The organism is Chryseobacterium sp. LAM-KRS1, from assembly GCF_013184525.1.
Lineage (GTDB): Bacteria > Bacteroidota > Bacteroidia > Flavobacteriales > Weeksellaceae > Chryseobacterium > Chryseobacterium proteolyticum.
The window spans coordinates 1-57,671 of the sequence record NZ_JAAOIZ010000004.1 but is presented as its reverse complement, the minus strand read 5'-3'; the positions used below and the strand labels follow the sequence as shown (position 1 = coordinate 57,671).

50 protein-coding genes are annotated in these 57,671 nt (G+C 35.6%); 28 read left to right on the top strand and 22 right to left on the bottom strand.

Annotated features, from left to right (window positions below; genetic code table 11):
• Positions 1 to 29 precede the first annotated feature (29 nt).
• Positions 30 to 1,280 (bottom strand): NAD(P)/FAD-dependent oxidoreductase, encoded by a 1,251-nt coding sequence (locus G9C87_RS11300; protein WP_172281160.1) that lies wholly within the window; start codon positions 1,278 to 1,280, stop codon positions 30 to 32.
• Positions 1,281 to 1,378: 98 nt separating this feature from the next.
• Here G9C87_RS11300 and hutH point away from each other — a divergent pair, with 98 nt between their 5' ends.
• The 11 genes from hutH (at position 1,379) to G9C87_RS11245 (ending at position 14,531) form a co-directional block, all read left to right on the top strand.
• Complete coding sequence (hutH, locus tag G9C87_RS11295; protein ID WP_172281157.1) at positions 1,379 to 2,905, top strand: histidine ammonia-lyase; 1,527 nt, start codon at positions 1,379 to 1,381, stop codon at positions 2,903 to 2,905.
• Complete coding sequence (locus G9C87_RS11290; protein ID WP_172281155.1) at positions 2,902 to 4,008, top strand: WG repeat-containing protein; 1,107 nt, start codon at positions 2,902 to 2,904, stop codon at positions 4,006 to 4,008. Before hutH ends, G9C87_RS11290 begins: the two co-directional genes overlap by 4 nt.
• A 15-nt stretch (positions 4,009 to 4,023) precedes the next feature.
• The gene (gene fabG, locus G9C87_RS11285) at positions 4,024 to 4,755 is read left to right on the top strand and encodes a 3-oxoacyl-ACP reductase FabG (protein WP_172281153.1); all 732 of its coding nucleotides are present in this window, start codon (positions 4,024 to 4,026) and stop codon (positions 4,753 to 4,755) included.
• A gap of 17 nt (positions 4,756 to 4,772) precedes the next feature.
• On the top strand, positions 4,773 to 5,993 hold the full coding sequence (locus tag G9C87_RS11280; RefSeq protein WP_172281151.1) for a beta-ketoacyl-[acyl-carrier-protein] synthase family protein: 1,221 nt from the start codon (positions 4,773 to 4,775) through the stop codon (positions 5,991 to 5,993).
• 5 nt (positions 5,994 to 5,998) lie between these two features.
• Positions 5,999 to 6,253 carry an acyl carrier protein gene (locus G9C87_RS11275; protein WP_172281149.1) on the top strand — a complete coding sequence of 85 codons (255 nt, stop codon included), beginning with the start codon at positions 5,999 to 6,001 and terminating at the stop codon, positions 6,251 to 6,253.
• 48 nt (positions 6,254 to 6,301) lie between these two features.
• Positions 6,302 to 7,183, top strand: a complete 882-nt coding sequence (locus tag G9C87_RS11270; RefSeq protein ID WP_172281147.1) for a lipid A biosynthesis acyltransferase — start codon at positions 6,302 to 6,304, stop codon at positions 7,181 to 7,183.
• Between the two features lie 200 nt (positions 7,184 to 7,383).
• Positions 7,384 to 8,919 (top strand): phytoene desaturase family protein, encoded by a 1,536-nt coding sequence (locus G9C87_RS11265; RefSeq protein ID WP_172281144.1) that lies wholly within the window; start codon positions 7,384 to 7,386, stop codon positions 8,917 to 8,919.
• Positions 8,920 to 8,989: 70 nt separating this feature from the next.
• Complete coding sequence (locus G9C87_RS11260; protein WP_172282401.1) at positions 8,990 to 10,657, top strand: C45 family autoproteolytic acyltransferase/hydolase; 1,668 nt, start codon at positions 8,990 to 8,992, stop codon at positions 10,655 to 10,657.
• A gap of 256 nt (positions 10,658 to 10,913) precedes the next feature.
• Positions 10,914 to 12,005 carry a hypothetical protein gene (locus G9C87_RS11255; protein ID WP_172281142.1) on the top strand — a complete coding sequence of 364 codons (1,092 nt, stop codon included), beginning with the start codon at positions 10,914 to 10,916 and terminating at the stop codon, positions 12,003 to 12,005.
• A 23-nt stretch (positions 12,006 to 12,028) separates the two neighbouring features.
• A complete protein-coding gene (locus tag G9C87_RS11250; RefSeq protein WP_172281140.1) occupies positions 12,029 to 14,041 on the top strand; it encodes an FG-GAP-like repeat-containing protein in 2,013 nt (670 codons plus the stop codon).
• A 124-nt stretch (positions 14,042 to 14,165) separates the two neighbouring features.
• Entirely contained in the window at positions 14,166 to 14,531 is a 366-nt protein-coding gene (locus G9C87_RS11245) for a hypothetical protein (protein WP_172281138.1), read from the top strand.
• A gap of 1 nt (position 14,532) precedes the next feature.
• On the opposite strand, the gene G9C87_RS11240 is transcribed toward G9C87_RS11245, so the two are convergent.
• The 21 genes from G9C87_RS11240 to G9C87_RS11140 form a co-directional block, all read right to left on the bottom strand.
• On the bottom strand, positions 14,533 to 15,699 hold the full coding sequence (locus tag G9C87_RS11240) for a DUF2062 domain-containing protein (RefSeq protein ID WP_172281135.1): 1,167 nt from the start codon (positions 15,697 to 15,699) through the stop codon (positions 14,533 to 14,535).
• A 4-nt stretch (positions 15,700 to 15,703) separates the two neighbouring features.
• Positions 15,704 to 16,189, bottom strand: coding sequence for a hypothetical protein (locus G9C87_RS11235; protein ID WP_172281133.1), 486 nt, complete (start codon positions 16,187 to 16,189; stop codon positions 15,704 to 15,706).
• Between the two features lie 5 nt (positions 16,190 to 16,194).
• Positions 16,195 to 16,566, bottom strand: coding sequence for a 3-hydroxyacyl-ACP dehydratase (locus G9C87_RS11230; RefSeq protein ID WP_172281131.1), 372 nt, complete (start codon positions 16,564 to 16,566; stop codon positions 16,195 to 16,197).
• Between the two features lie 3 nt (positions 16,567 to 16,569).
• Positions 16,570 to 17,205 carry a hypothetical protein gene (locus G9C87_RS11225; RefSeq protein ID WP_172281129.1) on the bottom strand — a complete coding sequence of 212 codons (636 nt, stop codon included), beginning with the start codon at positions 17,203 to 17,205 and terminating at the stop codon, positions 16,570 to 16,572.
• The gene (locus G9C87_RS11220) at positions 17,171 to 17,797 is read right to left on the bottom strand and encodes a LolA family protein (RefSeq protein ID WP_172281127.1); all 627 of its coding nucleotides are present in this window, start codon (positions 17,795 to 17,797) and stop codon (positions 17,171 to 17,173) included. The genes G9C87_RS11225 and G9C87_RS11220 overlap by 35 nt, the downstream gene beginning before the upstream one ends.
• A complete protein-coding gene (locus G9C87_RS11215) occupies positions 17,794 to 18,546 on the bottom strand; it encodes a polysaccharide deacetylase family protein (protein WP_172281125.1) in 753 nt (250 codons plus the stop codon). Before G9C87_RS11215 ends, G9C87_RS11220 begins: the two co-directional genes overlap by 4 nt.
• Before the next feature lie 158 nt (positions 18,547 to 18,704).
• On the bottom strand, positions 18,705 to 19,766 hold the full coding sequence (locus G9C87_RS11210) for a beta-ketoacyl synthase chain length factor (protein WP_172281123.1): 1,062 nt from the start codon (positions 19,764 to 19,766) through the stop codon (positions 18,705 to 18,707).
• On the bottom strand, positions 19,763 to 20,962 hold the full coding sequence (locus G9C87_RS11205; protein WP_172281121.1) for a beta-ketoacyl-[acyl-carrier-protein] synthase family protein: 1,200 nt from the start codon (positions 20,960 to 20,962) through the stop codon (positions 19,763 to 19,765). Before G9C87_RS11205 ends, G9C87_RS11210 begins: the two co-directional genes overlap by 4 nt.
• Positions 20,963 to 20,965: 3 nt before the next feature.
• Entirely contained in the window at positions 20,966 to 21,223 is a 258-nt protein-coding gene (locus G9C87_RS11200) for a phosphopantetheine-binding protein (protein WP_172281119.1), read from the bottom strand.
• A gap of 53 nt (positions 21,224 to 21,276) precedes the next feature.
• Entirely contained in the window at positions 21,277 to 21,816 is a 540-nt protein-coding gene (locus G9C87_RS11195) for a 3-oxoacyl-ACP synthase (RefSeq protein WP_172281117.1), read from the bottom strand.
• Between the two features lie 10 nt (positions 21,817 to 21,826).
• Positions 21,827 to 22,960 carry a beta-ketoacyl synthase N-terminal-like domain-containing protein gene (locus tag G9C87_RS11190; protein ID WP_172281115.1) on the bottom strand — a complete coding sequence of 378 codons (1,134 nt, stop codon included), beginning with the start codon at positions 22,958 to 22,960 and terminating at the stop codon, positions 21,827 to 21,829.
• A complete protein-coding gene (locus tag G9C87_RS11185; RefSeq protein ID WP_172281113.1) occupies positions 22,957 to 23,385 on the bottom strand; it encodes an acyl-CoA thioesterase in 429 nt (142 codons plus the stop codon). Before G9C87_RS11185 ends, G9C87_RS11190 begins: the two co-directional genes overlap by 4 nt.
• A complete protein-coding gene (locus tag G9C87_RS11180) occupies positions 23,375 to 24,643 on the bottom strand; it encodes an ABC transporter permease (RefSeq protein WP_172281111.1) in 1,269 nt (422 codons plus the stop codon). The genes G9C87_RS11185 and G9C87_RS11180 overlap by 11 nt, the downstream gene beginning before the upstream one ends.
• Complete coding sequence (locus tag G9C87_RS11175; RefSeq protein WP_172281109.1) at positions 24,630 to 25,388, bottom strand: ABC transporter ATP-binding protein; 759 nt, start codon at positions 25,386 to 25,388, stop codon at positions 24,630 to 24,632. Before G9C87_RS11175 ends, G9C87_RS11180 begins: the two co-directional genes overlap by 14 nt.
• A 1-nt stretch (position 25,389) precedes the next feature.
• The gene (locus G9C87_RS11170) at positions 25,390 to 26,385 is read right to left on the bottom strand and encodes a BtrH N-terminal domain-containing protein (protein ID WP_172281107.1); all 996 of its coding nucleotides are present in this window, start codon (positions 26,383 to 26,385) and stop codon (positions 25,390 to 25,392) included.
• 59 nt (positions 26,386 to 26,444) lie between these two features.
• Positions 26,445 to 26,849, bottom strand: a complete 405-nt coding sequence (locus G9C87_RS11165) for a hypothetical protein (protein WP_172281105.1) — start codon at positions 26,847 to 26,849, stop codon at positions 26,445 to 26,447.
• Positions 26,850 to 26,861: 12 nt separating this feature from the next.
• Positions 26,862 to 27,302 carry an ABC transporter permease gene (locus G9C87_RS11160; protein ID WP_172281103.1) on the bottom strand — a complete coding sequence of 147 codons (441 nt, stop codon included), beginning with the start codon at positions 27,300 to 27,302 and terminating at the stop codon, positions 26,862 to 26,864.
• A gap of 5 nt (positions 27,303 to 27,307) precedes the next feature.
• Positions 27,308 to 27,739, bottom strand: coding sequence for a hypothetical protein (locus tag G9C87_RS11155; protein ID WP_172281101.1), 432 nt, complete (start codon positions 27,737 to 27,739; stop codon positions 27,308 to 27,310).
• The gene (locus G9C87_RS11150; protein WP_172281099.1) at positions 27,739 to 28,878 is read right to left on the bottom strand and encodes a beta-ketoacyl-ACP synthase III; all 1,140 of its coding nucleotides are present in this window, start codon (positions 28,876 to 28,878) and stop codon (positions 27,739 to 27,741) included. Before G9C87_RS11150 ends, G9C87_RS11155 begins: the two co-directional genes overlap by 1 nt.
• Positions 28,879 to 28,881: 3 nt before the next feature.
• Complete coding sequence (locus tag G9C87_RS11145) at positions 28,882 to 29,796, bottom strand: dialkylrecorsinol condensing enzyme DarA (protein WP_172281097.1); 915 nt, start codon at positions 29,794 to 29,796, stop codon at positions 28,882 to 28,884.
• A 45-nt stretch (positions 29,797 to 29,841) separates the two neighbouring features.
• Positions 29,842 to 33,492: an MMPL family transporter gene (locus tag G9C87_RS11140; RefSeq protein WP_172281095.1), complete on the bottom strand. Its 3,651-nt coding sequence runs from the start codon at positions 33,490 to 33,492 to the stop codon at positions 29,842 to 29,844.
• A 185-nt stretch (positions 33,493 to 33,677) separates the two neighbouring features.
• Between G9C87_RS11140 and G9C87_RS11135 the strand changes: the two genes are divergently transcribed.
• The 17 genes from G9C87_RS11135 to G9C87_RS11055 all read left to right on the top strand — a co-directional run bounded on the left by G9C87_RS11135 (position 33,678) and on the right by G9C87_RS11055 (position 56,944).
• On the top strand, positions 33,678 to 34,685 hold the full coding sequence (locus G9C87_RS11135; RefSeq protein WP_172281093.1) for a hypothetical protein: 1,008 nt from the start codon (positions 33,678 to 33,680) through the stop codon (positions 34,683 to 34,685).
• Positions 34,682 to 35,821 (top strand): EpsG family protein, encoded by a 1,140-nt coding sequence (locus G9C87_RS11130; RefSeq protein WP_228457003.1) that lies wholly within the window; start codon positions 34,682 to 34,684, stop codon positions 35,819 to 35,821. The genes G9C87_RS11135 and G9C87_RS11130 overlap by 4 nt, the downstream gene beginning before the upstream one ends.
• A gap of 350 nt (positions 35,822 to 36,171) precedes the next feature.
• The gene (locus G9C87_RS11125) at positions 36,172 to 39,654 is read left to right on the top strand and encodes a T9SS type A sorting domain-containing protein (protein WP_172281091.1); all 3,483 of its coding nucleotides are present in this window, start codon (positions 36,172 to 36,174) and stop codon (positions 39,652 to 39,654) included.
• Between the two features lie 251 nt (positions 39,655 to 39,905).
• Positions 39,906 to 42,437: a type I DNA topoisomerase gene (gene topA, locus G9C87_RS11120; RefSeq protein ID WP_172281089.1), complete on the top strand. Its 2,532-nt coding sequence runs from the start codon at positions 39,906 to 39,908 to the stop codon at positions 42,435 to 42,437.
• A gap of 109 nt (positions 42,438 to 42,546) precedes the next feature.
• The gene (locus G9C87_RS11115) at positions 42,547 to 43,617 is read left to right on the top strand and encodes a formimidoylglutamase (RefSeq protein WP_172281087.1); all 1,071 of its coding nucleotides are present in this window, start codon (positions 42,547 to 42,549) and stop codon (positions 43,615 to 43,617) included.
• Positions 43,618 to 43,623: 6 nt separating this feature from the next.
• The gene (locus G9C87_RS11110) at positions 43,624 to 44,625 is read left to right on the top strand and encodes a glycosyltransferase family 2 protein (protein ID WP_172282397.1); all 1,002 of its coding nucleotides are present in this window, start codon (positions 43,624 to 43,626) and stop codon (positions 44,623 to 44,625) included.
• Positions 44,626 to 44,736: 111 nt separating this feature from the next.
• Entirely contained in the window at positions 44,737 to 45,855 is a 1,119-nt protein-coding gene (locus tag G9C87_RS11105; RefSeq protein WP_172281085.1) for a glycosyltransferase family 4 protein, read from the top strand.
• A 36-nt stretch (positions 45,856 to 45,891) separates the two neighbouring features.
• The gene (locus G9C87_RS11100; protein WP_172281083.1) at positions 45,892 to 46,770 is read left to right on the top strand and encodes a polysaccharide biosynthesis/export family protein; all 879 of its coding nucleotides are present in this window, start codon (positions 45,892 to 45,894) and stop codon (positions 46,768 to 46,770) included.
• A 4-nt stretch (positions 46,771 to 46,774) separates the two neighbouring features.
• Positions 46,775 to 49,258 (top strand): exopolysaccharide transport family protein, encoded by a 2,484-nt coding sequence (locus G9C87_RS11095; RefSeq protein WP_172281081.1) that lies wholly within the window; start codon positions 46,775 to 46,777, stop codon positions 49,256 to 49,258.
• A gap of 212 nt (positions 49,259 to 49,470) precedes the next feature.
• Positions 49,471 to 50,364 (top strand): DUF6089 family protein, encoded by an 894-nt coding sequence (locus tag G9C87_RS11090; protein ID WP_172282395.1) that lies wholly within the window; start codon positions 49,471 to 49,473, stop codon positions 50,362 to 50,364.
• Between the two features lie 5 nt (positions 50,365 to 50,369).
• Entirely contained in the window at positions 50,370 to 51,119 is a 750-nt protein-coding gene (uppS, locus tag G9C87_RS11085; protein ID WP_172281079.1) for a polyprenyl diphosphate synthase, read from the top strand.
• A 29-nt stretch (positions 51,120 to 51,148) separates the two neighbouring features.
• Positions 51,149 to 53,704 (top strand): outer membrane protein assembly factor BamA, encoded by a 2,556-nt coding sequence (bamA, locus tag G9C87_RS11080; protein ID WP_172281077.1) that lies wholly within the window; start codon positions 51,149 to 51,151, stop codon positions 53,702 to 53,704.
• Between the two features lie 7 nt (positions 53,705 to 53,711).
• Positions 53,712 to 54,266, top strand: a complete 555-nt coding sequence (locus G9C87_RS11075; protein ID WP_172281075.1) for an OmpH family outer membrane protein — start codon at positions 53,712 to 53,714, stop codon at positions 54,264 to 54,266.
• A gap of 65 nt (positions 54,267 to 54,331) precedes the next feature.
• On the top strand, positions 54,332 to 54,835 hold the full coding sequence (locus G9C87_RS11070) for an OmpH family outer membrane protein (protein WP_172281073.1): 504 nt from the start codon (positions 54,332 to 54,334) through the stop codon (positions 54,833 to 54,835).
• A gap of 69 nt (positions 54,836 to 54,904) precedes the next feature.
• A complete protein-coding gene (locus G9C87_RS11065; protein ID WP_172281071.1) occupies positions 54,905 to 55,390 on the top strand; it encodes an acyl-CoA thioesterase in 486 nt (161 codons plus the stop codon).
• Complete coding sequence (rfbD, locus tag G9C87_RS11060; RefSeq protein WP_172281069.1) at positions 55,390 to 56,253, top strand: dTDP-4-dehydrorhamnose reductase; 864 nt, start codon at positions 55,390 to 55,392, stop codon at positions 56,251 to 56,253. The genes G9C87_RS11065 and rfbD overlap by 1 nt, the downstream gene beginning before the upstream one ends.
• Positions 56,254 to 56,260: 7 nt before the next feature.
• A complete protein-coding gene (locus tag G9C87_RS11055; protein WP_172281067.1) occupies positions 56,261 to 56,944 on the top strand; it encodes a hypothetical protein in 684 nt (227 codons plus the stop codon).
• Positions 56,945 to 57,671: the final 727 nt, after the last annotated feature.

Genomic DNA, 57,671 nt, shown 5'->3' with positions numbered 1-57,671 from the left:
AGAAAAGCGGCCTGAAACTAGGCCGCTTTTTATTGTAATTCTTGTTGTTTCTCTATTTTAATCAGGTTAGCAAGATTTTTTATGACGGTATCGTGCTTCTTTACAAAAGGATTGTCTTTATTCCATACATAACCCGCCAGGACCGCACATATTTTTCTTTTGACATCTTCGTTTTCCGGTCTATGGAAAAACAGCTCCTGTAAGTTTCCTGTATACCATTCTTTTACATAAGTGGTAAAAACTTCTACACCGTATAATATGTAATCAGCATATTCTTTTTGCCAGTCAATAGTTTCCCCGTTCAATTGTCTGATGGCAAGTTTGGCTGCCAGCATTCCGGATTCTGTAGCAAAAGCCATCCCTGATGAAAAAACAGGATCTAAAAATTCTGATGCATTTCCGGTAAGGGCGAACCCGTCACCGTATAGTTTTTTTACAGAGCAAGAGTAATCAACTAGTTTTTTAGGTTCAAAGATAAAGTCTACGTTTCCAAAACGTTTCACATAATAATCCGAGAGTGAAATTGCTTTTCTGAGAGCTTCCGTTGTGTCACCATTTTCTGCAAGCTTTTCAATATAATCTGTAGGACCTACAATTCCTACGCTTGTATTTCCATTAGAAAAAGGAATGACCCAAAGCCATACTTCAGTTTCAATGATATCGAAAGAGATTAAGGTTCCTTCCGTTCCCGTTTCTCTATTGATATCTTCAACATGCGAAAAAATAGCGGAGTGAGGAGATAGTTTTGAAGGTTTTTCCAGATCAAGTAAACGAGGCAACACCCTTCCATAACCACTGGAGTCAATAACGAATTTCGCATGGATCTCTTTCGTCTCGCCATTCTTATTTTTTACGGTGGTCACAGAATCGGTTCCTTCAAACCTGATGTTGATTACTTCTGTTTCAAATTCAAGGTCAATTCCTTTATTGATGACTTCGTTGGCAAGTGTATTATCAAAATCAGCTCTGGGAACCTGCCAGGTCCAGTCCCAACCTTCTCCGAATTTGTCACTGAAATCAAACAGGCAGACTTCATCACCTCTCAGGAAGCGGGCTCCCAGTTTTTTTTCAAAGTTCATTTTGTCTAGGGCAGGGAAAAGTCCGGCTTCATCAAAGTGATCCATTACTCTGGGAATTAGGCTTTCGCCAACGACCAATCTTGGGAATCTGGCTTTCTCAACAACCTTTACATTGATGTTGTTCTTCTTTAAGTATGAGGAAGATACACATCCTGAAGGTCCGGCACCGATTACAAGAACGTCTACAAACTCTTTACCCATCTTTGATTTTTTATTTTAATAATAACTTCTATCTTTGCCGCAAAATTAGTGACAATTAATTAATATTTTATAAAATTATCTACTATTACTTCTGATTAATGAAAATAGACAACTTTTTAGAACTGAGGGATTTTCAAAAAATTATTATTGAAAATGAGAAAATAGAACTGGATGATACACTTTTAACTAGGGTGGAAGAAAGCTTTCAGTTTTTAAAAGAATTTTCAAAAAATAAAGTAATATATGGTGTAAACACAGGTTTTGGGCCAATGGCTCAATTTAAAATCAGTGATGAAGACACGCATCAGCTTCAGTATAACCTGATCAGAAGCCATTCTTCAGGAATTGGGAATCCTCTTCCTGCCGCCGAAGTTAAGGCTTGTATGTTGGCGAGACTTAATACTTTGTCTTTGGGAAATTCCGGTGTTCATAGTTCTGCAGTTTATTTACTTAAAGAATTGATAAACAGGGATGTTATCCCTCTTGTTTTTGAGCATGGAGGAGTGGGAGCAAGTGGGGATTTGGTCCAGCTTGCCCATTTGGCATTGGTTCTGATTGGTGAAGGGGAAGTATTTTATAAAGGAGATAGGCAACCAACAAAAAAAGTTTTTGAAACGGAAGGATTAGAGCCGATAAAAGTTGAGATCAGGGAAGGATTAGCTTTAATGAACGGAACTTCTGTAATGTCTGGTATCGGAGCTGTAAATGCTTATAAAGTGAACCAGCTTACTGAAATATCCATAAAGCTTTCCTGCGCGATTAATGAGATTGTTCAGGCTTATGATGATCATTTCTCAGAGGTTTTAAACGGGACTAAAAGACATTATGGACAGCAGAAAATTGCTGAAAAAATGAGAGCCCATTTATCTGACAGTAAACTGATCAGAAAAAGAGAAGATCATTTGTATACCCACTTCGAAGAGCAGGAAAAAGTATTTAAAGAAAAGGTTCAGGAATATTATTCATTAAGATGTGTTCCTCAGATTTTGGGACCTGTACTGGATACTTTGGAATATACAGAGAAAGTCCTTGAGAATGAGATCAATTCCGCAAATGATAATCCAATCATCAACGTTGAAAATAAACATGTATATCATGGTGGAAACTTCCATGGTGATTACATTTCGCTGGAGATGGATAAACTAAAGCTGGTCGTAACTAAATTAACGATGCTTGCAGAAAGACAATTGAACTATCTTTTGAACTCCAAGATCAATGAAATTTTACCTCCTTTTGTTAATTTAGGAAAATTAGGATTTAACTTCGGAATGCAGGGTGTTCAATTTACAGCTACCTCTACTACTGCTGAAAGCCAGATGCTGTCGAATTCTATGTATGTCCACAGTATTCCTAACAATAATGATAACCAGGATATTGTAAGTATGGGAACGAATGCAGCGGTTATTTGCAGAAAAGTAATAGAAAATGCTTTTGAGGTGTTAAGTATAGAAGCGATCACAGTTGTTCAGGCAATCGAATATCTTGGTTTCCAGGATAAAGTGTCTTCTTCAACAAAAAGCTTATATGATGATATCAGAAAAATCATCCCGGCATTCTCTGACGATATGGTGATGTATCCTTTTCTGGAAGAGGTGAAACAATATTTTAAAAACAACAAAGGATGAAAAAAGTGTTGATTCTTTCTCTTATCGTATTGGGACAAAGTATATTTGCTCAGCAGCTTGCATTGGTAAAAGAAAAGGCGAAAATAGGATATATTGATAAATCCGGAAATTACGTTATTGAACCTGCATATGAAACAGCAAGAAGTTTCTCTGACGGATTAGCAGCTGTGAAAATCAAAGATATGTGGGGGTTTGTAGGGAAAGATGGTAAAATGGCTATCGAACCTTCCTTCACGAAGGCGAGGGATTTCAATGATGGACTTTGTGCTGTGGAACGTGACGGAATTTGGTTCTATATCAATAAGAATGGAGAAAAGCAAAACATGCCGTATTCGGATAAATTATACGATTTTAACAATGGACTTGCCTTAATGAAAGTTTCAAATAAAATCGGAGCATTTGATACGGGCGGAAAGGTTGTAATACCCGCAGAATATGATGTTATCAAACCCTTTCAAAATGGTTATGCGAGGATTTCTCAGAACGGATTATGGGGAATTATTGATACAGCCGGAAAAGTTATTGTTTCTGTGGAATATAACGATATCGGAGAATATAAGAACGAAGCAACCTGGGCGCAGAAAGGAAAAGCTTATGGTATTATTGATGGAAGTACTTTTTCCATCGCTGAAGGTGCGGATAAGATCTGGGATTTTGGAAACCAGCCCATTACCTACGCCCGCAGAAACGGAAAAATAGGATTTGTTGACAAAGCAGGAAAATGGGCGATAGAGCCTAAGTTTGATAAGGCGAGGGCATTTAATCAAAATTTAGCTCCTGCATATTCAGGAGGAAAATGGGGATATATTGATATGAAAGGAAACTTTGTAGTAGAACCTGCATATAATGATGCTGAAGTTTTTAGCAATGATAACCTGGCTCCAGTAAAGGGAAAGAATTGGGGATTCATTGATACTTCCGGTAAGCTTGTTATTCCGATGGATTATGATATTTCAGTAAGCTTTGGGTTCAATGAAAAAAATAAAGGTTTTAATGACGGCGTTTCCAGAGTGAAGAAATCCGGAAAATGGGGTTTTATTGATAAAACAGGATCCCTGGTGGGAAATAAATGGTTTTATAATGCAGAACTTTTTCAAAATTAAAACTAATTCTAAGAGATGAAATGTGCAATTGTAACAGGTGGTTCCAGAGGTATAGGAAGGGCAATCTGTATAAAACTGGCTGAGGATAAAAATTATCATATACTGATCAATTATACTTCTAATGAAGAGGCTGCAAAGGAAACATTGGCAAAAGTTGAAGAACTTGGAGCCACTGGAGAAATTCTTAAGTTTGATGTGGGGAATGCAGAAGAAACCCTTAAGGTTTTAGGGGATTGGCAGGAAAGTAATGCCGATGCATTGGTTGAAGTGATCGTAAATAATGCTGGGATTACCAGAGATGGTTTGTTTATGTGGATGAAGAACGAAGACTGGAATAGTGTAATTAATACCAGTTTAAATGGTTTTTTCAATGTTACGAATTTTTTCATTCAGAAATTGTTGCGTAACAAATATGGCAGGATTATAAATATGGTTTCAGTTTCCGGTGTTAAAGGAACTGCCGGACAAACCAATTATTCCGCGGCAAAAGGAGCCTTAGTGGGTGCAACAAAAGCGCTTGCGCAGGAGGTTGCCAAAAGAAATATCACGGTAAATGCAGTAGCTCCGGGATTTATAAGAACAGATATGACGCAGGAGTTTAATGAAGATGAATTAAAGGCAATGATTCCTGCAAACAGATTTGGGGAGGCTGAAGAAGTGGCTGATCTGGTTGCATTTCTGGCTTCACGAAAATCCTCCTATATTACAGGAGAAGTGATTAATATTAATGGTGGTATTTATTCATAATCAATAGCATAAGAAAGATGGAAAATAGGGTTGTGATTACCGGAATGGGAATTTATTCTTGCATCGGAACTTCTTTAGAAGAGGTGAAAGAGTCCCTATATCAAGGCAAATCAGGGATCGTTCTGGAAAAGGAAAGAAAGGAATTCGGATACAGATCAGGGTTAACAGGACAAGTTCCTAAACCGGACCTTAAAGGTCTTCTGAACAGAAGACAGCGTGTAAGCATGGGAGAAGAAAGTGAATATGCTTATCTTGCTACAGTAGACGCCTTAAAACAGGCTCAGGTCAGCGACAGTTTTCTTGAAGATCATGAAGTAGGTATTTTGTATGGGAACGATAGCGTATCTCAGGCTGTAGTGGAAGCGATTGATATTGCCAGGGAAAAGAAGGATACTACATTGATGGGATCAGGTGCCATTTTCAAGTCTATGAACTCTACGGTGACTATGAATCTATCCACGATTTTTAAACTCAAAGGAATTAACCTTACCATCAGCGCAGCTTGTGCAAGCGGATCACATTCTCTGGGGCTTGCTTATCTGATGATCAAAAGCGGTCTGCAAGACATGATTGTTTGCGGCGGAGCTCAGGAGACCAATAAATACTCAATGGCCAGTTTTGATGGGCTGGGTGTTTTCTCTGTAAAGGAAGACGAACCTGAAAAGGCATCAAGACCTTTCGATTCTGCACGTGACGGATTGATCCCGAGTGGGGGAGCGGCGACCTTAATCGTCGAAAGCCTTGAATCTGCCCAAAGGAGGGGAGTTCCTGTTTTAGGAGAGATTATAGGATATGGTTTTTCTTCAAACGGGGGACATATTTCTACTCCTAATGTAGATGGTCCTGCTTTAGCAATGGACAGAGCTCTAAAACAATCCGGATTAAGTGCTAAAGATATAGACTACATCAATGCACACGCTACATCTACTCCGATAGGAGATGCTAATGAAGCACGTGCGATCTACGAGATTTTTGGCAGCGAAGTTCCGGTAAGCTCTACAAAATCAATGACAGGACATGAATGTTGGATGGCGGGAGCCAGCGAAGTGATTTATTCGATGCTGATGATGGAGAATGGTTTTGTAGCTCCGAACATCAATCTTGAAAATCCCGATGAAGAGGCAAAAAGGATAAATTTGGTATCTAAAACAAAAAATCAAAAAATTGACGTATTTTTGTCGAATTCTTTTGGGTTTGGGGGAACCAATTCGGCATTAATTGTAAAAAAATTTGATTAAAAAAGATGGAAAGAGAAAAAATTGTTGCTATCGTTAATGATTTTTTAGTAAATGAATTTGAGGTAGATGGCGATGAGATAAACAAAGACGCTAACCTTAAAACAACTTTAGGTTTAGACAGTTTAGATTATATTGACATGGTTGTCATTATTGAGGCTAACTTCGGAGTGAAGTTAGGCGAAGCCGATTTTAAAAAGATGGTCACATTTGATGACTTCTACAACACTATTGAAAACAAAATAGCTAACAAAAACGCATAACTATCGACTGAACTTTATTTTTTATTATAAAAATCAGGCAGATCAAAAATGAACAAGTGGAAAGGTAAGTCTAAAGGAACAATATCAGGATATAAGATATTTGTTTACTGTATTAGAAATATCGGCATAAGAAGTTCATATTTTGTGCTTTATTTTGTAGCAACCTATTACTTTCTGTTTCTAAGAAAGAGTAATCAGTATATCTTTTATTACTTCAACAAAAGATTAAAGTATAATTTCTGGAAGTCAAAAATCGCTGTATTTAAAAGTTACTTTACTTTTGGAAAGGTTCTTATCGATAAGACAGCCATATCGGTTGGCTTAAGGGATCGGTTTACCTATGAATTTGATGGGATCCAGAATCTTAAGGATCTTCTTAATGAAAAAAAAGGCGGCGTACTTATCAGTGCTCATATCGGAAATTTCGAAATCGCGGAACATTTTTTTGCAGATATTGATTTCGATTGTCAGATTAATTTAGTGACTACGGATCAGGAGGTTACAGCCATTAAAGAATATATGGACAGTATTGCTGTTAAAAAAAGCAATATCAAATTTATTTACGTTAAAGATGATATGTCCCATATTTTCGATATTAATACCGCCTTATCTAAAAATGAGTTGATTTGCTTTACAGGAGATCGCTACTTTGAAGGCTCTAAATCCCTGGAAACCGAATTGCTGGGGAAAAGTGCCAAGTTTCCGGCAGGTCCGTTTCTTATTGCCTCTAGGTTAGGAGTGCCTGTGGTGTACGTTTATGTTATGAAAGAAAAGAATCTCCACTACCATTTATACGCTAGGGTTGCACACGTAAAAAAACGGGACGCTCAGGGGTTATTAAACTCTTATGTCGAGAATCTGGAGAATATGATTAAAAAATATCCGCTGCAATGGTTCAATTATTTTGATTTCTGGGATGATATTAATTAATTTTCTATACTTTTAAGGCATAAAAACTAACAATAACTCCAACTGCTAAGATTTCTTTAGAAGTTTAGATCAATGAAGCTTACTGTATTTGTTTTTGTCCTTGCATAATCTTAATGTAAGGAAGAAGCAAAAATAAATACTCGTCTGCTTAATAATTTAACCTCTGAATTTCTTAGCTTTAAAGAAATGAGACGCTACTTTTGAAAAAAGAATATGACATACTTGTAATCGGCAGCGGTTTAGGAGGTCTTGTTTCGGCTTTGATTTTAGCGAAAGAAGGTCTTAAGGTATGTGTATTGGAGAAAAACAATCAGTACGGAGGTAATCTACAGACCTTTTCCCGTAATAAACTTATTTTCGATACCGGTGTTCATTATCTTGGAGGGCTTTCAAAAGGCCAGAACCTGAACCGTTTTTTTTCCTATCTGGAAATTATGGATGATCTGGAAATCCATCAAATGGATCTAAACGGATTTGATAAAATAACTTTTGACGGAGATGATACTGAATATCCTCATGCGCAGGGTTATGGGAACTTTGTTTTTCAGTTATCCCGTTTCTTTCCTCATGAAAAAGAAAACCTTGAAAGATACTGTGAGGGAGTACAATACGTCTGTAATCATTTCCCCAGATATAATGTGGTTGGAAAAGATCATTACAATGAGGAGATCCTTCACCTCAATACCCGGAGATTCATAGAATCAATTACTTCTGATAAGAAGCTACAGGCCATATTATTAGGGTCTAATTTCCTGTATGGCGGAGATTCTGAAAATACCCCGTTTTATGTGCATGCACTTACCGTTAATTCCTGTATTCAGAGTGCTTATAAATGTGTGAAAGGAGGAAGCCAGATCTCCAAGTTGCTCATCCGCAAATTACGGGAATATGGTGCAGATGTTCACAAGCATTCTGAAGTCTCTGAAATGATCTTTAATGAGGATGTTTTGGTGGCCGTAAGGACTAAAACGGGTAAGGAATATGCTGCTAAAAAGTTTATTTCCAACATGGAAATCCGTTCTACTCTAAAGCTGATCAATGAGAAAAGACTAAGGAAATCTTTTCTTAACAGGGTTTTAAGCTGGGAGCCTATTTCTTCCTGCTTCAGTGTCTATATTGTTCTGAAGCCGGGAAATATACCTTATTTTAATCACAACATCTACCATTATTCTTGCATTGAACAGGTTTGGAATGCTTATCAGTATAAGAATGAAACCTGGCCTGAGACGTATATGCTAAGCTCCACTCCATCGAAGCATCATCCTGAATTTGCAGAAAGTATGACAGCAATTACTTATATGGATTTTGATGAGGTGAAAAAATGGGAGAAAACAGTCAATACAGTAACGGATGAGCATGAAAGAGGGAAAGAATATGAAAAGTTCAAGCAGGAAAAAGCCAACAGGATGATTGATGCGCTGGAAAAGAAAATTCCGGATCTCAGAGAATCGATTAAACATATATACACCTCTTCACCACTTTCTTATCGTGATTATATAGGAAGTTTTGAAGGAAATATGTATGGATATATAAAAAGTTCTGAAACCCCATTGAAAACAATGGTTTCACCAAGGACTAAAATTGATAATCTTTTTTTAACCGGACAGACTGTTAATATGCATGGTATTTTAGGCGTGACCATAGGTGCTTTTAATACCTGTGCCGAGATTTTAGGGAAAGGACTTATTGATGATCGTTTGAAAAAAATGGATACAAAGAGTGACAAAGAGAGTTAATTTCAGGTTTTCAATTCGGAATGATAGAAAGTGGAATGAGGATTTTCAATCTTCCTTTTCTATCTTGCGTATTGTTGATATCTGTAAGATAGTATGCTCGCTCTTATGCACTATTACGCTCGTCTCATGTGGTATCCAAAAATCCATACATCATCTTCCTGAAGTAAAACAATATGCTTTGGAAGTTCCCAAAGTTGAAAGGATTAACGATTCTACCTTTAGTTTTAATCAGAATTATTTAACGAAGAACCGGCAGCAGCTTTGGGAATTATATATCAAGGGAAATCCTTTACAGTTAGGATACAATAATGGTGCATTGACGAAAGACCTGATGCAGAAGCAGGAAGCCATTTTTTTCTCTAAGGTAGAAGGATTTGTACCATCCAATTTTAAGCAAAAATTACTACGAGGATTTCTAAAATGGTATAACAGGAAGATGTACCTGAATGTAAGGGAAGATTATCAGGCCGAACTATACGGATTGTCCCGTTACTCCTCTGATCAGTACAACTTTATTGCTCCAAGGTATTTAAGAAGCCTATATCTTCATGGAGCTCATGATATTGGCCACGCCATGCAGGATCTTGCTTTGGTGGGATGCAGCTCTCTGGCAGTTTGGAATGATAATACGGAAGATGGAGACCTGCTGATTGGTAGAAATTTTGATTTTTATGTTGGAGACGATTTTGCAAAAAATAAGCTTGTAGAATTTATAGAACCTGAAGAAGGTATTTCCTATATGTCTGTCAGCTGGCCCGGAATGATCGGGGTGGTTTCCGGAATGAATAAAGAAGGAATCACGGTGACGATCAACGCAGGGAAATCCAAAATCCCATTAACCGCAAAAACCCCAATATCTCTTGTAACCAGGGAGATTTTGCAGTATGCTAAAAATATTGACGAAGCCATTGCTATTGCTAAAAAAAGAAAGGTTTTCGTTTCAGAATCTATATTGGTAGGAAGCGCCAATGATAAAGATGCAGTGATAATTGAAGTTTCTCCCAATAACTTTGGAGTTTACCGGGTTCAGAATTCAAGTCGTATTGTTTGTACCAATCATTTTCAATCCGAGTCTTATAAAGATGATAAGAAAAACAGGAAACATATTCTGGAAAGCCATTCGGGATATCGATATGAAAAACTTCAGGAGCTTCTTCAGGAGAACAAAAAATTAAATCCGGAAAAAATGGCTTCGATTCTCAGGGACAGATCAGGTTTAAAAGGTGAAAAAATAGGATATGGAAATGAAAAAGCCCTTAACCAGCTGCTGGCTCATCATGCCGTCATATTTTCACCTCAGAAGAAATTAGTCTGGGTTTCTTCTAATCCTTATCAGTTGGGCGAATTTGTTTGTTATGATTTAAACAGGATATTTTCCGCAGATCGTTTGAAATCCGGAGAATTTGCTGTTTCCAGCCTCAATATATCTAAAGATCCTTTCTTAGACTCCCGGGAATTTAAAAATTATGAAGAATACAAAAAGCTTCATAACCAGATAGATGATGCTTCAGAAGGTAAGGGAGAAGTGCTGTCAGAAGATTGGATCCGGCATTATCAATCCTTAAACCCAGATTTCTGGCTTGTTTATTACCAGGCGGGGAAGTACTATCTCAGTAAGAAAGACTTTTATAAGGCAAAGGCAGCTTTCGAAAAAGCTCTGACGAAAGAAATCACTACTGTCCCGGACAAAAGGAAAGTTGAAAAATATCTGAGAAAATCCGATAGAAAATTGAATTAAGACTGTTCTATCTAAAACCTTCCCATTCCCTTTAATACTATTGAATATTTAGTGATCATATTTTATCTGATTTTTATTGGTATAAAAATATATGTGTTTGTGGGATTGCTTGTATTTTCAGTTATTTTATTGAGTAATTTGTTTTGTTTAGGGTTATTTGTTTTATTATTTTAATTAAAAATTGCTTTTAAGTGAAAAATATTTTAAAACATTTGAATTTATTAATTATATTCGTTTGTTTAAAATTAATAAATGAATGAAGAAAATCTATTTTTTAGTTCTTTTGTCCTTTCTTATTGCGTACTCCTGTAAAGATGAGAGAATCGAAGGAATAGGCGTTGAAAATCCCCGTGTTAATTTCGATATTAATGCTGTTCCCTATGCAAAATTATCTACTTATTCTTTTTTCACCGGCGAATTGAAGAACCTGGTTCCGGCACCCAAAGTAATACCTTATGAACCTGCCAGTTCGCTTTTTACAGATTATGCTTTAAAGAAAAGATTTATCTGGATGCCGGAAGGTACAAAAGCTACTTTTGATGGTGATAGCAAAACATTGGACTTTCCTGTTGGCACTGTATTGATAAAAAGTTTTTATTACAATACCATACAGCCCGGTAATACAACGAAAATTCTGGAAACGAGATTAATGATAAGAAAATCCAGTGGATGGATATTTGCCGAATATTTATGGAATGATGACCAGACAGAAGCCAACCTCGTATCCGGAAACGATTTTACCAGCGGAAGCTCCAAAAATATTACATTTAAAAAAGAAAATAATGAAATTCTGAATATTGACTACAGAATTCCATCGGAAGCAGAATGCTATGCATGTCACAAATTAGACAATAAGCCTGTCCCTATCGGGGTAAAGCCCCAGAATTTAAATACAACATACAATTACCCTGGAGGAGTTAAAAATCAATTGCAAAAACTGGTTGACGAAGGTTATCTGGTCAGCTATCCTGCAAACATCGTTTCTACAGTGAATTATAAAGATACGAGTAAGCCTGTGGATATCCGGTTACGATCCTATCTGGATATTAATTGTGCTCACTGCCATCAGCAGAATGCACGTTGTGATTATCGGGCTATCCGATTGAGCTTTAACCAGACTACAAACCTTACCAATATGGGAGTTTGTGTACTGGCAGATGAACCGATAGATGCCTCATTGGAAAGAATTATAACACCTGGAAATCATAACAAATCAGTGATGAGCTTCAGACTTTCTTCTGTAGATGAAAGTAAGAGAATGCCTTTGTTGGGGAGAACGATTGTGCATGATGAAGGGGTCGCCCTCTTAAATCAATGGATCAATTCTTTGAACCAAAACTGTCCCTAAAAACTAAACAACCTGAAGAAAACATGAGAAAAAATTTATCCCTTTTTATTTTGTTATTCAATATAACCTGGGGAATTGCACAATTAACGTGTGCTTCTGCATTGAATGTGGTGCTGGGAACAAATACAGCACCTGTAATTACCGGAACTGCAGCTACTACGGCATGTAATATCGGACTGCCTGGTACGGCCGGATTATGGTACAAATATACCGCGACCCAGGATAGGAGTGTTACCGTCTCAACAGTCATTACAGGACAAAATGTTGATACCCGGGAGATTATATTTAAAGGCACCTGCGGAGCATTGACCTGTGTAACGGCGAATGATGATTTTTTAGGAAACGCTTCTCAGGTAACATTTACAGCACAGGCCGGCACAACATATTATATTGTTTTTGATAATAAGTGGTCCAGTTCAGGATTCAATTTCACGGTATCTGAAACGGCTCCGCTTGTCAACAGGGTGTCTTTTACCCCGCAGTCCGGTAATGTTTATGGTACTTATAATAATTGTGTAGTAGATATGAACGGGGATTATCTGGATGATATTGTATCCGTTTTGAGTAACACGCAGATTGCAATCTCCTACCAGCAGCCTGGAGGAACTTTTAATCCGGTTACCTATAACGTTCCCAACACCACAGTTACCCCTAGCTGGAGCATAGCAGCTGGAGACTATGACAATAACGGATTTAATGATCTGATATATGGTTCGGGAAATGGCATTTGTTTTTTAAAGGCCAATACAGATGGAACGGGGTACACTTCTGACAGAAAACCCCAAACATTCCTGACACAGCGTACCAATTTTATAGATATTAATAAAGATGGAAAGCTTGATGCTTTTGTATGTGATGATAATGCGCCGAACCGGTTCTATTTGAACGATGGTACTAATATGAACCATAACCAGGGAGGATTGGGAGATTTTCCTTCAGGAGGTAATTATGGTTCTATCTGGATTGATTATGATAATGACGGAGATATGGATCTTTATATTGCAAAATGCAGTGGTGGAGGTTCAGGGCCAGGAGGAAACGTAGATGAGCTGCACCGGAATAATGGTGATGGAACGTTTACGAATGTGGCAGTGGCGGCTAATATGGCGAATCCTACACAGACATGGTCCTCTGCATGGGGGGATTTTAATAACGACGGCTGGATGGATGCTATCATTGGGATAAATTCTACCTCAAACGGGTTGAGCAGAGTCATGAAAAATAATGGTAACGGCACCTTTACTGATGTATCTGCAGGCTCCGGATATGATATTATAAGCAATCTAAGCAGGGAATATGTGACCTATGATTTTGATAATGACGGATTCCTCGATGTATTGGGAGCTGGAAATACAATTATGTTTGGCAATGGAAATTTCCAATTCACTCCTAACCTTAATCCTTATAGTCTTGACTTTAACAAGCGTCCAATAGGTGATCTGAATAACGATGGCTTCCTGGACATTCAAAGTGGACAAACGATCATGATTAATGACGGAAATTCTAATCACTGGTTAAAAGTGACATTGAGGGGAACCCAGAGTAACAGAAATGGAATCGGGGCAAGAGTTGAGATTTACGGAGAATGGGGTAAACAGATTCGGGATGTGCAAAGTGGGGTAGGTTTTATGAATATGAATACTCTTAATGTTCATTTTGGAATCGGGCAAGCAACAACGATCGGAAAAGTGGTCGTAAAATGGCCTTCCGGATTGGTAGATGTTATTAGTAATGTTACCCCGGATACAACATTGCATGTTGTGGAAGGAACACATCTTGATGTGAAGGAAGTGCAAAATACACAAGAACTGCTGACAGTTTATCCTAATCCGAGTGCGGACCTTTTAAATTTCAAATCCAACGCCGATTTCGTTCCGGTGGAGGCCAGATTATTTGATGCAAGCGGTAGAATAGCTTTGCAGACAAAAGTTGAAAGAAATACAATATCGATTAAACAGCTGAACACAGGTACTTATATTCTCGTGTTATTAGATAAGAATGGCAAATTATATTCGCAGAAAGTAACTAAAAAATAGTACTACAATCAATTAATAACTTCAAACTGCAAAGTCGAAAGGCTATGCAGTTTTTTATTTAAAATACTATATTGCAGGCTCAAAATAATATTACATTATTCTGAGAATAAGTAAAAACGATTCAATGATTTCGAAGAAGATTAAAATCTTATTTAGTATTCCTTTTATTATTATTGTGTGCTACACTTGTTATTTAGTAAGTGTATATGATTCCATTCCCGAGATTATTCCTATCCACGGATATGGAAAAAATACAGATGGATTTGGCAGCAAAATGTTTTTATTTTTTCCCATCATTCTTAACCTGATCCTGTTGTTGTTTATCTGGTGGATTATCAAAAGTCCTCATAAAATTAATTTTTCCTTTGAAATAAAAGAGGACGAGAAAGCCAGGACCTATGCAACAGCTCAAATGGTGTTGGTTATCGTTTCGATATTTATTACTGTTATATTAACCCTTTTGTTATTTTCAGGGGTTGTATTTAAATAAATTATTCAGGATTTACTTTATTAAGAAAAAGATAGACTGCAGCACCTGAAATAGCAGATGCTGTGCTTGCAAGGATCATACTGCCGATAACATATTGAAGGAGGTTATTCTTTACCAGATCGAAATTTAATTCCTGGTTAAAAACATTGCTTTCACCATGTACGAAAGGAGCTCCGATAAATAAAGAGATTGCTATGATAAAAGGAATAAGGGGAGGTAAGCTTATATTGGATGCGACAAAAGCCAACACCTTATTTAATTTAAATAATACTGATAAGGAAATAACAAGCAGTGTCTGAAATCCCCAAAAAGGTGACAGCCCGATAAATACACCTAATGCAACGGAAAAAGCTTTCGTTCTGTTACTGCCATCACTTTCAAGCACATCCTCTTTAATGAACTTTTTGAGACTTTTCTTACGGAAATTATTAATAAAATTTCTTGGAATAATGTAGAAAAGGGTAATCGTAACAAGAATGGTATTCAGGATACTTATCCGGGTAAAATCTTTAAATGGCCTGAAATGAGAAACCCGTTCTGCAGGATCATATAGAACCTTAACAGGGACATTCTTAACAGGAATATGCCGCCATGCAGATCTTACAATAACTTCAATCTCAAACTCAAATTTTGGGGTAAAATATTTCTTGGGGATCTTTAGTAATGGATACAGACGGTAGCCAGATTGGGTATCTTCTAATTTAATACCTGTTTCAAACCAAAACCAGAAATTAGAAAACCTGTTTCCAAAGCTGCTTTTCTTAGGAATTCCGTCTTGAGACATATTTCGGTTACCGATGAGCAAAACATCTTCTTTTTCTTTGATAAGGGCTTCTGTAAAAACCGGAATGTCATCCGGGTAATGCTGGCCATCAGAATCTATTGTTATAGCGTAATGAAATCCTGATTCTTTTGCTTTTCTGAAACCTGTTCTTAAGCCGTTTCCTTTACCTTTATTTTCCTGAAGTGTAATGACTGTAATTTGCGGATAGCCGTTCAGTATCTGAGCTGTGGAATCCGTGGATCCGTCATTGACCACAATAATGTTTGAAGTATATTCTAAAACACCATCAATAACTCTTGCCAGTGTTCTTTCATTGTTGTAGGTGGGAATTAAAATACAGATTTTCTTTTCGGAAATTGTATTTTGTACTTCAGGAAGGGTCATTGTTTTATTTTAATGAAGCTTTGTCTGCTGGAGTAAAAGTTTTAGACTGCGCTGCAAATCTCTGAATATAGCTTTTTAAAGCCTGATTCTGCTTGCTGTAATTGTTCAGAATGAATAATTTATCATCTTTTAAACTGGAATGGTATCCTACAATTTTAGGAATATTTTCCTGAACGCTCAGGCGGATCACTCTCAATTCAATATTGTTAGGATTATTTTTAATAATACTTTCAAGACTTGTTGCACCTGTTTTTACAAAAGATTTTCTCTTTCCTTTTTCAGTGGTTACCTTGGCTTCCATAATTTGTGCAGCTGCTTTATAACCGGAAATAACGGGATCAGTTGAAGACTGTTTTTCCGCGATATTGATAAAGGACTGAGTATTGGCGTTCGATTGATTGGCTTTCGCATAGCTGTTTCTCAATGACTCCAGATCAGAGGACTGAAAGAAAAATATAAATACGGCTACCAGCGATAAGATGAATTTCATAATTTCTATCTTTTATAATGTACAGACATCTTTAATGCAATAGTCTCGCCAAATAAAGTCGTGTTCTTTACTTTAATCTCATCTTCTCCCTCATTAATATCGAGCTGTACAGTAAGGTCGGGTGTTTCAAAAGGATTAATGATGGCCATAAACTTCACATTGGAAGCTGTTTTTAAGAACAACTTTGAACCGGTGATCTCTTCTGTAAGTTCTTTTACAATTTGCATCATGCACACTCCGGGCGTAACCGGATTTCCCGGGAAGTGTCCCTTAAAAATTTCGTGATCACTGTTTAATCTGATATGGGCAACGAAGCTTCCGTTTTCCGCTTTGTCGTACGATTTTAGAGTATAAAAGTCTGTAAGAATGGTTTGCATCTGTTACTCGGTTTCTGTTATTTGAACTAACTTTATATTGATCTTGAAATCTTTATGTTGAAGATTGATACTATCCGCGAATATATGTTTTTTTGCTTCAAAACTAAAATCGATTTTTGCTTTATTATTCCTTGTATATATGATCTGATGAAGCAAGCCGTCCTTTTTATCAAAAAACAAATAATACTTGTTGTGGTCTTCCTGAGAGACAAAAATCTTTGACTGATCATTTTCAAAACTTTCCTGTACCGGATAGGTCTGCTTCAGAAGATGTTGAAAATCATTCTTCAGGAAGTTTTTCACGATTTTCTTATCGAGATCAGGAATGATATAATTGATTTTGAAATCTTGATCCGAAATTTCAAAATCAATAAGTTTATTTCCAAAATCTGATGTCAATGCCACGCGATGTGTCGTTTCGTTGATCCTTTTTATGATAAGAATTCCACTGACGTGATTTTTATAAATATCGATCTGGCATTTATACACATAATCTTCTTTTGAAGAAAAATATAAGTTCTCAACAGATTTCTCAGTTCCTGGTGCAGGTTTTACATCAGTAAGCTGATAGGTCTTACAGGATATGAAAAACAGTAGAAGAGTACTATAAAGAAAACTCTGATGCAGAAATCGGGGCATTGATCTTTGTGTTTTTGAAAACTATATTCGTCGTATCTCCTGATGCTTCCAGCATATTGACCTGGGCAACGGTGGATTCATTTTTAGGAAAATATAGTTCGATCTGTTTAATGTACTTCAGGAGCTGAGCAGATTTAGGAGTGAATTTTGCAATATTGTAAGCAGAACTTTTGAAATAAGTGACGATGAATTCGGGATCACTAAACATTTTTCCATTGGAGCTTCCAACAATAAGTTTGTTAATTTTTTCAAATGTTTTACTTTTTGCATCAACAGAGGATTTCTTCCCCTGATCATTGATAAAGATTTTATTTTCCTTAAAAACAATGCTGTATTGATAAGGCTTGGTGTATTTCCAGCTTAGCATATTGGGCGATTTAAGAGACATCTTACCATAGGTGACAATGTTCTTATCCAGGAAATCCATTTTTTTTGTTTGGGTAAAGTCGCTCTGCAACGTTTTGATTTGTTGGGTTTCAGATGATACCTTCGTTACAAACGCCTTTGCCTCCGTTCCTGTCATTGCTGTGTTTTGAGCAAAAAAGAAACCTGAAACCAATAAAAATGCTCCGAAAGCAATATTTTTAGTCATTTTTTATTTGATTTTATAATTGAATCAATAGTAAAAGCAGAATACTTTTTATCCTTCAAAAATAGCAATAAATCTACCAAAACACGATAGGTCTTTTCTGAAGTGTCGTGAAGAAGCACAATGCTGCCGGGTTTTATTTTAGATATAATTCTTTTGTAGATTTTCCTTTCATCTTCTATAACGGTGTCTAGCGATCGTACATTCCAGCCGATACTTATTTTTCCGCTTCTTTTAATTGCTTTAGCTATGGAAGGATTGGTCACTCCAAATGGAGGCCTGTATAATACGGTTGTGGTGTTTCCCACAGAGGCAATTATTTCATCACATTTTGCTATTTCATCAGTCATTTTTACTGTCGGTAGAAAACCCGTTGAGTTAGAATGGGTATACGTATGGTTTCCAATGCTATGACCCTCGGCAATAATCCTTTTGAACGTATCAGGATATTTTTCAATTTGTTTTCCAATACAAAAAAATGTTGCTTTGATGTGATGTTCCTGAAGCAGATCTAAAAATTGAGGTGTAAACTCAGTCGGTCCGTCATCAAAAGTAAGGGCAACCTCTTTAACTTTTGTTTTTTTATGGGTAATGCTATTCACAAAATAGCCCAGCTTAATATCAAAGGAACCCCAAACCACAAATGCCGAAAAAAGTAAAAAGCAGAATATATATACCCAAAAGCTCCCGTGAAATGCATAGATAAATACATTACAGAAAATATAAAATAGGATCATTGAATAGTGCTTCATTGTATTGTTTTTTTTGAACTTCCAATCTGAAATTTTTCATCCGGGGTTTGACACAGCCGAACGAAAAATCTAAAAAATTGAGAACATACTAGGTGTTACCCGCTTACAATTTAACGATTTTGAAATGTAAAGATTAAAAATTCCGTCCTTTTATCCTATCATACCTTTTCTAACAATACCAAACTATGATCATTTCCTAAAAGATGATTGTACAAAAGCACATTTTTAATCGCATTCTTTTTTATAGAATTGATCATCATGATCTCCGGGATTTGTTGATTTTTCAGAATATGACATGCCATAAATGTTGAAAAACCACTTGCCGTATTGTATTCTCCGCTTAAATGTTTATAATATAGCAATGCTGATTCAGGAAACAGGTTCATTGCTGTTTTATAATACGTATCCGATTCCTGATCGCCACTGAATCCTAAAATTACGGCATCAATATCGGTAAAAGAAAGATTATTCTTCACGAGAAAAGCTTCAATAAATCTTTCGGTTTCCTGCTGTTCAAGTTTATTGGTTATTTGAACGTCCCTGATCTGGGCATAAGAATTTTCCGTCTTATTTTTTCCAATGACAAAAAAGCTTGAACCTTCACCCCATAGTACACCTTTTGTTGTTGATGTTAAAAAATCAACAGGAAAATGTTCGGTTTTTTTAATGATGTGGCGGAGCTGGTAAAGTTCCATTGTTCTTTCGGTCTGTTCATCCGTAGAGCCAACAAGTATATTTTCAGCCTCATCATCGGTAAGCTGAAGTTTGGCATCCAGTAAGGAAAACTCTAGAGCTGAAGAAGTATTGACATAAGTAAAATTATAAGCGTGGCATTGTAGAGCCAAAGCAATCTGGCCGGCTACGGTATTGTGCGTCGACTGAATAAAATAAGTTGGAGTTAAAAATTCCTCCTGATTGTCGATTACATTTTTTAAGAATTTTTCAGAATCCTGAGAACAGCCCATTCCGGTTCCTACAATAATGGCATCCGGTTTTTCTATTCCAGCCTCTTTCAAGGCGTAGTGAGATGCGACAGAGCTCATTTTTACCGTTTTAGACATCCTCCTGATCATTGCTGCGGGAATGAATTCTTTATATGCCGGTTCTATTGCTTTTACAATTGGTACAGAGTTTTCAGGTTTGAACTGACCAAAAAAATCTTCAGCTAATGTATCCTGTACCGAAATACATGAAGCCCCATTGATATACACTGAACTCATGGCTTGGAGAAAATTAGGGTTGAACAGTTTCCTCCGAATCCAAATGAGTTGGATAAGACATGGTTGATATTCTTTTTCCTAAGTTCAGTAACCGGAACCAGGTTGAATTCTTCCATAGGAGTTTTAAAATTCAAATTCGGAAATATAATGCCGTGCTGAATGGCTAAAATGGAATAAACTGCTTCTATTCCTGCTGCAGCGGCTAATGTATGCCCTGTAAAAGCTTTGGTGGAACTGAATTCGGGAACATTTCCTTCTCCGAAAATACGGATCATTGCAATTCCTTCCGACAAGTCATTATTGGGAGTGGCTGTTCCATGAACATTGATGTAGTTAATGTCCTCTTTGTCGATTCCGGAAACCTTTAATGCTTGCTGCATCGCAAGATAAGCACCTTGTCCGTTTTCAGACGACGCGGTTTGATGATGGGCATCATTAGCATTTCCATAACCTGAAAGATAGGCAAGAACCTTTTTATTCTCTTTTTTTACAACTTCATCAGACTCCAGCACCAGAAAAGCTGCTGCTTCACCTAGATTCAATCCTTTTCTGTTCTGGTCGAAAGGAGTATTGTAAGAATCGGTTAGGATCATTAAGGTATTAAACCCATTGAGTGTAAATTTGGATAAAGAATCTGTTCCGCCTACGATCACACGATCCAGCACCCCATTTTTAATAAGCTTAGCTCCCATCATGATCGCATTCGCTGCCGATGAACATGCGGTACTTATTGTTGATACCATTCCTATTAAGCCCAGATAATCTGCAATGGCTAAAGAGGAGTTTCCTGCATCATGAGCGTCAATATATTTTTGCTTTTCAGGAAAGTCTTCATAGTTGTAGAAATACTTTTCAGTAATATCCATTCCTCCGACACTTGTCGAGGAAATCAGGCCTGTTCTGAAGGCATTGATATCGGAAATTCCTGCATTTTCTACAGCTTCTTTTGCAGCAATCATTCCCAATAAAGAGGTTCTTGTAACATTGTTGTCTTCATTCAGCTGAAGGTGTTGTACAAGTTCTTCATTAGACTGTTTTATTTCACCTGTTTTAATGTGTCCTGCATGGCGGGTTTCAAACATTTGGATGTCCGAAATGCCATGCCGGCCTGTTGTCAGCGAAATAAAATTTTCTTCCACGTTGTTGCCAACGGAAGAAATGATGCCCATTCCTGTTATGGCAATTTTATGACCCATTAATTATTTTGTTCTGTTTTCTTCGATGAATTTTGCCATCGTATCGATAGATTGAAAAATTTCTTTTCCTTTCTTTGGATCAGCTAATTTTATTCCATAATCCTTATCCAGAAGAACAATCAGTTCTAACGCATCAATAGAGTCTAATCCTAAACCACCACCAAATAACGGGTCTGTGTCTTTGATTTCCTCAACAGCTACATCTTCAAGGTTAAGAACTTCTATAATTTTGTGTTTTAATTCTAATTTTAAATCTTCCATAATTATTATTTTAAGGTAACCCTATAACAATGTGCCAGATTACCAATGATATTTTATAATGCGAGCAAATATACAAAAGCTTTATAACTTTCCTGATATAGTTCCACCCAGCCACACAATACATTTTCTGCTTTTCCGGACTTCAGTAATTGCTGGGCATAATTGTTTAAAAAATTTTCATCAAATTCGTCTAAAACGAAAAAAGCATTTTCAGTCTGCATTTTATGTCGGATGCTTATTTCTCCTACACAAATGTTAGGCAATGTATACACAAAGACCGCAGGGCTGGGAAAATAATTCTCGTTGGAATTGATACTTTCTTGATATTTAAAGTCCGTATCCAGACTTGATGATTTATTGGCAAAAACCAAAGCAGTTTTGCTGTTATCCTGATCTTTCAGAAGCATTTCTGCGGCTAAAAAAGCAAGTTTGCTTAGCGGATCCATTTTATGGAACTTAGGATAATTAAGATCAAGGTTCTTGTAGGCTTCTTTAGCAAACTCCTGAAATGTTGTTTCCTGATTTGAGAAGACTATATTCCCGTTCATGGTAATTGTAGAATTTTCTATAGTGCAAACAGCTGTTTTCTTCATCTTATCCGGTTTAACATTTTTCTAAAACAATTGCAGCATTACATCCTCCAAAACCAGAAGCGGTTTTTAAAATATATTTAATTTCTGAGTGTTGCTGTTCTTTTATGATATGCAGAGGTTGGGAGACACCCATCTCTTTAAAGTTTTTGGAGGGAAGAAGGGTATTGTGCAAAGCGCTTTCCATTGAAATGATACTTTCTAATAATCCCGATGCACCAAGACAATGTCCGTAAAACCCCTTCATACTATTCAACGGGACATGTTGAAGCTCCATTCTGTTAAAAGCAATAGCTTCCATTTCATCATTATACAGGGTTGCTGTTCCGTGTGCAGAGATAAAATCAATATCAGTGACAGCTACTTTAGCTTCTGCCATGGCATTCCTGATACTTTTATACAGTCCGTCTCCTGTTCTTGAGGGACCTGAAATATGGTTAGCATCATTAATAGCAGAATCTCCGAGAATTTTAAACCTAAACTGATCGGTTGAAATTGTCCCGGCAGTTAGATATACCGCTGCCGTAGCCTCTCCGATATTAATTCCGTTTCGGTTTTTATCATAAGGCTGGCAAGGTTCTGTTGCCAGAGCCTGAAAAGAGTTAAAACCGGAGATAACAAACTCCGTGATTTCATCACCTGCAATGACAAAAGCATCTTTATAATTTCCCGATTGAATCAGGTTTTTAGCTACGCCAATAGCCATCACTCCTGAAACACAGGCGTTAGAAACAACAATGGGCTTTGATTTAAATCCAAAAAAATCAGCGATCTTTTGTGCCAGGACAGAAAGAAATGCCCCCTCTGGTAAAGAAGATTGATTCTTTAGTAAGCTCACATTTCCCTTTGTGGTAGATAATATAAAAGCTGTTTCTGTAGTAATGTCGTGCCTTTCTATTAAAGGTTTTAAGCACAACAGGAACATTTTTTCCAATCGGGTGAAATTCTGGTGGGGAAAATGGCTGTTGAATTCCGTATTTAATTTTTCCGTATCCACCATTGAAGCATATACTGCTTCCTGGTTCTCTAAAATTGAATGCTGAGCAACTCCGGACTGGTTTTGCAACAGAGCATGCCAATTGTCGTTGAGGTCCATACCCAGCGGAGTGACGCAGTTATAATCAGTTATGTAAATCTCCTTCATCATGACAATTTCATTTTATCTTTCCATTTCTGAAAGAAGTCGGGATTATAGAGGCATAAATTTCCGTCATTATCTAAAAATACCTGAATGGTCTCGCCTTTGCAAACCAGTTTATTATCCTGATTGAATATTTCATAAGTAAAGATCAGTTTTGCCGCAACCGAATTCACAAAAGTAGTTTCTATTCTGAAGGTTTCTCCGTATTTTAAGGGAAGAAAATGCTCGCATGTGCTTTTTACAATAGGAGTAAGGTAACCGGCATTCTGGATGTCGAGATACGAAAGTCCGTGCTCTCTTCCAAAAGCTTCCCTTCCGTCTTCAAAATAGACAATATAATGACCATGCCAGACAATTCCCAAAGGATCTGTTTCATTGAATCTTACTCTGACTTGTTCAGAAAAGGTAATATTTTTTTCTTTAGACTGCATTTTTTTTCCTTTCGTAAAAAATAGAAATTGTGACCATAGCGATATAAAATAAAAATAATAAAATAAGCTCTTTCGCTATATCGGTGATTCCACTGTTTCTTAAAATAATATCGTAATACGCATTAAGTCCCCAGTTCATAGGTGAGAACTTGGCCATATGCTGCATAAATTCAGGCATCAGGAACACGGGAACCCAGATTCCACCAATAGCAGCCAATACAACAACAGATGTTGCGCCAAAAGGTGCAGATTGTTCCTGAGTATCTGCAATGGTTCCCAATAAAACCCCAAACCCAATAGCGGCAAGCCCGGCAAATAAAGTAACCACAATAAGGTGGAACATTTTTCCCGACACATCGAAAGCCGGAAGATTCATGTATGGAAAAAGGTATATACCTACAGCAACCATCAGTAAAAACTGAATCATACAGATGATTAGATAAGTACATGTTTTACCAAGAATATGAATATAATAAGGTGTTGGACTCACTCTGGCTCTAACACTGGTGCCCTGGCTTTTTTCTTTAACCAGATTGATAGAAAGAGGGACTACAATGAAAAAGATAGCAAATAATGTCCATGCAGGAACGTTATGCTGAACAGAATTCGGGATTATCTCCACATTGCCTTTCGATGGAGTGATCTCTTTAAAGCTGATGAGATTCTTGTTTTCCTCCAGGTTTTCTGTTGTTCCGAGCTGATCCTGGAAAGCTTTGTAAATTTTTTTATTTTCAATCTCAAAGATCATTTTATTCACAGAATTCATCACGGAGTTTTTGAAGCCAGCATTGGTTGCAGGATCAAAATATAAATGAATATCTTTTGTCTTTGGAGCTGTTTTTTTTACAGCTGCGGAGTCAGTTTCCAGTCCGAAAGAACTTACGATCGTCTGAACTTTGGATTCTATATTGGAATTCAGGTTTTTAGTTAAGTCTTCAGGAATGACAATAGCCATCTGATATTCGCCTGAAAAAACGGCGTCCCGGGCGGACTTTTCGTTATAATGGGTCAGAAGCTGAAATGTTTTGCTGTTTTCCAGTTCCTTTTTTATATTTTGAGAAACGTCAGACTTGTCCTTATCGATAAAAATGATTGGTATTTTGGATCCTTCCAGATTTTTAAAAGTCGAATCCTGAATCAATGTGATCGTAACGATAAGCAGCAAAGGCATCACAAAAATAATAACGATCCCTCCGATATCCCTTTTTAATAAAAGGATTTCTTTAATAAAACTTCTCCACAATTTATACAACAACATCTCTTAGTTCTTTTCCGGTTAATGAAATGAAAACGTCTTCCAGATTTTCGGCGGAAGCTATCTGTGCAACAAGCTCCTCCGGGGTCCCTGTAGCATGGATCTTCCCTCTGTCGATAATGGCAATTTTTGTACAAAATTCCTCGGCTTCTGAAAGATGGTGGGAGGTATAAATAATACAGGTTCCGTTTTTATTGAGTTCCTGAAGGAAATCAATGATCACTTTTTTGGATTGTACATCTACTCCTACGGTAGGTTCATCCAGGAAAAGGACTTTAGGATTGTGAAGTGTTCCTGCAATAAGATTACAACGACGTTTCATACCTCCTGAAAATTGTTCTACCTTTTTATTGGCAAATTTTGATAATCCCATAATTTCAAGGGATTCATCAATGCTTTTATGAAGTGCTTTATGCTTGAGCCCATATAAGCTTCCAAAGAATAACAAATTCTCTTTTGCAGTAAGGGTAGGATAAAGAGCATATTCCTGAGGAACTATTCCAATAATCTGCTTTATTTTAAAACTGTTTTTCTGTGGTGAAAGACCATTAATGGTAAACTGACCGGAAGTGGGCTTGATCAGTCCCGAAAGCATGGAAATGAGGGTCGTTTTTCCCGCACCGTTTGGCCCAAGAATTCCATAGATTTCGTTTTTGTCGATATTTAAAGAAATATCATTGACAGAAAACTCATCAGAGTTCTTGTATTTTTTATAAAGATTTTTAATTTCAATAATATGCTCTGCCATATCAGATTGCTTTTCTTAGTTTTTTATAGAAAGCTTCTTCCAGATCTGCTATATGAAGCATTGATTTCGAAAGTTCCTGATAAATATTGCTTTTTGAATTCCTGTTTTTATAAACTCGTGCAATATCCACAGCGAAGTCTCTCCATAGATCACCTATGGCTGTAATTTCTTTTGACAACTCCCTTAATTGATCATTCTTAAGAATTTCTGCTGCTTCTTGTAAAAAAGCTCCGTAAATAAATCTGAATCCGCCACCACCGGTTCCTATTTCTTCCTGCATTCTTATTAATTGCCCCAAATAATGGTTGGTCACTTTCGTTCCTTTTTTCTCGGCCCATTTGGGAATACTTTTCGCGACCCATCTCATGGCTTTTACTCCTATGAGAGGCACGGGAGCAAGCATATTTTTACAGGTGTCTTTAATCCCTTTTTTTATGGCTTCTTCCAAATGGATGTTTTCAGGGATATAAACGGGATAATACATGTGGCCTTTTGGCGGTAATGCTCCCTTTGCATATCTTACTTTTTCGAGTTCAGCCTCAGATAATGTGGTTACGTAATCCATTACAGGGTCACTGATCAGAAACCTTCCGTCTTCCTTTCCGTAAACGACAAGATTATGCGCATTAAAATGAAATTTATATTCTTCCGGGAAATACGTAAGGTTAAAAACCCCGACCTGAAGTCCTGTAGGGATATTGTTCTCTAAGTTTTTTTCTAATGCTACCTGGGCATCTTTAGGATTTGAGAATTTTTGTCTTTTAATTTTAATACCCAATCTTTTTGCTGCTTTGCTGAAAATGGCACCTGGCATCGGACGATAGCTAAAGCCCGGTGCAAAGTTTACTTTTAGAAAAGGCAGATACACAAAAAATAACCCCGAACCTATTCCGAAAATCATAGGTTCGCTTAATTTTATACCTTTATAGAGTAATAAATTAGAGGCAACACCGTTTTCGCAATGAGCGGTTTGGTGGTGTTCAAAATTCAATTTCATCCTTATATTTTTTTATTTCAGGGAAGATAGAATCAGTATCAATTATGTACTTTATCTTATTATCTTCCATTGAAATTTTTTAATTCTTCTACTGTGATCCCAAATGCATCAGCATATTTTTTCAGCACAGTATCGCTTAGTGTTCTAAATACTTTTGGTTTGGTATGTCTTTTTATCCGCCACTGCCACATTCCGACATATGCAGAAAGGACAGCCATATCCATTTTATTTAATTCCATGAAATAAATGATGGGACTTACGGTCTGAGCAGCAACGTTTTGCCGGGCTTCTTCTATTCTCTCATTAATAAGAGCCATGGATTCGTCAAGGGCAAGCTTTTTGGCTTCCCAGCCAATACTGTTTGCTGTTGTATAATTGTCATTTTCATCGGTAACATATACCACTTCGGTCATGTTCGCTGATTTCAGATTACTTTCGTCCTGTGGAAGATCCTGCTTTTTCATAGTCTGTTTTTATTATGATAGTTTTTGAATAAACAGATTGATTTCAGCTCTTATCAATAATTCATCATTATTAAAAGTTTCGCAGAAGATATTGCATATATTCTCATATTTGGAAATAAGCGATGCCTTCGAAATGATCGTATCATCCACTTTCGGTAATGAAAAGACGTCGATTTTTTTAATATTGGTAATGAATCCGATCACTTTTGTTTCTATTTCGGGCCCTTCAAAAAAACTCTGGCCTACAATAGAAGAGCATGTTTGTGCGGAATTTTCGATTAACCCTGCTTCTACAAGTTCATTGTTATGAACAAAAATATTATCTGCTGTTATCAGAAAGGAAGTGATCACATTTTCTTCTGTTAATTCCAGAATATAATCCACCATAAGCATCGGTTCCCGATGAGGTAAAAAGTTATGGATATTGATGATATTGTCTTCCTTAATTTTCATTACTATTATTTTACAACAGTTTTCATTTGAGAGCTTGCGATAGTTAGTCCGTTCAGTTTCGTAATACAGTTAACTAATGTAACTCCCATTACTTCGTTGAGGATTGCCACTTCTGTTTTTAGCTCATCTCCAAGTTTGGGTAAAGATTCCGCGTCAAAAGATTTGATGGCTCCTATATAACCCGTTGGAGCTTCTTTACCTAAAAGGTAATACTTATAGCCTGTATGCAAAGCTACGCTTTGAGCCTGATGTTCGATCAATCCCGATGCCTGGAAGATTCCATCCTGCAAGAAGATATTGTCTTCTTTTATCGTAAAACCCGAGACCAAATGATTCTCAGAGTATTCAGTTAATTCATTCACCATGACAAAAGGAAACCTCTGTGGAATTAAACTTTCCACAAAACTTTTATCAGATGTTGGCAGATTGATTTCCATTAGCAAACCGTTAATAATGCACAGGAGTAAGCAAACCTTCCACTTTCAGGAACACAAAGAAGTACTTTTTCTCCCTTTTTCAGTTTTCCTGAATTCATCAGTTCTTCTAAAGCAATGAAAATAGAGCCAGCTCCAATATTTCCTACTTCGGAAAGGTTATAATACCATTTTTCCCATGGGAAATCCATTCCTTTTTTGGCAAATTCTTCCTTAAGCCCATTTTTAAAGTAACCGGATGAAATATGTGCCAGGACGTGATCTATTTTTTCAGGGTCTAGCTGGTGCTTGTCGAAAGAAGCTCTTAAACTTTCTGCCCCTTTTACTAATATATATTGATCCAGAAGCTTTGTATCCTGCTTTAATGCAAAAAGAGACTGCTTCAGCCATTCATCAGATGGATAATCTGCCCATGATTTTAAGCTTCCGTCCTCTTGCTTTTCACAGCCGGAATACATACAAGCTTCAATTTCATGTGCATAAGAATAGAAATCGATGAATTCTACTTTTAAAGAAATGCTGTTTTCCCTTGGTTTGTTTTCTAATAATAAAGCACCTGCACCATCGGAAAGCATCCATCTTAAAAATTCTCTTTTAAAAGCAATAATAGGTCTTTCCTCCAGTAGTTTCAGGTTTTCTGCTTCGTGATTGAATTTATCTGCTGTCATCCAGGCCGAAAATCTCTCAGAACCTACACAAACCGCATTATCACGTACACCGGCTTTTACAGAAAGAAAACCATAATTAAAGGCATTCATTCCTGAATTACAAAGCCCTGTTGAGGTATTGATTTCTATAGATTTTCCCACATTCAGCTCTCCATGAACCATCGAAGCATGAGAAGGCTGAATCTGATCTGCAGAAGTAGTTCCACAAGATAATAACTGAATATCATCTTTCGTGAAATTTTCATCAAACAACCCTTCTACAGCTCTTGCTGTGATCTGAGCATTGGTATGGGTAGGTTGGCTGTTTTTATCTAAAGCGTAATATCTTGTTTTAATCTGATTATTTCTTAAGATCAAAGCTCTTGCTTTAGAGGGGGTGTCATTGACCAAGCCAAGATAGCTTTCCATCTCATCATTAGAAACCGGATCATTGGGTAAGTATGTTGAAGCTTTGGTTATAAATACGTCGTTCATCTCTTATTTTAAATTTATTCCTTGTAAATATTTTTTTTCTTTCATTCTTTTAGATCTCAAAAGAGGTGCCAACAATATGTGAAAAACTAAAACAATAGGGGAAATAATCCATATCGCTGCCATCAAATATACCTTAAAGAATTTGATAAGCATTGGTCGCTTTTCTTTTTTCCTGATAATAAGGTTAGACCATACAGTAAAGATTTTGTTCCCTACTTTTTCCACCCTTACTAAAAAAGGTCTGATTTCTACAGCTCCGTTTTTTACCAGTTCAGGTTGCAGATTATCATAGTGGTTATTATCGAAATGCCTTTTGATGATGTTACCGTATTTTCCGGCTCCGGCAATCTCTTCATCGGAAATTCCTGCTGCCGGAAGCATTCCCGATTTTTCTTTTTTTCCAGTTGTCAACCAGCGCAAAATAGTCAATACACTGGTATAATTGTCATGTCTGTCTACCAATGCAATGTTTCCGACCAGTTTTGCATTTAAGTTTTTTAAATATACCTTAAGCTTTTCCTGCGAAAGCATCCACATATTTCGGGTCCCTGAAACAGTAACAACAGGAGTGTCTTTTAAAATGTTTTCCGCATAACCGCTTTTTAAGAAAGAGATAATTGGAATTGAGGGAGTTAAGTACCAAACCTGGTACCCGAAAATAATAAGATCGAATTTCTTATTCAATACTTCTTCTGGCGGAGGAAGTATTTCTCTTGGTATCTGTAAATAAGACTCCGGGAATGTATTGAAAAAAACATCACCTGGCCATGGAAAAGGGAAGTCTTCCTTAAGCTTAATGCTATAATAGGTGACATTATATTCGTCCTTTTTATCCTCAAAAGGCTGGGCAATATTCTTTACAATATCCTCTAATTGGCCCGTTTGTGTATAGTATAAGACAAGTATGTTCTTCTGCATGGAAATTTTTATTGTTTACAAAAATATAATTTTATAATTTATCTGTTATCTCTTATAGATTTTAATTGATTCTGAACTAAAATATAAATTATATTCGTCGTTTTGAAACAATAAGTTTTTAATATTGAAGAAGATAATAACATCAGGAAGCTGGTCAATACTGTTTAAAGCATAGTTATCACTGGAAACTAAAAGTATACCAACCTTTTTATTAATCTCTGAAATTGTGGATATATAGTTTATTTTTCTTTTTTTAACGAGATAATTATGATCAGCGATTTCTCTTTTTTCAATATCCGGAATCAAACTGAATATCTTGCGGCTTGCCTGTTGAAGAGAAAGTAGGATGTCGATCTGGCCGTAGTCATCTGCAATATGAAGAAGCGTTGCGTCTTTAGGAATATGCTTGTTCAATTCAAAGTAAGCAGACTTATTGATCCTGAAATCTTCTTTAACCTGTTTTACAATCTCATTTTCCTTATACAAAAAGCTCAGAAACAGCTTCTTTTTAAAGTAATCCTCATTCTCCAGCTCTTCTCTTAGCTTTGAAAACTCTTCTCTGAAATAAGCGTTTATTTTTTTTGTTCGTTCAGAATACGTGGACCCAAAACTCTCATCATTTTGAAGGATACGATCTCCTACTTTTACCGTAATGCTCCCATCATAAATGATAAAGTCTCCTTTTGGCAATACTTCCGAGTTGCCATGAATATACACGGGTAAAATATCCAGATTCAATTGCTCAGAAAGGTAGAAAGCTCCTTTATGAAATCTTTTAATATCATTCGTATAAGAACGTTCTGCTTCCGGAAAAACCACCAGCGAATATCCTTGTTGTACCTTTTCTTTTAGTTTGTCAATTCCGTTTTCAATACCTTGGGAAACCGGATAAAAACCTAATGCCTTTACAAGTTTTCCAAAAATAGGTGAGTTATACACCCAATCATTTACAAGATATACAATCTTGTAATTGGTCATTGCTAGAGCCAGTGTATCCAGGAATGAAGTATGATTGGCAATAATAATAGCAGGTTTACTTAAATCTTCTTCAGGATTTTTTATCACCGTCTTTTTTACAAATGGATTACTATATAAAACAGAAGTTAAAAACCGGGCAATGAATATTTTGATATACCTGAGTGTATTTCCCCTGGCATTTTTAACAAAAAAAGCTCCAAACAAGGAAAAAAGAAATCCTCCCAGCCCATAGTAGGCAAACGATACCACGGAGTGAAGGAATAATCTAAAAGTAATAGGAGAAAGTCCCTTTTTTGCTCTGTTAATAATTAAAAGTCTGAACCAGAACGGATACAAAGTAGAAGTAATGATAATAACCGAAAACATTCCTATTAAAGCCACCAGTGCCAAAGAGTGTAATGCTGGATGCTTGGCAAAAATCAATGAGCCGATCGATAAAATAGTGGTGAAAACAGCTAAAATGATTGAGATCCTGTAAGTGGGAAGTTCATTTTTACCTGTAGTATGTTCTTTTTGCATAGCCTTTGTCAGAAAGATGCTGAAATCGTCTCCGACTCCAAAGATGAGGGTACAGACTACAGTACTGAAAATATTGAGTTCCAGCCCTAAGAAATAAAGAATGCCGGCTGTAACCACTCCTGTTAATACAATAGGGAACATGGTAAGGACAGTGAGTTCAAAATTTCTGAAAAAGACAATAATAGTAAGGATGATGGCGAGTAGTGAATAATTGATCAGGGTGTTGAAATCTCTTTTCAATAATCCCAGAAAATTCTCATTCATTTGCTGGCGGTCAATAGCAAGAACATCCTGCTTTTTTTCTACATCTCTGATAAAGGCATCTCTTTTAGTTTCATCCACTTTTATAATATTGGAAATAGTATAAAATCCTTTTTCATTGCTTAAAAATTCAGATACCTGTAATGCTTTTATTTTTTCATAATCCTCAATGCTGCGGGTGGAGTAGTTTTTGTTTAAAAGTTCTGTAAATTGCTTAAAAGCTGAACTATTAAATCCAAATTTGTTTCCATTGCTTACCAATTCTGAAACCGTTTGATTTTTCTTTGGGTCGTTCCAGAATTTTTTCCAGTTTTCAATCTTTTTTTGCTGATCCTTTTCAGACAGGACTACATTGCCCAGAGAATTATAGCTCAGGATTTTTCCTTCCTTTTTTTCTTTTTCCAGAAATTGGTTCAGTTGGGTGTTTCGGGTTAATGCTTCTTCTTCAGAATTACCATAGGAAATGGTGTAGATTGATTTTGAAGTAATATCTGAAAGCTTCTGTAATTTTGCTTCGCTTATTTTCAGATCCTTTGGAATGTAATTTAGATCTCCAATGTCTTCATTAAAACCCACGTGCCTGAATCCAAATAAGCAGGCAATAATGACCAGGGAGCATCCTATAATTAGGGGTTTGTTCTTTTCATAGGGATAAAAGCCGATCCTGTCAATAAAATTTGTGCTTGCTTTTTCCCCTTTTTCTTTAGGGTGGTATAGTTGGGGAACGATAATCAGGGCTGAAATGGAAGAAAGCATTACGGTTAGTGAAGCAAATAGTCCCAGATCCTTTAAGGCTTCCGATCTTACGAAGACGAGACATAAAAAAGAAACCGCAGTGGTAGCACTGCTTAAAATAATAGGTTGGGTAATTTCTTTATAGAGTTCTTCAATATTATTATTGTGTTTATAGTGTGTAAGAATATGCAAGGCATAATCTATTGTAATTCCGATAAGGATTGCTCCGACACTTAATGAAATTGCTGAGATCTTATCCTTAATAAAATATAAGATAAGCAGTGCCAGCAGAACAGAAAATACCGTAGGAAGAAAAACAATAATCGGAGTGAAGAAATTCCTGAAATAATAAATAAGCAGGATCAGCAGTACAGTCATGGAAATCATTACTGTATTCTGAATGTCCTTTTTTATCTGTTCAGCATTTGCAACCGCAATTACGGGTGAACCAAAGTAGCTGATTTCTGTTTTTCCTTTAAATTCTTTATTAAGATCATCCTTTATTTTGTTGAGCTGGTCTACAAAAAATTCATTGTTTTTAGTGTCGTTACTTTTGTTTTTAGGATCAATAAAAAGTAATAGATTTTTTCCGTCTTTCGTTACAATAAAATTATCCTCCAGCTTAAAATCTTTGCTGACATTAAGTGCATTCAATTTTTTAATGCCTAAAAAAGTAATTCCGAGGGGATCTTTTTTTATAAATTCTTTTGTAACCAGGCTTGTTGGAGAAGCAAGAGAGATGTAATTGTTTTCTACCTGTTTTGCAATGCTGTCTTTCTGAATCTTCCTGTTGATTTCTTTATAGTCATTTTCATCTAAAAACAAAGGGAGGTTTTGATTTACAAAATCAAAAGTCTCGGAAATTTCACTGTCATTTACCTTTCCCTGAATCGCTCCGATATACTTTTGTAAAGGAGAAATTTTTTCCAGAAAAGTATTGGCGGTTTCAGAAAGCTGAAAATTATCCTCCGAAGATTTATTCTCAATGATGACGATGATCTTATCTGAAAAATTAAGTTGTTTAAGAATTTTTGCAGTAAGATCAGATTTTTCACTTTTAGGAATGATCTGATTGATGTCTTCCTCGAAATTTATTTTTGATGCAAAAAACAGGCAAACCAAAGCAATTCCCACTGCAAATAATGCAGATAGAACTCTGTTTTTGGAGATTAAATAGTATAAAAATATAAAAAAACGATGCATCTCATTAAAAAATCAAGTTTGCAAATTTAATTTTTTAAGTATTAGTTCAAAACTTTTACCCCGTAAGTTTATTTTAAAATCAATAAAATGTTTAGGTAAAATAAAAAAAACTTATACTTTTGCAAATGTCCCTCCTAATAATATATTTTAAAACAAAATTATTCTGAATAAAAAGCTGTTTTGATATGTTGAAAATATTTGATGAAAAAATAAACGGATTTTTATTTACGATAATACTTCCGCTTTTGCTGTTCTCAATGTCCTATTATGGATTTGAGTCTTCCTACACAAGATTGAAAACAGCAGAAAGGCCGCCCGATTATTTGTTTTCATCGGTCTATGCTTATCGGGTACTTCCCAACTATCTCAGTTTGTATCTTACGGACATTGTGGGATATATTATTGAAAATTATCTGGGCTTTTTTCGGAAATTTCTACATAAAAACGGAACTGCATTTTATCATGGTCTTTTTCTGATGAACAGTTTCTTCTTTATTCTTTCTTCCGTTGTTTTTAATAAACTACTTTCCCTGAAGCCGGTTTCACTTCTTTTAAACATCAATCTAAAAAGGGTTATTCATCTGCTGGCCGTGTTTTTTATTGTAATCACGCAATATGCACCTACAAATTGTGATATGATGGCACTTTTTTGTTATCTGACAGGAGTATTTTTAACATTAAAATATTTTCATACAAATAAGACTGCATATTTTTATATTCTAATTGTTTTAATATTTCTTTCGACGTTCGTTAGGGAGACGGCTTGTCTGAATATTGCTTTTTTTGCTGCGCTCTTCCTGGATATGGATGATCTCAGAAAAGGAAATTATACAATGGTCGCAAAAACAATTCCTCTGGTGATCTCTTTTTTAACAGCCTATTTAGGATTGAGAATGATTGTTGTTCAGGAAACCACTTTTGTAGAAGGCTTTTATATCAACAGGAACTTCGAAAGCCCGTTCAATCTGGCGGGGCTGTTATTTGGATCCATAGTCTTGTATTTTGTATACCTGTTGGGCGTATCTGCTGAGAATAAAACGATATTTAAAAAGTATTTATTTTTCTCATTGCCTTATCTTGCTATGATTACCATGGTGGGACTTTACTGGGAGGTGAGGCTTTTCCTTCCACTTATTCTGACAGGAATTGTAGTGGCTTATCATCAATTTAAAAATTCCCTGATCCTCTCATGAGTTTATTGCATCCATATTACATCATTGCGATGATCTACATGCTTATTTTTAGCGTGCAGGAGGTCTTTGGAAATAAAGTTGATAAAAAGTGGTTTTGGTTTTTAGGGGTTTACCTGATTATTATTGCCGGGCTCAGAGATAGTGTTGGGCCGGATTATGGGAGTTATAGAGGAATTTATATCTATTCAGATACAAAAGAATATTGGAGTATCTTTTTAAAAGCCCTTCACATAGAAGGTTCAGAGAATGTTGATATAGAATGGTTGTATGCATTGATAAATAAGATCATGCTTAATGTGTTCAATGCTCCGTTTTACATGCTGACACTCGTTATTGCTATTTTTGCTATATTTTTTAAGATAAAATATACAGAAGACAATACTTTTTATCCATTTACTTTTACGCTGTTTATGTTTATTCCCAATTTCTTCATTGGAGAAAGTGGACAGATCAGGCAGAATCTTGGAACTTTTATTATATACTTCGCAATCAGGTATATTAAAGAAAGAAAATTATGGCACTATTTATTCTTTGTATTCATAGCTTCAGGGATTCATAATGTATGTTACATATTTCTACCCATGTATTGGGTTGCACGCATACCTTTAAATAAAACAATGATGCTGGTATCTATTATTGTTTCGATCTTTTTGTCTCCATTCGAAGTGTATAAGGTTTTTGGTAACTTTTTGAGTAATATTGCCTCCGATAGTATGCTTGTGGAAGGTTTTAACGGATATGTGGATGAGACGGCGCAGCGATTAAATGGGGGATTTGGTATTCCCGAAGCGTTAATGGCAATTCTCACATTCTTTTTATTTGCATTTGATACTCCCATGAAGGAAAAATATCCATATTATGAATATCACAGGAACTATGCCGTCATTGGAATCTGTTTTTATTTCATATTCAGAAACAATCCGGTGTTCTCATCCAGGCTTGCGGGAGCGTTTATTGGTTTCTCATTTGTATTGATTCCTAATGCAATGTATGTTGTTTCGGCTAATAAAAAGAGATTAATATATTCCTTTATCATTGCATTGACCATATTCAACTTCGTGGTATTTTCCAGTTTCAGAAATATTATTGCAGGTAGGTTCACCATTGACCTCTATAAAAATCATATTTTACCTTAACAATAAAGTAAATGTATTGACAAAAAGGCGCACTTTAAAGATGCGTCTTTTTTTTGCTATGCCTTATGAATGCTCATTTCTTTGTATTCCAAGCTATATTTTGCCTTGTAATTTGTGAATTTAATATACCACAAATTTAAAATTCAATACAATAATATTGTAGTTTTGTGCTGCTTTAATCAAAATAGAATATCTATAAATAATTGTTTTATTTAATAATATTTATATAATAATTAACTTATTAAACATATATTTATAATATAAATCACTATTTATTGATGCGGGCTTAAAATTTGTATTGGTGTTTCTACACCAAACCTAAGGATATGAGAAACAGTATACTAAAAAAAATGACGGCAATTTTTTGCCTTGTGTCAGTGAGTGCCTATTGTAGCAATGGGTATAGATATGATAAAAATGATGAGTGGCCAGGTGATCACTATACAAAAGTTAACGATTCTTTGGTCAGGATACCACAAAACTCTGATCAAAGAGTGATCAATTCTTCTGATACCCAAAGTTTTTCATCCCGGCTTAATGTAAAAAGTAAAGCAAACCCACTTGCCTTAGATTGGACTAAGGCGCCCAATAGTTATATTTTTGATCCTAACCAGGAATATGGTGGCCTGCTAATACCTGTCAGAAAAGCCTATGCCATGTGGGAAGATGATAAATATATAGGAAGTGAAGGTATTCCCGAAGGAAAATTAACAGCTGATGTATTATGGGAAGATGTACCTGGGCTCATTATAAGTGGAGGAAATTACGCTCTTGAAATACTTGATACAGGGCAGAATGCCAAAATTAAAGTTCCTGTAAATAAATCAAAAGAGGGAAATGCTGTAATAGCATTTAGAATAAATGGCGAAATTTTTTGGTCATGGCATGTATGGGTTACTGATGATCCCACTAACGGATCTGCTTATAAAAGTTTTGAAACAATTAAAAGACAGAGGAACGATGGAGTGATTGAACAGATCCCTGATTCGGACTGGAGGTGGATGGATAGGGATTTAGGCTCTGTAAGCGGAACGATCACAGGAACAGAATGGAACAGGAATTTAGGCTTACTCTATCAATGGGGTAGAAAAGATCCGATACCCTCTCTGGTATACAGGGGTAATGATTTCTATGAAGTATCAGGATCTATCGGAAGAATAAGGCACCGGGGAGCAAAAAATTTTACTAATGCCATTAAAATTGATGATCTCAGGAAGTTTGTTTTATTATCCAATGCTGAAGTGACCAATAATATCAAGCTTTCTGTAAAAAATCCTTTGAGTCTTATCTATGTGAATAAGGATGATAACTCTGGTCCCGCATATTATAATAACAATGCTAATCTGATGGTTAACTGGTTTGGAAAATCCTCTAATTTTAAAGACTACCAGTTATCTGAGCTTAATTTATGGTCAGACAATTCACAGGGGAAAATAAACGCAACTTATACCACTGATGATTCGGCTCAACCGTACCGTGATAAGTCATCTTATGATCCTTGTCCTAACGGATGGCGGATTCCATCGGTTTTGGTTGCTAATCTTGCCTCAGCAAATTATGTGGATGATATCAGGACCGATTTTTCTCCCTTTGGAGTAAGAACCAATATGGGGAAAAATGCTTTTGAATCCAATGGCTACCATATTATAAAACCCACTGATACGAATATGCCTTTATTTATGAAGGGAATTAAATTGTATTCCAATATCGGATTTGACCTTTCTCAGGTCGGAGGTTACGATATGGGATTGTTTCCCGGAACGGGGCAGGTAGCTATTGAAACACAGGCCGGACAATATGCGGACCAGCACCATACCAACATATGGACTGCGACGATGGCCAGACAGTTTGATGCTACTCCTGCTACTGTTGCAAGAGGCTTGTATATGATTCCGGATAAAGCCCAGCCTGACATTCCGGATTCAAATTTCCCTACGATAAAAGGTAGATTTCAATATGTGCCGTTAGCAACAATGAATACTTCAGAAGCTAATGGATGTCGTTGCGTAAAAGATCCTTTGTATGTGGTTGATAATTATGATTTTCCTACGGAATTTTTAAATATTTCCAATGAATATCTTGAGGGCCTAAATAATCCAAATACTTATCAGATCGTTAAGGCGACAACTGTATCTACCATAGAGATTCCAGTGAGTAAAGCATTTTCAGTTCAAAGTCAGCTTCTTAATAATCAGGAGATTCTTGATCCTTCCAATTATAACAACCTTAAGGTAAATGTACTTTGGACAACTAATACAAGTTTAATTAGTAATGTATCAATAGCTAATCCCTCTCCTGCGTCGCTGGGCGGTTTAAGCGGGTCTAAAATTGTAGTTGCAATTAATCCCAATCAAAGTGGAAATGCGGTGGTTACTCTTCATAATGGCAATATCACTAATCCTGTTTACTGGAGCTGGCATATTTGGGTTACTGACACGCCCGTGAACAGTCTTCAATATACAACAGAATTGCCGGCCGGAAATGCCACCAATTATGTCAATTATGTAGATAAAGCAGATATTCCCTTCCGGACCGAATTTATGGACAGAAATCTGGGGGCAACGGATGCATTTCCGATGGTTGTAAATAATCTTACCCCTACCTCTGCGGAATTATCCAGAATCAGGGCATCCACTGGGCTTCATTATCAGTGGGGAAGAAAAGATCCTATTCCAACATTCCAGTATGCTGATAACAGAGGGTCATACAATGTGTTTCTTGGGAATGTTTTAGCAACCGGAACGATTAGTTATACTACCCTTGCTGCGTCTACTTATAATAATATGTCCGGAAGTTATATTGTTCCTTATAATACTTATGCTGCGAATGCAAATCTCCTGGATACAGATAAGGTGTCTGACAAAATTTCGAAAATCTTGTCTTATTCTGTTAGAAATCCTTTAGTATATATGATTCCAAGTACTTTTGCTCCCTATAATAGCAGTACACCTAATTATACAAATGGAACGGATTGGCTATCTACTGAACCGAATCTGGCGCCGGACAGATGGGGAAGAGGAGGTGTGAAATCACCGTTTGATCCTTGTCCGGAAGGCTGGAGAATTCCTGATGTGTCTGGTGTTGCAATTGTTTCCGGTAAAGATTTTGGAATGACTCCATGGTATAAAAAGGATAAAAATGTTGCAACCATGTATAGTATCGTTAACGATTATCAGGGAGTGAGAGTCAGAAATCCAAGTACGACAACTACGATTGGCTATATGTTCAATCAGTCAGCATATCCTGTCGGCAATTATCCTAATTCCGGATCCAGAGGTTTCAGAAGTGTTACAGGGAATCAATCTGCCCAGGGGACTTATAACGTCCTTAATTATCAATATCCCGGATTCTGGACCGGTGCATTGGCGTCGAATTATACAGGGCGTTCTGTAAATATGTTATTCGATGCAGCTTCCTCTTCAAACCGTATTATGGCTTTTCATGATAATAACGACCCTTATTTTGGAATGAGCTGCCGTTGTGTAAAGGTTAAATATGATGAAGACGGAAATGAAGAAGGGGTAATTACAAAACTTCAGATTACATCTTTGTCAGCGACAAAAGCTGCAGCACCTTTAAATAAAGATGAGTTTTTGGATATTATGGGCAAAGAGCAGGTCTCTGTTTTTCCTAATCCGGTAAAAAGTGAACTTCATATCAAGGCACCGGATACTACCGGAGGATATTATTATCAGATATATAATATGTCGGGACAACTGATCATGTCCGGAAAATTTGAAAATGATAAGACTGATCTTTCGGCATTGACATCAGGAATATATTTGATCCGGATAAATAATTCGAATAAGATTATTAAGCTTATAAAAGAATAAAAATTTCAATATAAATAGGCTGTTTCAATCATGAGACAGCTTATTTTTTACGACTTTATTTACCGATCTTATAATAATAGGTGAAAAATTCTATTAAGATGTGTTTTACTAAATTAATTTTAAGTCAATCACTTGATTGAAAAGAATAAAACCAGTATATAAATGCCCTGTAAAGTCATTTCATTTTTAAATTAAACAAGTATTGCAAAACCTATGTAATAAAAAAGCTTTACTTTTGCAAAAATTTTAGAATGTCGAAAAATTTAGTAATTGTAGAGTCCCCGGCAAAAGCAAAAACTATTCAGAAATATTTAGGAAAGGATTTTGAGGTAAAATCCAGTTTCGGACATATCCGGGATTTACCTAAAAAAGGGATGGGTATAGACCTTGAGACATTCAGTCCTGATTACGAAGTTTCTGCTGACAAAAAGAAATTGGTAACAGAATTAAAATCTGCTGTTAAAAAAGCTGAAATTGTTTGGCTTGCTTCCGATGAGGATCGCGAAGGAGAAGCCATTGCATGGCACTTGGCAGATGAATTAAAGCTTAAGCCGGAAAACAGAAAACGTATTGTTTTTCATGAAATTACTAAAAATGCTATTCTAAAAGCAATTGATAACCCTAGAGATATCGATCAGAATCTGGTTAATGCACAACAGGCAAGAAGAGTCCTTGACAGAATCGTAGGTTTTGAAATGTCTCCTGTTCTTTGGAAAAAAGTAAAACCGGGATTATCAGCGGGTAGAGTTCAGTCTGTAGCCGTAAGATTAATTGTTGAAAGAGAAAAAGAAATACGCGCTTTCAATCCTAAAGCAAGCTTTAAGCTTGACGGGATTTTCCTGAATAAAGAAGATCAGGAAATCGCTGCGAAACTTAAAAAAGATTTCGAAAAAGAAGAAGAAGCTGAAAAATTTCTGGAAAAGGCAAAAACAACAGAGTTTAAAGTTCTGAATGTTGAAACAAAGCCTGGAACGCGTTCCGCATCTGCTCCTTTTACTACTTCTACATTACAGCAGGAAGCTTCTTCCAGATTAGGTTATAATGTAACAAACACTATGCGTCTTGCACAAAGACTGTATGAGGAAGGATACATTACCTATATGAGAACAGATTCCGTGAATCTTTCTCAGGAAGCAATCGAAGGATCAAAAAGGCAGATTATATCTGAATACGGTGCAGAATATTCCGCTCCGAGAAATTATACGACAAAGTCGGCTTCAGCACAGGAGGCTCACGAAGCCATACGACCGACTGATTTCGCAGTAAAAAGTATTGGAGATGCTCAATTAAACAGATTATATCAATTAATATACAGAAGAACGCTGGCCTCTCAGATGGCTAATGCTAAAATTGAAAAAACGGTCATTGAAATAGGTAATGCGAGCTTGCCTCAGCATTTTGAAGCTCAGGGTGAGGTTATTATTTTTGATGGTTTCCTTAAAGCTTACGGTATTGTAAAAACGGAAGATGACGACGAAGAAAATAATGAGAAATTACTTCCGAAAGTAAAAGTAGGAGAAGTTTTAAGTTATAAATCAATTACGGCAACTGAAAAGTTCACCAGACCCAGTGCAAGATATACAGAAGCAGGATTGGTAAGAAAGCTTGAAGAATTGGGAATAGGCCGTCCTTCAACGTATGCACCTACCATTCAGACCATCCAGAACCGTGAGTATGTTGATAAGCGTGAGATTGAGCCACAGATTCGTGAAGTGGTTAAAATGTCTTTGGTAAAAGATAAAATTAAAAAGGTAGTACTCGACGAGAAATTCGGAGGTGATAAAAATAAATTTGTTCCTACAGATATTGGTGAGGTAGTCAATGACTTTCTTATTGATCATTTTAAAGAAATTCTTGATTACGGATTCACGGCAAGAGTTGAAGAAAGTTTCGATGAAATTGCAAACGGAGATCAGAAATGGAAGGAGATGATGACTGATTTTTATTCCAAATTCCATCCAAGAATTGAAGACGTAGAAGAAAATGCGGACCGTGCAAATGGGGATAGGCTGTTGGGTGTTGACCCAAAAACAGGTAAAAATGTTCATGCCAGAATTGGAAGATTTGGAGCTATGATCCAGATAGGGGAGACTGAAGATGAAGAAAAACCTACTTTTGCATCGCTAATGAGTGGGCAGAATATTGCAACCATTACGCTTGAAGAAGCATTGGAACTATTCAAGCTGCCTTTTGATCTGAAAGATTATGAAGGCCAATCCGTTTCAGTAGGTGTGGGGAGATTCGGTCCTTATGTAAAGTGGGGTGAAACGTATATCAGTATTCCAAAAGGAGAGGATCCGCTTTCTGTAGATCAGAACAGGGCTGAAGAAATTATAGGAGAAAAGAAAAAAGCTGATGCTCCTATTGCAACCTACAAGGGAGAGCCGGTGACCAAAGGAACAGGAAGGTTTGGTCCTTTTATCAAATATCAGAGTATTTTTGTAAACGTTCCTAAAAAGTATGATTTCGATAATCTTTCTCAAAGCGACATTAATGAATTAATTGATGCTAAACTGGAGAAAGAAGCAAACAGATATATTCAGCAGTGGGAAAAAGAAAAAATATCTATTGAAAATGGAAGATGGGGACCATTTATTAAGTTTGGAAAGAGCATGTTCAAAATTCCAAAGAAAAAAGATGACACAAAATATGATGCTGAAGAACTGAAAGAAGTTTCATTGGATGAGGTGAAAAAGTGGATTACTGCCCAGGATAAAAATGCTTTTGCCGAGAAAAAAAAGCCGGCAGCCAAGAAAAAAGCGACTGCCACAAAAAAGAAATAAAAAGTAATGATATTACAAAGCCATTAACAAACAGTGTTAATGGCTTTTTTTATGACCATTAAATGATTTTATTTTAATATTTTTGGTTTTTAAGACTTAATTAGAGAGAATGAATTTTGAAGATTTTATAATTGCCCCTAGGAATTTCAAAACTGAGAATTGGCAGATTGGAAACCAGATTACCAAAGAAATAAAAGAAGACAGTATTGTTTTGCTTTTCGTATCAGATTACAGAGGATCAGGTGGCGATGCTGAAGTACAGGATTTTACCTCTGTAAGAAAGGAATTTTATAAATTATCACAGTTGGATTTTGAAATTCCCATCGTTGATCTTGGAGACCTTGTTTCCGGTAAATCTGTTCAGGATTCCCATTATATCTTACAGGAGGTTCTTTCTGCCTGTCACTATAAAAGAGCAATTCCTGTCATTATCGGAGGTTCTAATGATTTCGCCTTTTCTTTATTTTCAGGATTGAATTTTCATCAAAAAAATATCAATTATACACAGATCAGTAACGTCATTTCTCTTAAACAGGGTGAGCATATCAATGAGCATACTTTTCTAAGTAAAATTTTGGGTGCTAAGAATTTTTCGATTAAGAATTACCACCACCTGGGATATCAGAAGCACCTGAACGAAGTAGATTCTGTAAAGCTGATTAAAGAAGTTGAGTTTGATATTGTCCGTCTGGCAGAAATGATGAATTCTACAGAAAAAACAGAACCCTTCTTCAGAAAAGCTGATTTGGTTACTGTCAATTGTGATGCAATTGAAAGTTTTGGAGAACCTTTTTCAATAAATCCACAGGTGAATGGATTAAATAGACGGGAAATCTGCGCTTACATGAAGGAAGTTGGGTTGAGTGAAAATTTGAAGTCTGTCGGAATTTTTAATTATAACATATATTCGGAAAGCCAGTTGAATCATCAATTGTTGGCACAGATGATCTGGTATCTTATAGAAGGAATCAATATCCAAAGATCACACCCAAAAGAAAGGCACTACGAAATTTTTTATGTGTTGATCGATGATAGCCAACATACATTTAAGCGTGATACGTTTAGTAATCTTTGGTATTTTGGAGATGATGAGAATATTGAGAATTGTATTCCTTGTTCAAGAAAAGATTTTGACGAAGCAAAGAAAGGCTGGTTGAATGCAAGGCTGACGAAAATTTAATTTATGATGAATACTGTTCCATCAAAAGTTTCTATCATAGTTCCTGTTTATAATGTTGAAAATTATTTGGCTAAATGTCTCGACTCTTTGATTAATCAAAGTCTGCAGGAAATTGAAATTATCGTTGTGGACGATGGTAGCAGTGATAATTCTGGATTGATTGCACAGGAATATGGCCAGCGTTTTCCGGAAAGACTAAAAGTTTGGAAGAAAGAAAATGGAGGTTTAAGCGATGCCCGGAATTTTGCCATCGATCGGGCGACGGGAGATTATATTGGTTTTGTGGATAGTGATGATTATGTCGGAAAAACCATGTTTGAAGAAATGTTTAACCTTGCGGAAAAGCATAATGCCGAAATGGTCATCTGTAATATTCAAAAAGTGGACGAGTCGGGAATTGTTACCCAAAAGCTTACTCAAATTCCTAATATGCCGGAAAAAATTGATTTGGAGAAAAACTTTTCTGTTTTTTCTGATCTCAGCTATTTTGCATGCAACAAGTTGTTCCGAAAGGAACTTTTTAATGATAAAAGGTTCAAAAAAGGGGTGCATTTTGAAGACATTCAGCTCATTCCACAACTTTTACTCAAGTGTAAGATTGTAGCACAGACGCAAAACTTTCATTATCACTATTTGGAAAGAAATGATTCTATCACTAAAACACATACTGAAAAAGGATTGGATATCCTCAAAGCAGTAAAAGATGTAGAATCTGAATTTAAAACATCATCCTACTCAACAAAAAAAGAGGAACTGAAAAACTTCCAGATTTTAGAGGGAGTATATAGTTTTTTGGCCTATCTGGCGTTTGTAAAAGATGATAAAGTTTTTTATGATATGGCTGATCAGCTGAAAAATTTTATAGAGGAAAGGAATATTAAAATTAAAGATATATTGTTCTATAGTCGTTTTGGTAAGAATTATATTTTATATTTGCCACTGAAAAAAAAGATATTTTATCTATTGTTTTTTGCAGGGCAAAAAAAATTGATAAGAAAGTTGATTTAAACACAAATGTAAGTACTGTCATTTCGATATATTACAAATTTCGTAGATACTATTTAGCAGATCTTAAGTAATGAGTGCTAAAGCATAATGAAAGTACTTAAATAGGAAAAAATGAAGAATTTTGAATTGTTCTTAAGCGAGATGGATATTTCTATTTTTTATGTAAAAATAGGATTTGGATTCTTGTTTTCTTTTTTAATCACGTTTTTCTCTATACCAACCATTATTAAAATCTCCAGAAGAAAAAATCTGATGGATGAGCCGGGGGTAAGGAGTTCACACTTGAGAAAAATTCCCAATCTTGGAGGAATTGCTATTTTCTATTCTATAGGTATATGTACTTCTATTTTTGCCTATGAACTTTTTGATCTGTATAAGTTTTTATTTGCTTCATTGCTCATTCTCCTTTATGTAGGAGTAATGGACGATATTGTAGTGATGAGAGCTTACAAAAAGCTTGTTGCCCAGATTGTGGTATCCACGCTTATCGTTATAGGATCTGATATAAGAATCAGAAATCTCTTTGGGATCTTTGGCATTTATGAACTTGAGTATGTTGTAAGTGTTATATTTAGTGTCATTACTTTTATTGTTCTTATTAATGCATTTAATCTCATTGATGGGATTGACGGACTCGCTGGAGGGTATTCAGTGATATGCAGTGCATTGTTTGGGATAAGTTATTATAGATTAGGAGAATATAATTATCCTCTGGTCGTATTGTCCGTTGTAATCATTGGAGCTGTTTTGGCATTTTTATACTATAACCTCTCGAATTACAGGACCAATAAGATATTCATGGGAGATACCGGATCTATGTTGTTAGGATTTTTATTGGCATTTACAAGCATCTGTTTTATCAATATATTTATAGACAAAAAGCTTCCGGATATTCCAAGGTATCACTTACAGTCAGCTCCGGCGATAGCTGTAGCCATATTGATTTTACCGATTGTAGATACTTTGAATGTCATCTTTGTAAGACTTTGGAATAAGAAATCTCCCTTTGATGCGGATAAGAATCATATACACCATAAGCTTCTGAAGCTTGACTTTACCCATAGAAGATCGGGTTTTTATATTGTCGTCTACTATCTTTTTATAGTAATGGTGGCTTATTTTTTAAGACATATAAATGTAAATTTATTGTTATTGGTGATACTTGTGCTAGGCTTTACTGGTGCTTATTTGCCGGATTTTATTTATCGGATAAGAAATAATAGGAAGTAACAATTAAATTTTTATTTTTGTAAACAACATTTGATTATGATAAGAAATTTTAAATATTTATCCCTTTTAATCCTGCCTTTTTTCATTACATCTTGTATCACAAAAAAAGATGTAAGATATATGCAGCCTAATGAAAATCTTGTGATCAATGAGGAAGGTCTTGTTCCTTACAACATTCCCGTATACAGGATCACGAAGAACGATATACTGAATCTCAATATTGTTACTACTCCAAAGGGCGATGCAGCGCAGTTTTATTCTACTTTAAATACTTCCGGTAGTACAGTTGCTCCCGGGGTTAATCCCACAACTATAGGAACTTTAGGACGTGTTGGAAGCGGAAGTGGAGGAAGTGGTGGTGGAGGAAATACCAATTTCTATTTTAATGGATTAAAAGTGGATTCCAATGGAGATATTAATGTTTTTGGAATCGGTTACATCAAAGCAGAAGGACGTACTATCGAAGATATCACCAAAGAGATCCAGGAGAAAGTAAATGAAAATTTCCAGGATGGAAAGTCTCAGGTGAGATTAAATACGGACGGGATAACTTATTATATTCTTGGAGACACGGAAGCTGTTGCTATTACAGGAGAAAAAGTGGCTCACAAAAATACGCTTACCATTACCGAAGCACTGGCAATTAATGGAGGTTTAAATAAAAGTGTAGATAGAAAAACAATTGTTATCCACAGAAAATTACCGGAAGGAATTAAAATTGCGAAAATAGATTTGACCCGGGAAGATGTAATGAATTCACCGTATTATTATGTGCAAAATGGTGATGAAATCTATCTTAATACCAGAGGAAAAAGCTTGAATGGATTGGGAAAAGACCCTGTACAGACGATTACAACAGGAATTTCATTAATTACTACAGCGTTGTCAGTTTATTTAATCCTAACAAGACTTTAATATCATGATTCCAGGAAAAGAAACTAACGTTGAGAAGAATAATTCTCAAAAAGATAAAACCGGTTCTTTTGAATTGTTTGATGTTGAGCACTTTTTAAGAAGGATATTAAAGAACTGGTATTGGTTTGTTTTAATGCTGTTTATTGGCTACTGTATCTCATGGATGTATGGTAAATATTATGCACAGAGTATTTATGCTTCAAACCTTTCTTTAAGTGTATCTAATAATACTTCCAGCTACTTTACTCCTAACCAGTCAATTAACTTTATTTGGGGACAGGGAGGAAATCAAGACGGGATTTATTTGAAAAAAATGCTTTTGTCAAGATCACACAATGAATTTCTTGTAAAGGAGCTTGATCTTTTTGTTAACTATTCTACAAAAGGATCTATAAAATCTACTTATCTGGATAAAGACGATTCACCGGTCTTTGTGCAGATTGATAAGAAACACCTACAACAGATTAATTATCCTATTACACTGATGCCAAAAGGAGGAAATACGTATGAAGTGGTATTACCCGATAAAGGAGAATCAACTCATTTGTATAATTATGAAGTGGAGGGGTTTCAGGATATTAATAGCTTTAAAAGACCATCGAATAAAATAATTAAAGTAGGAGAATGGTTCACAGCACCTAATATTAAATTTAGACTGCTTCAGAATCCAATAACCCCAAATATTAAACTGGATAATATTATTGTTAATCTTAGTTCTGTCAATCAGTCCGTTAATGAGATTGTATCAACCATCGGAGTAGAGTTTGATAAGGAGATCAATTCTATTATGATCATTACAAAAACAGGTTTCAATCTTAATGGAACTGTAAATTTCCTTAACAAGTCTGTAAGTGAGCTACAGAAGAAAAGGATGCTTGATAAAATGACCGTTGATAAAAATACGGAAACCTATCTTCAGGATAATCTTACAGGAGTAAGAAAGAAACTGGATTCAAGTGCTACTGTTCTCAACTATTTAAAAACTTCGGAAAAGCTCTACGACATTAAAGATAGAGATGAAAAATCTCTGACGAAGATTAAGGAATTGGAAGCAAAAAAGGCGGACCTGACCAGTAAAATTAACTCCCTTAATCTTATTAAGAACACACTGGAGAATCAGAATTTTGATAAAATGATCAGTACAAATGCTGCAGGGTTCGAAGACGGAATGTTTACGGCTTCAGTTTCGGAACTTAAGGCATTGTATCTTAAAAGGAGAGAAATGGCTACGATTTATACGCCAAATTCAGAACCTATGAAAGAAATCAACAGGCTGATCAGTGATGCAAAATTAAGCTCTTCCAACTCTTTGAGCAATTACTATAATGGATTTAATGTTGAAATCAATAAGATTAATCAACAGGTAGCTGAAGCTAATGCGGATCTTGACGCTTACCCTGAAAAGGAAAGAAAGTATTTAGATGCAGAAAGAGGATACAATATGATTGAAGCCACTTATAATAGTTTACTGGGAAGGCAGAATGAAACTAAGATGAGGATGGCGACGAATCAATCTGATATCTCTGTTATTGACCCTGCCAAAAATGTAGGACAGTCTCCTATCGGGCCCAATGTAAAAGGAACGAAGCTGGTCATTATGGGAGGTTTATTACTTCTGCCGTTTTTGTTTATTTTAATCGGAGAATTGCTTGATAATAAAATAAGAAATATTAAAGAATTATTGAGTGCTACCAAAATTCCATTGCTTGGAGTGGTAGGTAATAATAATAATGAGAATATGCTTACCGTGCTTGATCAGCCTAAGTCTTCAGTTTCTGAAGCATTTAGAGGAATAAGGGCGAATATGCGATTTTTGTCTGATGAAAATGAAAAAAGTAAAGTTGTTTTAATTACTTCATCGATTGGAGGGGAAGGTAAAACATATGTTTCAATTAACCTTGCTTCAGTTCTTGGTTTAAGTGATAAAAAGACTATTCTTTTGGGAATGGACCTAAGAAAACCAAAAATATTCGGTGATTTCAAAATTGATAATAAATATGGAATTTCGAATTATCTTACAGGCGAAGTTTCCATTGACCAGATTATCAATAAAACAACAATTCCAAATCTTGATGTTGCTACTTCAGGGCCAATTCCTCCGAATCCGTCAGAACTGTTAATGAGCAAAAAGAATATTAAATTCATTGAAGAGTTAAGGGAGATTTATGATTTTATCATTATTGATTCCCCGCCGGTAGGACTTGTTGCAGACTCATATGAATTGATGAAATATTCTGATACCAACATCTATGTGGTGCGTCATGAATATACTGAAAAGTATATGCTTAAAATGATTACGGAAAAATATCATAATAATGAGATTGAAAACCTTGGTCTTGTATATAATGATTATATTATAAAGCAGGGATATGGTTATGGCTATGGATACGGATACGGTTATGGCTATTTTGATGAGGACAAAAATTACAAAGAGCCGCTATTGATTAAAATAAGAAATAAAATACAGGCAATTTTTAATAAAAAATAAAACATTAAACCCTCATTTAATGAGGGTTTATTATATAAGGCTTTTATTGATTCTATTAAAAAAAGAATATTTTCGGTACTTTGTCGTTTACTTTATAACAAATTATGTTTTTTTGTTTGTTTTTAACTAAACATTAAGAATATCATTAATATAAAAATGTTTTATATTTGCAAAAATTAAATTTTAAAATAACCATAAATCCATATTCTTTTATGAATAAAAAATTATTATTTAGCTTCCTGGCCGTCCTTGGAACAATGACTGGTGTGAAAGCACAAAGAAACGAATTGGGAGTTCGTCTAGGTATGAGTAACCTAGTGGGTGATATAGGAAGTACGAGTTATATTTTACAAAAGCCGTTGGATTTAAGCAGAGCATCAGATTGGGGAGTTCCATTTTATGGTGGTATATTATATAGATTTAATTTTAATCCCTACCAAACTGTTAGACTAGATTTAGGTTATAATCAGGTACAGTTCAGTGATAAAGCAGCGAAAGAAGATTATAGAAGAAATAGAAACTCATTTGGAAAGAATAATGTATATGAAGCAAGTTTGGTATTTGAATATAATTTTTTCCCGGTAAATAATGAGCAGATAAGTATGGTTAGCCCTTATATATTTGGGGGTATTGGAGGTTTAATGTTTGATGCTCCTAAAGCGACTTTAGTGAATGACTTTAGAAGAGATGCAGATGGAGTAGCACAAGCTCCGATTAATGAAAGGGATTTTACTACAAGAGCAGAATATTCTCTGGGTAAGAAAGTAACAATGCATATTCCTTTTGGAGTCGGATTAAAATATAAATTTAACCATAGTTGGGCAATATTTGCGGAAGCTACGTTTAGATATACATTAACAGATCAGTTGGATCATAGTAAAATATTAACTAAAGATGTTGTATCTACCTATAATGGAGATATAGTAAACCCTACAACAGGAGGGTCTTTATTGCAAACAGGAAATTATTATGCTGTTTCAAAAGAAAGAGAAGCTGCATTTGTTAATGGAAGAAATGTTGGAGATACAAAATCTAAGGATTGGATGAATACCTTTAGCTTAGGTCTTACATTCTCCTTTGGAAGACCTCCGTGTTATTGTGAGTAATTAGTATGTCGTTGATTAAAGATAAAATAAATTCAGAGAATTTACCAAAACATGTTGCTATCATTATGGATGGCAATGGAAGATGGGCAAAATCTCGTGGTGAAGAAAGAACTTTTGGTCATAAAAATGCCATTAATGCTGTAAGAAATGCCATTAATGCGTGTAATGAGATCAATATCCCATATTTAACATTGTATACATTCTCTTCGGAGAATTGGAACCGGCCGAGTGATGAAGTAAATACTTTAATGAATTTGCTTACTGAAACATTATTGCTGGAAGCGGAAGAAATCTTCAGCAAAGGTCTAAGAATGCATGTTATTGGGAATCTGGATAAGCTGCCACCTCTTGTAAAAGAGCAGCTGCTAAGAGTGGTCGAATTAACAAAAGAAAACACAAAAGGTAATTTAGTATTAGCGATCAGCTATGGCTCGCAAAACGAGATCCTGAATGCCGTGAGAAATATAAGTTCTGATGTAAAAGAAGGCAAGGTGGATGTAGAGAATATTGATGAGAAATTATTCGAAAATTATCTCTATACAAAAGATTTTCCACCCGTCGATTTATTAATAAGAACCAGTGGTGAAATAAGAATTAGTAATTTTCTTCTTTGGCAGATCGCCTATGCAGAACTCCAGTTTTTAAATGTTCTGTGGCCAGATTTCACAAAAGATATTTTCTTCCAATGTATTGTAGACTATCAAAACAAAGAAAGGAGATATGGCCTAACCGGCGAACAAATAAAAATCCAGTAAAATTTAAAGAAAAGAAAGACTACGATAAAATGAAGTTTAGACTATTACCCATCATCATGTTTGTTGCTTCTGCACATTTTTATGGACAGGTGACTCCACAGGATAGCACAAAAGTGAATAACCCTGTGCATGCAGAAAACCAAACAGGAACCTACGTTCTTAAAGACATTGTTGTAGATGGGGTTAAGAAATATACACCTGCGCAAATCTTAAGATTTACAGGATTATCTAAAGGAGAAAGTGTGGATATCCCCGGACAAAAAGTTAGCAATGCTATCAAAAAGCTTTGGGATACCCAATCATTTTCAGAAGTAGAGGTTTATGTTCAAAGTATTGAAGGAGAAACAGTAGTTTTGAAATTTTACTTGCAGGACTTAAAAGAACTTGGAGAAGTTAAATTTTCCGGTAAAGGAATTGGAAAGTCAAAAAGCGAGAAACTAGCTAAGGATAATAACCTTAAGCCGGGAACTAAAATTACACAGAATTTAGTTTCAAGCCTAAAAACAAATGTTCCTAAAGACTATATTAAGAAAGGTTTTGCAGATGCAAAGATTTCCATTCAGGATAAAGTAAATGCAAATGACCCTGCTTTAGTGGACTGGACCATCAATGTAGATAAAGGCAAAAGAGTAAAGATTGATCATATTGAGTTCGAAGGGAACGAAAATGTGAGCGATTCTAAACTTAGAAACAAAGCATTTAAAGAAACCAAACAAAAAAGATTTGGGATCGGTGGTATCTTGAAATCCTCAAAATTTATCGAAGATAAATATCAGGAAGATAAACAAAGCCTGATCAGCTATTATAACTCATTAGGTTATAGAGATGCTGCTATCGTATCCGATTCTGTTTGGAGAAATAAAAGAAATAATTACGAAATCAACGTAAAATTAAAAGAAGGTAAAAAATACTATATCGGAGATATCACTTTTACCGGAAATACAGTATATGCCACAGAATACTTGCAAAGACTTCTCGGTTATAAAAAAGGAGATATTTATGATGCAGTAGGTTTCAACAAAAAAGTTGGAGAAGATGGAGGTAAGGAGGATGATTCCGATATCAAATCGGTATACATGAATAATGGTTATCTTTTCTCTAATGTAACCCCTGTTGAAAAATCAGTATCTGGTGATTCTATTAATCTGGAAATCAGAGTGAACGAAGGAGAACAGGCAACTTGGAACAGAGTTACCTGGCAAGGAAATACAACAACTCATGACCATGTAATTCTAAGGGCATTAAGAACAAAACCAGGGGAGCTATTTAAGAAAACCGAAATCAAAAGAACTTATTTTGATTTAGCAGGTATGTCTTTCTTTGATCCGCAACAGATCGGTCAGGATATCCAGCCAAATCAGCAGGACAATACAGTAGACATCAACTGGAAACTTGTTGAAAAAGGATCCTCACAAGTACAGCTACAAGCGGGGTATGGAGGAAATAGCTTTATCGGAACATTAGGTTTAACCTTTAATAACTTCTCTTTAAAGAACTTCCTGAAGTTTAAGGATTTCAGACCTGTACCTCAGGGAGATGGACAGACCTTATCTATTCAGGCTCAGGCCGGACAATATTTTCAGAATTATGGGGTGTCGTTTACTGAACCATGGTTATTCGGAACAAAGCCAACGGCACTTTCTGTAAGTATTAATAACTCAATTGTTAGATATAGTACGTCAGTTACAACGACAAGTACTGACCCTTCAAGATTGAACATTTTTTCAGCATCTGTTGGGTTAAACAGACTATTGAAATGGCCGGATGATTATTTCTCATTGTATACTGGGATTCAGTACCAGAAATATGATTTCAAAAACTACCCATTTGATTTCGGAGGATCACAAGAAAATTATGGTTCAGCCAATAACTTAAGTTTAAATTTAGGACTAAGCAGAAACTCTGCAGGTATCGACCCGATATTCCCTACAATGGGTTCCAATATCGAACTTTCTGCGAAGTTAACTCCACCATATTCATTGTTTAGTAATAAAGACTATTCTACAATGTCGCCTACGGATAAATATAAGTGGATGGAATTTTATAAAATTAAATTCAAAGCTGATGTTTATAACGAAATTGCAGGTAAGTTAGTTCTAAGGTCTTCTGCCGAAATGGGCTTCATGGATGGTTATAACAAGCAGTTGGGAGCACCACCTTTCGAGAGATTCTATATGGGAGGAACCGGGCTTTTCGGAGGAAGATATGACGGTAGGGAATTAATTCCTTTAAGAGGTTATGAAAATGCTTCTACTTACGGAGGAGATGGTACTCAGGGAGATATCACTCCACAAGGTGGAGGTACCATTTATAATAGATTTACATTGGAGCTAAGATATCCGATATCATTAAATCAGACAGCAAAAATTTATGCACTAACCTTTGCTGAAGGAGGTAACGTTTGGAACTCATGGGGAAGCTACAATCCTTTCCAGTTAAAAAGATCAGTGGGTGTAGGGGTAAGAGTATATATGGGAGCATTTGGATTGATCGGATTTGATTTTGCTTATGGATTTGATAAACCAATAAACTCATCAGAGCCTTCAGGATGGAAGACACACTTCTTAATGAACCAATCATTATAATGATCACATGAAAAAAATTAAAATCATTTTCACATTTGTATTATTTTTGCTCTTCAGTTTTAGCAATGCGCAGAAAATTGGAGTAGTTGATACAGAATATATTTTGAACAAGCTTCCACAATATAAAGAGGCAGAAGCAAGATTAAATTCGCAGATTGATACTTGGGAATCGGAACTTCAGAGTTTGAATGCTGAGTATGAAAAGAAAAGATCTGCATTTGAAAATGAGAGAGTGTTATTAGTTGGAGACCAGCTCAAACTGAGAGAAAAGGAAGTAATGGATCTCGACAAAAACATTAAAACAACAACAAGTTTACGCTTTGGAACAAACGGGGAGATTACAAAATTGAGATCTAATCTCGTTGAACCTTTTCAGGATCAAATTTGGAACGCTGTAAAAACCATGTCCGAGAAAAATGGCTTGGGCATAGTTCTTGATAAAAGCAATAACATTAATGTTATTTTTCTTCAAAAAAGATATGACTATACAGACAAAGTACTAGACATTCTTTTAAAAGGAACAGAAAAGAAAGAAAAAACTAATACAAGAGGTAAAAAGTAATCGATGGAATTAACTTTTACTGAAATTAAAAATCTAAAACAAATTAAATTATTTATTTACCAATTATGAAAAAATTAAGTGTATTATTTGCAGCAGTAATGATGGTTGTATCTGTAGGTATGGCAAAAGCTCAAAAAATTGCTACTTTAGATGTTATAGGTGTTCTTAACGCAATGCCTGAAAAGAAAAAGGCTGATGCTGACTTAAAGACTTTCTTAGATACTAAGCAAGCTGAGATCAAAAAGAAAGCAGATGCTGGACAAGCTAAATTAAAGCAATATTCTGAGGAAGCTCCTAAGAAAACTGCCGATGAAAACAAAGCAAGAGAAGCTGAATTAGCTAAAATGCAAGAAGAAATTCAACAAATGAACGATAAAGCTCAGAAAGATTTTGTGGCTAAACAAGATGCTGCTTACGAGCCTATTGAGAAGAAACTAAACGAGGCTGTATCTAAAGTAGCTAAAGCTGCAGGATATGATTTCATTATGGATGCAAACTCTTCTGCATTTGTATACAAAGGAGGTCCGGATGCGACTCCAGCTGTAAAAAAAGAATTAGGTGTTCAATAATCTAACAAATTAACAAACATTTATAAAACTTACCACCTCTTTTAGGGGTGGTTTTTTTATTTTTGCCAAATGGAAAAAGAAGTATCAACAACGGTAAAAGTCAGATTCAGTGATTGCGATCCTATCGGGCATCTCAATAATGTAAAGTATTTGGATTATATGTTTAATGCGAGAGAAGATCACGTTGAAACATTTTATGGCTTTACTTATGAAGAGTACACCAAAAAAACTGGCTGTACCTGGATTGCTATACAGAATGAAATAGCATACCTGAAAGAAGTAAGATACAATACCCAGGTTGTAATCAGCAGCAAAACAATCGACATACAGGACAGAACTGCAAAAGTTGAAATTCTTATGAAGAGTCTTGATGAAAGTACAATTCATGCTGTTTTATGGGTTACCGTAATTTATTTTAATGTTAAAACAAGAAAATCAGATATACATCCTGAAGATATTAAAGAAATTTTCCATAAGTTCTACGTAGATTTAGAAGAAAAAGATTTTCAATCAAGAGTTAAGTTTTTAAGATCCCAAAACGCAAAAAATCCATAATGAAGAAAATAGTTGTTATAGGCAGTAATGGTCAGTTAGGCAATTGTATAAGGAAAATAGCCCCTGATTTTGAAAGTGATTATGAATTTATTTTTACGGACTCTCAGACCCTTGATATTACAGATGAAGACCAGGTAGACACCTTCTTTTACGATAATAAGCCGGACTTCTGTATCAATGCATCAGCGTATACAGCGGTAGATCTGGCTGAAAAAGAGAAAGAAAAAGCATTTGCAGTAAATGCTGATGGGGTAGCACATCTTGCCCAGGCATGTTCTGAACATAAAACAGTTTTAATACATGTTTCTACGGATTATGTTTTTGATGGAGAAACAAATTTATGCTATTCAGAAGATGACTTTACAAATCCGATTGGGGTATATGGAGCATCTAAATTAAGAGGAGAAGAACTTGCATTGGAAATTAACCCTCAAACAATTATCCTAAGAACCTCCTGGCTGTATTCTGAATTCAATAAGAATTTTGTAAAAACCATGCTGAACTTGTTTTCGCAAAAGGATGAGTTGGGAATTGTAGCAGACCAATTCGGACAACCGACTAACGCAAATGATCTTGCAGAGGCCATTATGGATATTATTAAAACCTCACGTAAGAACTTTGGTGTTTTCCATTTTTCAAATTATCCTGAAACCACCTGGTATGAGTTTGCAAAAAAAATTGCTGAATTATCAGAATCATCAGTTAAATTAAATGCACTGACTACTGAACAATATCCTACTCCGGCCAAAAGACCTAAGAGAAGTACAATGTGCTTAGACAAAATTGAAGAAGTTTATAAAATTGAACCCAAACATTGGGAGAATAGTCTTGAAGAATGTGTTAGCATTCTTGCACAACAATAAATATCTTATGAAGAACCTTGCAATTATAATTTTTGTTTTTGCCATTCATTTTTTTAATGCACAAAATGTGTATTTAACAAAAGTTGAGAAAACAAATGATAACTCAGATAAATTTTTATTTAAAATTAAAGAGGAAATAAAAGATGCGCAATATCTGGGAGAAGTGGAAGTGCGTGGTTTTTCGAAAGACGATGCTGCTGTTTTTTCTATGATATTTAAAAAAGCAAAAGAAATCGGAGCAAATGCAATTTCTTTACAGCCTTTTAACAATGTAGATGGATCTCCTCAGGCTTTTAATCCTTCAAATTATAAATTGAATTTATATTATTTGCCAAAAGAAAAATTTGTTTCACAAACAGATCATATATTTTTGTTTGCATCCTCGGATAAAGATCAAAAAATTAGTGTTAATAAGAAAGACTATTTATTATCTCCAAGATCTTTTTTTGTGATAGACGTTGTTCCGGGTGAAGTGTATACCATATCTACAAGGAAATTATTAGGCTCTACGATCAAAGTGCAGCCTAAGACAAATGAAACCAATCAGTATTTCCAGGTGTCAGCTCTCAAAGTAAAATCTGATAATACCGGAGTTGGTGGATTAAACCTTAAATCAGGTGATATTATTGGACTGGAAAAATCTTTTGCTGAATTTTTAAGTTTAATATATACCAAATTAGATTCTAAATAAGAAGAATCTTCTTGTTTGCATAAAAAACGATCTCAAATTCATAGAGGTCGTTTTTCTTTTATATATACTATATATAAACTTTACCTAGTATTTACCCGTCTCTTCATCTTTTATACTTTTCTTTTTGATAAAAACCCTTCATTTTATAGCTTTTATTTTTTCCCTTTTCCCTTGTTATTGCTGTTTTCTCTTATGTTTTTGCTTTTATCACTCTAAACCCAGGAAAAAGCATCAAAATTTTTAAGGTTGCTTATCAGCGAGTTAAGACCAAATATGAACTAAATATGAATTTAAGTATAAAATGATTTGGATTGTTTGATGAATAAGGTGTACTTTTGCCCCACTGAAAACGAGAGATAGTAGGTAGCGCAGAAGAGAGTAATTATAAACGAAAGATTTAAAAAAAATAAATAATAATTTATTTTGAAAATTGAGAAAAGTTTGTATCTTTGCAATCCCAATTAAGGGAGCGCGGAGTAAAATTGAGATAAGTGTTAAGAGGGATTAAGGTTACAGAAAAAACTTTAAAATTTTCCTCAAAAACATTTGGTCAGTTCAGAAATATTAATTACTTTTGCACTCGCAAATCTAAAGCAATAACGACAGAGAAAAAGCTTTAGAGAAAAGCGGAAGAAAAGAGATCATTGAAATACAATATAACAACCAAGTAAGGAAAAACTAAAGCGTCAAAACTTTGAGTGAGTCAGACAAACATACAATGGAGAGT

Bases quoted from the DNA above. Each gene is read 5' to 3' on its own strand.
- fabG (WP_172281153.1), top strand. From the start codon at position 4,024: ATGAAATGTGCAATTGTAACAGGTGGTTCCAGAGGTATAGGAAGGGCA.
- G9C87_RS11105 (WP_172281085.1), top strand. From the start codon at position 44,737: ATGAAGAATTTTGAATTGTTCTTAAGCGAGATGGATATTTCTATTTTT.
- G9C87_RS11140 (WP_172281095.1), bottom strand. From the start codon at position 33,492: ATGCATCGTTTTTTTATATTTTTATACTATTTAATCTCCAAAAACAGA.
- G9C87_RS11250 (WP_172281140.1), top strand. From the start codon at position 12,029: ATGAGAAAAAATTTATCCCTTTTTATTTTGTTATTCAATATAACCTGG.
- G9C87_RS11190 (WP_172281115.1), bottom strand. From the start codon at position 22,960: ATGATGAAGGAGATTTACATAACTGATTATAACTGCGTCACTCCGCTG.
- G9C87_RS11240 (WP_172281135.1), bottom strand. From the start codon at position 15,699: ATGACCCTTCCTGAAGTACAAAATACAATTTCCGAAAAGAAAATCTGT.
- G9C87_RS11300 (WP_172281160.1), bottom strand. From the start codon at position 1,280: ATGGGTAAAGAGTTTGTAGACGTTCTTGTAATCGGTGCCGGACCTTCA.
- rfbD (WP_172281069.1), top strand. From the start codon at position 55,390: ATGAAGAAAATAGTTGTTATAGGCAGTAATGGTCAGTTAGGCAATTGT.
- G9C87_RS11180 (WP_172281111.1), bottom strand. From the start codon at position 24,643: ATGTTGTTGTATAAATTGTGGAGAAGTTTTATTAAAGAAATCCTTTTA.
- G9C87_RS11065 (WP_172281071.1), top strand. From the start codon at position 54,905: ATGGAAAAAGAAGTATCAACAACGGTAAAAGTCAGATTCAGTGATTGC.
- G9C87_RS11245 (WP_172281138.1), top strand. From the start codon at position 14,166: ATGATTTCGAAGAAGATTAAAATCTTATTTAGTATTCCTTTTATTATT.
- G9C87_RS11200 (WP_172281119.1), bottom strand. From the start codon at position 21,223: ATGGAAGATTTAAAATTAGAATTAAAACACAAAATTATAGAAGTTCTT.
- G9C87_RS11275 (WP_172281149.1), top strand. From the start codon at position 5,999: ATGGAAAGAGAAAAAATTGTTGCTATCGTTAATGATTTTTTAGTAAAT.
- bamA (WP_172281077.1), top strand. From the start codon at position 51,149: ATGAAGTTTAGACTATTACCCATCATCATGTTTGTTGCTTCTGCACAT.
- G9C87_RS11150 (WP_172281099.1), bottom strand. From the start codon at position 28,878: ATGAACGACGTATTTATAACCAAAGCTTCAACATACTTACCCAATGAT.
- G9C87_RS11110 (WP_172282397.1), top strand. From the start codon at position 43,624: ATGAATACTGTTCCATCAAAAGTTTCTATCATAGTTCCTGTTTATAAT.
- G9C87_RS11235 (WP_172281133.1), bottom strand. From the start codon at position 16,189: ATGAAATTCATCTTATCGCTGGTAGCCGTATTTATATTTTTCTTTCAG.
- G9C87_RS11270 (WP_172281147.1), top strand. From the start codon at position 6,302: ATGAACAAGTGGAAAGGTAAGTCTAAAGGAACAATATCAGGATATAAG.
- G9C87_RS11070 (WP_172281073.1), top strand. From the start codon at position 54,332: ATGAAAAAATTAAGTGTATTATTTGCAGCAGTAATGATGGTTGTATCT.
- G9C87_RS11280 (WP_172281151.1), top strand. From the start codon at position 4,773: ATGGAAAATAGGGTTGTGATTACCGGAATGGGAATTTATTCTTGCATC.
- G9C87_RS11095 (WP_172281081.1), top strand. From the start codon at position 46,775: ATGATTCCAGGAAAAGAAACTAACGTTGAGAAGAATAATTCTCAAAAA.
- G9C87_RS11175 (WP_172281109.1), bottom strand. From the start codon at position 25,388: ATGGCAGAGCATATTATTGAAATTAAAAATCTTTATAAAAAATACAAG.
- G9C87_RS11195 (WP_172281117.1), bottom strand. From the start codon at position 21,816: ATGAAGAAAACAGCTGTTTGCACTATAGAAAATTCTACAATTACCATG.
- G9C87_RS11130 (WP_228457003.1), top strand. From the start codon at position 34,682: ATGAGTTTATTGCATCCATATTACATCATTGCGATGATCTACATGCTT.
- G9C87_RS11155 (WP_172281101.1), bottom strand. From the start codon at position 27,739: ATGGAAATCAATCTGCCAACATCTGATAAAAGTTTTGTGGAAAGTTTA.
- G9C87_RS11125 (WP_172281091.1), top strand. From the start codon at position 36,172: ATGACGGCAATTTTTTGCCTTGTGTCAGTGAGTGCCTATTGTAGCAAT.
- G9C87_RS11145 (WP_172281097.1), bottom strand. From the start codon at position 29,796: ATGCAGAAGAACATACTTGTCTTATACTATACACAAACGGGCCAATTA.
- G9C87_RS11160 (WP_172281103.1), bottom strand. From the start codon at position 27,302: ATGAAAATTAAGGAAGACAATATCATCAATATCCATAACTTTTTACCT.
- G9C87_RS11230 (WP_172281131.1), bottom strand. From the start codon at position 16,566: ATGCAAACCATTCTTACAGACTTTTATACTCTAAAATCGTACGACAAA.
- G9C87_RS11255 (WP_172281142.1), top strand. From the start codon at position 10,914: ATGAAGAAAATCTATTTTTTAGTTCTTTTGTCCTTTCTTATTGCGTAC.
- G9C87_RS11215 (WP_172281125.1), bottom strand. From the start codon at position 18,546: ATGAAGCACTATTCAATGATCCTATTTTATATTTTCTGTAATGTATTT.
- G9C87_RS11115 (WP_172281087.1), top strand. From the start codon at position 42,547: ATGAATTTTGAAGATTTTATAATTGCCCCTAGGAATTTCAAAACTGAG.
- G9C87_RS11090 (WP_172282395.1), top strand. From the start codon at position 49,471: ATGAATAAAAAATTATTATTTAGCTTCCTGGCCGTCCTTGGAACAATG.
- G9C87_RS11290 (WP_172281155.1), top strand. From the start codon at position 2,902: ATGAAAAAAGTGTTGATTCTTTCTCTTATCGTATTGGGACAAAGTATA.
- uppS (WP_172281079.1), top strand. From the start codon at position 50,370: ATGTCGTTGATTAAAGATAAAATAAATTCAGAGAATTTACCAAAACAT.
- topA (WP_172281089.1), top strand. From the start codon at position 39,906: ATGTCGAAAAATTTAGTAATTGTAGAGTCCCCGGCAAAAGCAAAAACT.
- G9C87_RS11100 (WP_172281083.1), top strand. From the start codon at position 45,892: ATGATAAGAAATTTTAAATATTTATCCCTTTTAATCCTGCCTTTTTTC.
- G9C87_RS11220 (WP_172281127.1), bottom strand. From the start codon at position 17,797: ATGACTAAAAATATTGCTTTCGGAGCATTTTTATTGGTTTCAGGTTTC.
- hutH (WP_172281157.1), top strand. From the start codon at position 1,379: ATGAAAATAGACAACTTTTTAGAACTGAGGGATTTTCAAAAAATTATT.
- G9C87_RS11135 (WP_172281093.1), top strand. From the start codon at position 33,678: ATGTTGAAAATATTTGATGAAAAAATAAACGGATTTTTATTTACGATA.
- G9C87_RS11205 (WP_172281121.1), bottom strand. From the start codon at position 20,962: ATGGGTCATAAAATTGCCATAACAGGAATGGGCATCATTTCTTCCGTT.
- G9C87_RS11185 (WP_172281113.1), bottom strand. From the start codon at position 23,385: ATGCAGTCTAAAGAAAAAAATATTACCTTTTCTGAACAAGTCAGAGTA.
- G9C87_RS11210 (WP_172281123.1), bottom strand. From the start codon at position 19,766: ATGAGTTCAGTGTATATCAATGGGGCTTCATGTATTTCGGTACAGGAT.
- G9C87_RS11170 (WP_172281107.1), bottom strand. From the start codon at position 26,385: ATGAAATTGAATTTTGAACACCACCAAACCGCTCATTGCGAAAACGGT.
- G9C87_RS11165 (WP_172281105.1), bottom strand. From the start codon at position 26,849: ATGAAAAAGCAGGATCTTCCACAGGACGAAAGTAATCTGAAATCAGCG.
- G9C87_RS11225 (WP_172281129.1), bottom strand. From the start codon at position 17,205: ATGCCCCGATTTCTGCATCAGAGTTTTCTTTATAGTACTCTTCTACTG.
- G9C87_RS11075 (WP_172281075.1), top strand. From the start codon at position 53,712: ATGAAAAAAATTAAAATCATTTTCACATTTGTATTATTTTTGCTCTTC.
- G9C87_RS11055 (WP_172281067.1), top strand. From the start codon at position 56,261: ATGAAGAACCTTGCAATTATAATTTTTGTTTTTGCCATTCATTTTTTT.